General features: G+C 64.2%; 46 protein-coding genes, 1 tRNA gene and 2 pseudogenes (2 of these 49 running past the window's edge). 28 read left to right on the plus strand and 21 right to left on the minus strand.

Annotated features, from left to right (window positions below):
• From K3F49_RS36810 to K3F49_RS36820, 3 genes are all read right to left on the minus strand, one after another.
• A protein-coding gene (locus K3F49_RS36810) for a 4'-phosphopantetheinyl transferase family protein (protein WP_234685755.1) crosses the window boundary here: on the minus strand, positions 1-249 show its start. The gene continues 483 nt to the left of window position 1, outside the view; only the first 249 of its 732 coding nucleotides appear in the window; its start codon is at positions 247-249; its stop codon lies beyond the left edge, outside the window.
• 228 nt (positions 250-477) lie between these two features.
• Complete coding sequence (locus K3F49_RS36815; protein ID WP_234685756.1) at positions 478-642, minus strand: hypothetical protein; 165 nt, start codon at positions 640-642, stop codon at positions 478-480.
• A 145-nt stretch (positions 643-787) separates the two neighbouring features.
• The gene (locus K3F49_RS36820; RefSeq protein WP_234685757.1) at positions 788-7,225 is read right to left on the minus strand and encodes a non-ribosomal peptide synthetase; all 6,438 of its coding nucleotides are present in this window, start codon (positions 7,223-7,225) and stop codon (positions 788-790) included.
• 134 nt (positions 7,226-7,359) lie between these two features.
• On the opposite strand from K3F49_RS36820, the gene K3F49_RS36825 reads away from it, so the two are divergent.
• Together K3F49_RS36825 and K3F49_RS36830 are read left to right on the plus strand one after the other, a co-directional pair.
• The gene (locus K3F49_RS36825) at positions 7,360-10,824 is read left to right on the plus strand and encodes an ATP-binding protein (RefSeq protein WP_234685758.1); all 3,465 of its coding nucleotides are present in this window, start codon (positions 7,360-7,362) and stop codon (positions 10,822-10,824) included.
• Entirely contained in the window at positions 10,821-11,612 is a 792-nt protein-coding gene (locus K3F49_RS36830) for a protein-L-isoaspartate O-methyltransferase family protein (protein ID WP_234685759.1), read from the plus strand. Before K3F49_RS36825 ends, K3F49_RS36830 begins: the two co-directional genes overlap by 4 nt.
• Before the next feature lie 18 nt (positions 11,613-11,630).
• Here the strand turns inward: K3F49_RS36830 and K3F49_RS36835 are convergent, their stop codons facing one another.
• Both K3F49_RS36835 and K3F49_RS36840 read right to left on the minus strand, forming a co-directional pair.
• The gene (locus tag K3F49_RS36835) at positions 11,631-12,698 is read right to left on the minus strand and encodes an endo-1,4-beta-xylanase (protein ID WP_234685760.1); all 1,068 of its coding nucleotides are present in this window, start codon (positions 12,696-12,698) and stop codon (positions 11,631-11,633) included.
• Positions 12,699-12,797: 99 nt separating this feature from the next.
• On the minus strand, positions 12,798-13,886 hold the full coding sequence (locus K3F49_RS36840; RefSeq protein WP_234685761.1) for a glycosyltransferase family 1 protein: 1,089 nt from the start codon (positions 13,884-13,886) through the stop codon (positions 12,798-12,800).
• Between the two features lie 260 nt (positions 13,887-14,146).
• Between K3F49_RS36840 and K3F49_RS36845 the strand changes: the two genes are divergently transcribed.
• The 8 genes from K3F49_RS36845 (at position 14,147) to K3F49_RS36880 (ending at position 23,561) form a co-directional block, all read left to right on the plus strand.
• Entirely contained in the window at positions 14,147-15,583 is a 1,437-nt protein-coding gene (locus tag K3F49_RS36845) for a lipopolysaccharide biosynthesis protein (protein ID WP_234685762.1), read from the plus strand.
• Positions 15,584-15,819: 236 nt separating this feature from the next.
• The gene (locus K3F49_RS36850; protein ID WP_234685763.1) at positions 15,820-17,052 is read left to right on the plus strand and encodes a branched-chain amino acid ABC transporter substrate-binding protein; all 1,233 of its coding nucleotides are present in this window, start codon (positions 15,820-15,822) and stop codon (positions 17,050-17,052) included.
• Between the two features lie 106 nt (positions 17,053-17,158).
• Complete coding sequence (locus tag K3F49_RS36855) at positions 17,159-18,106, plus strand: branched-chain amino acid ABC transporter permease (RefSeq protein ID WP_234685764.1); 948 nt, start codon at positions 17,159-17,161, stop codon at positions 18,104-18,106.
• Positions 18,103-19,395: a branched-chain amino acid ABC transporter permease gene (locus K3F49_RS36860; protein WP_234685765.1), complete on the plus strand. Its 1,293-nt coding sequence runs from the start codon at positions 18,103-18,105 to the stop codon at positions 19,393-19,395. Before K3F49_RS36855 ends, K3F49_RS36860 begins: the two co-directional genes overlap by 4 nt.
• Before the next feature lie 17 nt (positions 19,396-19,412).
• The gene (locus K3F49_RS36865; RefSeq protein ID WP_234685766.1) at positions 19,413-20,183 is read left to right on the plus strand and encodes an ABC transporter ATP-binding protein; all 771 of its coding nucleotides are present in this window, start codon (positions 19,413-19,415) and stop codon (positions 20,181-20,183) included.
• Positions 20,183-20,878 (plus strand): ABC transporter ATP-binding protein, encoded by a 696-nt coding sequence (locus K3F49_RS36870; RefSeq protein WP_234685767.1) that lies wholly within the window; start codon positions 20,183-20,185, stop codon positions 20,876-20,878. The genes K3F49_RS36865 and K3F49_RS36870 overlap by 1 nt, the downstream gene beginning before the upstream one ends.
• Positions 20,879-21,068: 190 nt before the next feature.
• Positions 21,069-22,280 (plus strand): ABC transporter substrate-binding protein, encoded by a 1,212-nt coding sequence (locus K3F49_RS36875; protein ID WP_234685768.1) that lies wholly within the window; start codon positions 21,069-21,071, stop codon positions 22,278-22,280.
• Positions 22,281-22,370: 90 nt separating this feature from the next.
• Entirely contained in the window at positions 22,371-23,561 is a 1,191-nt protein-coding gene (locus tag K3F49_RS36880; RefSeq protein WP_234685769.1) for a CaiB/BaiF CoA transferase family protein, read from the plus strand.
• 53 nt (positions 23,562-23,614) lie between these two features.
• Here K3F49_RS36880 and K3F49_RS36885 read toward each other — a convergent pair.
• Together K3F49_RS36885 and K3F49_RS36890 are read right to left on the minus strand one after the other, a co-directional pair.
• Positions 23,615-24,088: pseudogene (locus K3F49_RS36885) on the minus strand (substrate-binding domain-containing protein); the annotation flags it as partial.
• 99 nt (positions 24,089-24,187) lie between these two features.
• Positions 24,188-24,367 (minus strand): hypothetical protein, encoded by a 180-nt coding sequence (locus tag K3F49_RS36890; protein ID WP_234685770.1) that lies wholly within the window; start codon positions 24,365-24,367, stop codon positions 24,188-24,190.
• A gap of 321 nt (positions 24,368-24,688) precedes the next feature.
• On the opposite strand from K3F49_RS36890, the gene K3F49_RS36895 reads away from it, so the two are divergent.
• On the plus strand, positions 24,689-26,242 hold the full coding sequence (locus tag K3F49_RS36895) for a L,D-transpeptidase (protein WP_234685771.1): 1,554 nt from the start codon (positions 24,689-24,691) through the stop codon (positions 26,240-26,242).
• A gap of 33 nt (positions 26,243-26,275) precedes the next feature.
• On the opposite strand, the gene K3F49_RS36900 is transcribed toward K3F49_RS36895, so the two are convergent.
• On the minus strand, positions 26,276-27,088 hold the full coding sequence (locus K3F49_RS36900) for a class I SAM-dependent methyltransferase (RefSeq protein ID WP_234685772.1): 813 nt from the start codon (positions 27,086-27,088) through the stop codon (positions 26,276-26,278).
• Between the two features lie 153 nt (positions 27,089-27,241).
• Here K3F49_RS36900 and K3F49_RS36905 point away from each other — a divergent pair, with 153 nt between their 5' ends.
• The 8 genes from K3F49_RS36905 to K3F49_RS36940 all read left to right on the plus strand — a co-directional run bounded on the left by K3F49_RS36905 (position 27,242) and on the right by K3F49_RS36940 (position 35,270).
• The gene (locus K3F49_RS36905; RefSeq protein WP_234685773.1) at positions 27,242-27,874 is read left to right on the plus strand and encodes a VOC family protein; all 633 of its coding nucleotides are present in this window, start codon (positions 27,242-27,244) and stop codon (positions 27,872-27,874) included.
• A 221-nt stretch (positions 27,875-28,095) separates the two neighbouring features.
• The gene (locus K3F49_RS36910; protein ID WP_234685774.1) at positions 28,096-28,935 is read left to right on the plus strand and encodes a shikimate dehydrogenase; all 840 of its coding nucleotides are present in this window, start codon (positions 28,096-28,098) and stop codon (positions 28,933-28,935) included.
• A 22-nt stretch (positions 28,936-28,957) separates the two neighbouring features.
• On the plus strand, positions 28,958-29,791 hold the full coding sequence (locus K3F49_RS36915; protein WP_234685775.1) for an amidohydrolase family protein: 834 nt from the start codon (positions 28,958-28,960) through the stop codon (positions 29,789-29,791).
• A 24-nt stretch (positions 29,792-29,815) separates the two neighbouring features.
• Positions 29,816-30,970, plus strand: a complete 1,155-nt coding sequence (locus K3F49_RS36920; RefSeq protein WP_234685776.1) for an ABC transporter substrate-binding protein — start codon at positions 29,816-29,818, stop codon at positions 30,968-30,970.
• A gap of 154 nt (positions 30,971-31,124) precedes the next feature.
• Complete coding sequence (locus tag K3F49_RS36925) at positions 31,125-31,709, plus strand: HutD/Ves family protein (protein WP_234685777.1); 585 nt, start codon at positions 31,125-31,127, stop codon at positions 31,707-31,709.
• Positions 31,710-31,821: 112 nt separating this feature from the next.
• A complete protein-coding gene (locus K3F49_RS36930) occupies positions 31,822-33,018 on the plus strand; it encodes an adenylate/guanylate cyclase domain-containing protein (RefSeq protein WP_234685778.1) in 1,197 nt (398 codons plus the stop codon).
• A gap of 198 nt (positions 33,019-33,216) precedes the next feature.
• Positions 33,217-34,332 carry a DUF2336 domain-containing protein gene (locus K3F49_RS36935; protein ID WP_234685779.1) on the plus strand — a complete coding sequence of 372 codons (1,116 nt, stop codon included), beginning with the start codon at positions 33,217-33,219 and terminating at the stop codon, positions 34,330-34,332.
• Positions 34,333-34,472: 140 nt separating this feature from the next.
• Complete coding sequence (locus tag K3F49_RS36940; RefSeq protein WP_234685780.1) at positions 34,473-35,270, plus strand: adenylate/guanylate cyclase domain-containing protein; 798 nt, start codon at positions 34,473-34,475, stop codon at positions 35,268-35,270.
• A gap of 48 nt (positions 35,271-35,318) precedes the next feature.
• On the opposite strand, the gene K3F49_RS36945 is transcribed toward K3F49_RS36940, so the two are convergent.
• Positions 35,319-36,179 carry a LysR substrate-binding domain-containing protein gene (locus K3F49_RS36945; RefSeq protein WP_234685781.1) on the minus strand — a complete coding sequence of 287 codons (861 nt, stop codon included), beginning with the start codon at positions 36,177-36,179 and terminating at the stop codon, positions 35,319-35,321.
• Positions 36,180-36,289: 110 nt separating this feature from the next.
• On the opposite strand from K3F49_RS36945, the gene mdcA reads away from it, so the two are divergent.
• The 3 genes from mdcA to K3F49_RS36960 are packed head-to-tail and all read left to right on the plus strand — an operon-like array spanning position 36,290 to position 40,056.
• Positions 36,290-37,936 (plus strand): malonate decarboxylase subunit alpha, encoded by a 1,647-nt coding sequence (gene mdcA / locus K3F49_RS36950; RefSeq protein WP_234685782.1) that lies wholly within the window; start codon positions 36,290-36,292, stop codon positions 37,934-37,936.
• A 10-nt stretch (positions 37,937-37,946) separates the two neighbouring features.
• Positions 37,947-39,230 carry a malonyl-CoA decarboxylase gene (locus tag K3F49_RS36955; RefSeq protein ID WP_234685783.1) on the plus strand — a complete coding sequence of 428 codons (1,284 nt, stop codon included), beginning with the start codon at positions 37,947-37,949 and terminating at the stop codon, positions 39,228-39,230.
• A gap of 52 nt (positions 39,231-39,282) precedes the next feature.
• Positions 39,283-40,056 carry an alpha/beta fold hydrolase gene (locus K3F49_RS36960; protein ID WP_234685784.1) on the plus strand — a complete coding sequence of 258 codons (774 nt, stop codon included), beginning with the start codon at positions 39,283-39,285 and terminating at the stop codon, positions 40,054-40,056.
• 9 nt (positions 40,057-40,065) lie between these two features.
• Here the strand turns inward: K3F49_RS36960 and K3F49_RS36965 are convergent, their stop codons facing one another.
• The 3 genes from K3F49_RS36965 to K3F49_RS36970 all read right to left on the minus strand — a co-directional run bounded on the left by K3F49_RS36965 (position 40,066) and on the right by K3F49_RS36970 (position 44,153).
• Positions 40,066-43,056: a tetratricopeptide repeat protein gene (locus K3F49_RS36965; protein ID WP_234685785.1), complete on the minus strand. Its 2,991-nt coding sequence runs from the start codon at positions 43,054-43,056 to the stop codon at positions 40,066-40,068.
• A gap of 180 nt (positions 43,057-43,236) precedes the next feature.
• On the minus strand, positions 43,237-43,365 hold the full coding sequence (locus tag K3F49_RS39310; protein WP_007600646.1) for a hypothetical protein: 129 nt from the start codon (positions 43,363-43,365) through the stop codon (positions 43,237-43,239).
• Between the two features lie 272 nt (positions 43,366-43,637).
• Positions 43,638-44,153 (minus strand): SRPBCC family protein, encoded by a 516-nt coding sequence (locus tag K3F49_RS36970; RefSeq protein ID WP_234685786.1) that lies wholly within the window; start codon positions 44,151-44,153, stop codon positions 43,638-43,640.
• Positions 44,154-44,372: 219 nt separating this feature from the next.
• On the opposite strand from K3F49_RS36970, the gene K3F49_RS36975 reads away from it, so the two are divergent.
• Both K3F49_RS36975 and K3F49_RS36980 read left to right on the plus strand, forming a co-directional pair.
• Positions 44,373-45,071, plus strand: a complete 699-nt coding sequence (locus K3F49_RS36975) for a winged helix-turn-helix transcriptional regulator (RefSeq protein WP_234685812.1) — start codon at positions 44,373-44,375, stop codon at positions 45,069-45,071.
• Between the two features lie 83 nt (positions 45,072-45,154).
• Positions 45,155-45,577, plus strand: coding sequence for a GFA family protein (locus K3F49_RS36980; protein WP_234685787.1), 423 nt, complete (start codon positions 45,155-45,157; stop codon positions 45,575-45,577).
• 524 nt (positions 45,578-46,101) lie between these two features.
• Here K3F49_RS36980 and K3F49_RS36985 read toward each other — a convergent pair.
• Positions 46,102-47,508: a DHA2 family efflux MFS transporter permease subunit gene (locus K3F49_RS36985; RefSeq protein ID WP_234685788.1), complete on the minus strand. Its 1,407-nt coding sequence runs from the start codon at positions 47,506-47,508 to the stop codon at positions 46,102-46,104.
• 264 nt (positions 47,509-47,772) lie between these two features.
• Here K3F49_RS36985 and K3F49_RS36990 point away from each other — a divergent pair, with 264 nt between their 5' ends.
• Both K3F49_RS36990 and K3F49_RS36995 read left to right on the plus strand, forming a co-directional pair.
• On the plus strand, positions 47,773-48,081 hold the full coding sequence (locus K3F49_RS36990) for a hypothetical protein (protein ID WP_234685813.1): 309 nt from the start codon (positions 47,773-47,775) through the stop codon (positions 48,079-48,081).
• 20 nt (positions 48,082-48,101) lie between these two features.
• The gene (locus K3F49_RS36995) at positions 48,102-48,992 is read left to right on the plus strand and encodes an RNA polymerase sigma factor (RefSeq protein ID WP_234685789.1); all 891 of its coding nucleotides are present in this window, start codon (positions 48,102-48,104) and stop codon (positions 48,990-48,992) included.
• 939 nt (positions 48,993-49,931) lie between these two features.
• Here the strand turns inward: K3F49_RS36995 and K3F49_RS37000 are convergent.
• From K3F49_RS37000 to K3F49_RS37010, 3 genes are read right to left on the minus strand one after another with little or no spacing between them, the layout of a single operon-like run.
• On the minus strand, positions 49,932-50,489 hold the full coding sequence (locus tag K3F49_RS37000) for a TetR/AcrR family transcriptional regulator (RefSeq protein WP_234685790.1): 558 nt from the start codon (positions 50,487-50,489) through the stop codon (positions 49,932-49,934).
• Positions 50,490-50,491: 2 nt separating this feature from the next.
• Positions 50,492-51,217 carry an SDR family NAD(P)-dependent oxidoreductase gene (locus tag K3F49_RS37005; RefSeq protein WP_234685791.1) on the minus strand — a complete coding sequence of 242 codons (726 nt, stop codon included), beginning with the start codon at positions 51,215-51,217 and terminating at the stop codon, positions 50,492-50,494.
• A 17-nt stretch (positions 51,218-51,234) separates the two neighbouring features.
• Complete coding sequence (locus K3F49_RS37010; protein WP_234685792.1) at positions 51,235-51,828, minus strand: glutathione S-transferase N-terminal domain-containing protein; 594 nt, start codon at positions 51,826-51,828, stop codon at positions 51,235-51,237.
• Between the two features lie 131 nt (positions 51,829-51,959).
• On the opposite strand from K3F49_RS37010, the pseudogene K3F49_RS37015 reads away from it, so the two are divergent.
• A pseudogene (locus K3F49_RS37015) lies at positions 51,960-52,106 on the plus strand (EamA/RhaT family transporter); the annotation flags it as partial.
• A 269-nt stretch (positions 52,107-52,375) separates the two neighbouring features.
• Here K3F49_RS37015 and K3F49_RS37020 read toward each other — a convergent pair.
• The 4 genes from K3F49_RS37020 to K3F49_RS37035 form a co-directional block, all read right to left on the minus strand.
• Complete coding sequence (locus tag K3F49_RS37020; RefSeq protein ID WP_234685793.1) at positions 52,376-54,040, minus strand: amidohydrolase; 1,665 nt, start codon at positions 54,038-54,040, stop codon at positions 52,376-52,378.
• A 180-nt stretch (positions 54,041-54,220) separates the two neighbouring features.
• A complete protein-coding gene (locus K3F49_RS37025; RefSeq protein ID WP_234685794.1) occupies positions 54,221-54,790 on the minus strand; it encodes a hypothetical protein in 570 nt (189 codons plus the stop codon).
• Between the two features lie 204 nt (positions 54,791-54,994).
• A tRNA-Ile gene (locus tag K3F49_RS37030) sits at positions 54,995-55,070 on the minus strand.
• Between the two features lie 334 nt (positions 55,071-55,404).
• The gene (locus tag K3F49_RS37035) at positions 55,405-56,379 is read right to left on the minus strand and encodes a Bug family tripartite tricarboxylate transporter substrate binding protein (RefSeq protein ID WP_234685795.1); all 975 of its coding nucleotides are present in this window, start codon (positions 56,377-56,379) and stop codon (positions 55,405-55,407) included.
• Between the two features lie 106 nt (positions 56,380-56,485).
• On the opposite strand from K3F49_RS37035, the gene K3F49_RS37040 reads away from it, so the two are divergent.
• The gene (locus K3F49_RS37040; RefSeq protein ID WP_234685796.1) at positions 56,486-57,463 is read left to right on the plus strand and encodes a TAXI family TRAP transporter solute-binding subunit; all 978 of its coding nucleotides are present in this window, start codon (positions 56,486-56,488) and stop codon (positions 57,461-57,463) included.
• Positions 57,464-57,489: 26 nt separating this feature from the next.
• Here K3F49_RS37040 and K3F49_RS37045 read toward each other — a convergent pair whose 3' ends face one another.
• Positions 57,490-57,671 carry the end of an ABC transporter substrate-binding protein gene (locus K3F49_RS37045; protein ID WP_234685797.1) on the minus strand. 1,045 nt of this gene lie beyond the right edge of the window, so only the last 182 of its 1,227 coding nucleotides appear in the window; its start codon lies off the right edge, out of view; the stop codon is at positions 57,490-57,492.

A 57,671-nucleotide genomic window follows, 5' to 3' on the forward strand; every position in this document is an offset into this window, starting at 1 on the left:
AAAGGGTCGCCCGTAGCGACCGGCCGAAAACGTCCAGTCGGTCGGTTCGACCTCGGGGGCCGCATGCGAGAGTGCCAGGCGCAACATCGCGTGCGCGAAGATATATTGCCGCTGATGCCGCTCGAACATGAAGCGATCGGCGCGTATCCGTTCGTCGACCGAGAGCAGCCGCAGGCACGTCTCGACCGCGCCCGGCGTGTCGATGCTCTCGATCAATCCGACAAACAGTTCAATTTCGTCGTCTGCCATCAATTGGGCCCATAACGTCAGGCGGAGGCCAAATCCGGCCCTGACCGAAGAATCAACGGAGCAGGAATCAACTAAGTGCGCCGCTTCTAGCGGCCCACCCAGGCAAATTCTTGTCGATTGCTGGCCGGTTTACAGGCGCAAGCTTGTGCGAGACCCCAACTCGACAGGCGAGCGGCCAAAATTTGGAAATAAAATTGAAGATTCGTGCGGCGTCCCGACCGACAAGTCTTACTTTTTCTTCTTGGCCTTTTTGCCGCCCAGCATCGAAAGGCTGGCGTCGACGTCCTTCAGGGCCGACTGGAGCTTCTTCTTCTCGCCGGTGAGAAGCTTTTGCAGGGACTTGCGGTCCTTGTCGCTCAGCGAGGTACCCTTGGTAAATTTGATGAAACCCATAATAAGCACTCCCCCGGTTGAAAATAATCGTCCAAATCAAAAATGCAGGACAATCTTGCGCGGCGTGCACCAAAGAATCAAGATGCAACTTGATCATTCACAGCTCTGGCGAGTGAACCCACGTTCGGCGCGGGCTAACAGCCGGTCATGCCGCCCGGCGGGCGAGCAATCGTTCGAGCGGCGTATTGGGCTGGGTAATGGCGGCCCCCAGAAGCGCAACGAGATCCTCCATCCACGTGCCGACCATGGCGCCGTCGAACAGCTCGCTCTTGTAATTGCACGAACCTGTGATCCCGGTCGGTCGCTCCTTCAGCATCAACGATAGCCAGGTCTGGTCGACCGGCAGCACCGGCTGGCCCTCGCGCGCGACGTTGCCGATCGATCGCACCGCAACATTGGGCAGGTCGAGCGGCTGGCGCAGCGGATTTTGCAGAGTGAAATAGACTTGGAGCAGCGGAGCCGGATCGATGCCCTCCTGCTCCAGATGGTCGGCCAGAATGTTGAACGGCAGCTCCTGCCGGCCATGCGCTTCGAGCACGCTTTGGCGTACGCGGCCCAAGGCCTGCGTGAACGACAGATCCGGCGTGATTCGGCTGCGGACGATCACCGTGTTCTCGAACGGACCCACGATCCCCTCGGTATCCGGCTGGGCGCGGTTGGCCATGGCAGTGGCGACCGAGATGTCCGTGCGTCCGGTCCGCGCCAGCAGCAGGGCCTTGAGGCCGGTGAGCAGACACATGAACAGCGTGGCGTTGTGCTGGCGCGCATAGGCCGTGAGCCGAACGACCAGGTCGCGCTCCAGGCTGAGCGGATGATGGCCGGTCGACGCGCCCGGCCGTGCTTCGCCGTCAAACAGGGGCGCTGAACCGCGCAAAGTCTCGGTCCAGTCGGCGGCCTGGCGGCGTGCCGCCTCGGTGCCGCACCACCAGCGCTGCCAGCGTGCGACGTCGGAGAACGCGAGCGGCATCTTTGGCAGGGGTGCCGAGGCATGGCCTGCCAGCGCGGCGTAGCGGTTGGACAGTTCGTCGAACAGCACGCCGATCGACCAGCCATCGGCGGCGGCATGGTGCAGCGTCAGCAGCAGGATGTGATCCTCGGCATGCAGCCGCAGCAGCCGCGCCCGTAGCAACGGCGCTCGGGCGGCGTCGACCGGCGTGTAGGTCTCCTGGGCGATCAGGAGCTCGATCTTCCTCAATTCGAGTGCTTTGCGGCGCTTGTTGTTGTGGGGCCGCCCGTCGCCGATGGCCTCGACGGTCAGGACCGGACCGAGCGCGGCGGGCGCGATGATGCGGCTGACCGGCTCCTCGCCGTTCCACGCGAACGCCGTGCGTAACGATTCGTGGCGGCGGGCGATGTCGTCGATGGCCTGCGCCAGCATGCGCGGATCGATCGGGCCTTCGAGGTGGAAAGCGAAGGGCAGGTTGAACAGCGGCAGATCGGGCAGGTTCTGCTCGATCCGCATCATCTGGTCCTGCGCAATCGACAGCGTGGGCGGTCCGCGATCGGCCAGGCGTGGCACGCCGGCCGCGGGCTTTTGCGGTTTCGTGGCCACGGCCTCGTCGACCCGCCGGGCGAGCTCTTCGATCGTCGGCGCCTCGAAGATGGTCTTGATCGGCAGCGAGACCCCGAGCGCACGGGCCACGCGCGCCATCGCCTGGCCCGCCAGCAGCGAATGGCCGCCGAGGTCGAAGAAATTGTCGGTGACGCCCAGGCTCTCGACCTTGAGCAGATCGATCCAGATGTCGGACAGCACCTTCTCGGTGAAGCGGCGGGCCGGCACGGCGGCTTCCGTCCCGGCGGTCTCCTGTTGCGCAGGCGCCAGCACGGCGGAGCGATCGAGCTTGCCATGGGCATTGAGCGGAATCTGATCCAGGAACAGGAAGGCCGACGGGATCGCATGAACAGGCAGCCGGCTCTTGAGGAAGTCGCGCAACTCGCTGGCGCTGATCTGGCTGCCGGATTTGGCAACGACATGGGCGATCAGTCTGACATCGCCGTTGGCGTCGCGACGCGGCTCGACGATGCCGGCGCGGACGCTCGCGTGGTCGCCAAGCGCAGCCTCGATCTCCTTGAGCTCGATGCGATAGCCGCGGACCTTGACCTGAAGGTCGGCGCGGCCGAGACATTCGATCGTCCCGTCGGCGCGGCGGCGGGCGAGGTCGCCGGTGCGGTACAGCCGCGCGCCTTGCCGGCGTGCGAACGGATCGGGGATGAAGCGCTGGCGGCTCTGGGCGGGATCGTTGGTATAGCCGCGGCCGACGCCGGCGCCGCCGATGCAGAGCTCGCCGACCACGCCGATCGGCTGCGGCTCCAGATTTGCATCGAGCACATACAGCTCGGTATTGGGCAACGGCGCGCCGACCGGGACATTGGTCGTCGCCGTGTCCGGCGCCCTGCTCAGCCGGTGCAGGGACACGTCATCAGAACATTCCGAGGCGCCGTAGGCGTTGATCAGCGGCACCTTCGGGCAGCGAGCGAACCAGGCGCGGCAGAGCTCGACCGGGAGCGGCTCGCCCGTCGAGATCAGCAGCCGCAGCTTCGCAAAGGCGCGCAGCATCGGGGCCTCGTCGAGGCGTTCGAGGATCACGCGGAGCAGCGAGGGGACGATCTCGAGCACCGTGATGCCCTCGCGTTCGATCTCCCGCGCCAGCAGCATCGGGTCCTGCACGACCGAATTGCTGCAGACATGGACGCGTGCGCCAACCATGGGAGCGGCGAGGAACTGCCAGACCGAGATCACAAAGCTCTGCGGTGCGGTCTGCGCGATCACGTCCTTGCTCGTGAGGCCGAGTTCGGCGATCAGTGACGCCAGATGGTTCGACAGCCCGCGCTGCTCGATCATGACGCCCTTCGGCGCGCCGGAAGAGCCGGACGTATAGATAAGATAGGCGAGGCTCGCGCTTGCGCGCGGCGCCGCGCGGGCGGGCTTGGTCGATGCCAGCGCGATTGCGTCCTCGAGCCCGGCGACCTGGATGGGCGCGACCAGCGGCTCGAGCACCGCCTCAACCATGGCGGACTGCGCACGTCCCGTCAGCAGCACGGTCGCGCAGCTTGATCCGAGGATGGTTGCGAGTCTCGCCGGTGGCTGCTCGGGATCGAGGTTCAGGAAGGCCGCGCCCGCGCGCTGCACCGCGATCATCGCCGCGAGCAGGTCGGGCCCGCGATAGGCAAGCAGTGCGACGACCGTCTCCGCGCCGACGCCCTCGCGGGCAAGCCAGCGCGCGATCGCCTGGCTGCGGCGCGCCAGCTCGCGATAGCTCAGGGACAGACGTCCGTCGGATATCGCCACGGCATTCGGCGTCTTCTTCGCCTGCCGCTCGAAGCGTTCGCAGAGATTGCCGCGCGTCGCGAAATTGGCCGGCCGGCCTTTCGTCGGCAGCCGCCGGCGCTCGGCGTCGGTGAGCAGCGGCAGACGCGAGATGCGCTGCTCGGGATTGGCGATGACCGCCTTGAGGAGGGTCTTGAATTGATCCGCCATACCTTCGATCGTGACCGCATCGAACAGATCGGTGGCGTATTCGAAGAAGCCGGTGAAGCGGCCCTCGGCATCGACCAGCTCGAGCGTGATGTCGAAGCGCGCGACTTTTGGGTCGATCTCCAGCCGGCGCGTCGACAGGCCGGGGAAGTGCGCCGCCTCGATCGATGCGTTCTGGAGAATGAACATGATCCGAAACAGCGGATTGCCGTCGCTCCTTCGCGCAATCTGCAATGCGCGCAGGACTTCCTCGATCGGAAGGTCCTGGTTGCGATAGGCATCGAGCGTGACCTGGCGCGCCCGGCGCAGCATCTCGCCGAAGGTTGGATCGCCGCCGAAATCGTTGCGCAGGATCAGCGTATTGGCAAACAGTCCGATCAGCCTCTCGCTTTCGATCTGGTTGCGATTGGCGATCAGCGACCCCGTCGCGACATCCTCATGCCCGGTATGGCGGAACAGCAGGCACTGGAATACCGCGAGCAGCGCCATGAACGGCGTCACGCCCTGGTCCTGGCTCAGCGCGCGAATGTCCGCCGAAAGCGCCTTGGAGAACTCGAAATAGTGACGGGCGCCTTGACCGCTCCAGATCTCTGGCCGCGGACGGTCGGTCCGCAGCGGTAGCGTGGTGACGCCGTCAAGCTGCGTTCGCCAATACTCGAGCTGCTCCTTGGCTGCCGGGGTCTGCGCCCAGCTTTGCTGCCAGCGCGCAAAGTCGCGATATTGGAAGCCGGGCGGGGGCAGCGCCGTCACACTTCCCCTGCGTGCGGCGGAATATCCGGCTGCGAGCGCCTCCCAGAGCAGCCGCTGTGACCAGCCGTCGGTGACGAGGTGATGCACGTTGACGACCAGCGCATGGCTGGATTTGTCGAACGAGAACAGCGTGACCTTCAGCGGCGGCTCGCGGGCGAGATCGAACGGATATTGCGCAAGCTCGAGCGCTTCGCGCCGGACGACGGCAGCCTGCCGGTGCGAAGGACAGGGTCTCAGCTTGATCCGTTCGAACCGCGGCGGCGCCTCGAGCGCGCGCTGCACCGGCTCGCCCTCGCGTTCGACGAAGACCGAGCGCAGCGCTTCATGGCGCGCGCAGATCGCAGCGAGGCTCGCCTGGAGCGCAGCGATATCGACTTGCCCCTTGAGCAGCGCGACCTCGACCACGTTATAATTGTAGCGCGTCGGATCGAGCCGAGAGAGCACATACATCCGCTGCTGCTGGAACGACAGCGGCGCGTCCCCTTCAAAGGCCTCGGGGCGCCATGCCGGCAGCGTCGCATCGCGGTGGGCTGTGGTCTCGAGCCGGGCCGCAAGAGCGCCGACCGTGGCGCAATCAAAGATGTCCTCGAACGAGAAGTCGACGTTGAAGCGCTCGCGCAGGCGCGAGCGCATCTGCGTGACCGCGAGCGAGTCCGCGCCGAGCGCAAAGACATCCTGATCGATGCCCACTCTCGGAAGCTCCAAGAGATTGGCCCAGATCTCCGCGAGCTGGGTCTCGATCGCGTTGCGCGGCAGCTGCGTCTCGTCGTCATCATGGGCTGCCGAAATCAGGTCGGCCAGCGCGTTGCGCTTGACCTTGCCACTGGCACCCTTCGGCAGCGCCGTCACGTTGCGGATCAGGCTCGGCACCTTGTAGGCGGCGAGGCGTTTGCGCGCGAACTGGCGCAGCTGGTCGGAGGTCGCCTCGGAATTTGCCCGGAGCACAACGACAGCGGCGACGTTCTCGCCGAGCTTGGCGTGAGGAATGGCAAAGACACCGGCTTCCAGCACCGCCGGATGGGCCAGCAGCACCTCTTCCACCTCCAGCGGCGACACCTTCTGGCCGCCGCGGTTGATGACGTCCTTGATGCGGCCGACGATGAAGAGATAACCGTCGGCATCGAGATAGCCGAGATCGCCGGTTCGGAACCAGCCGTCGCGAAACGCGGCCTGCGTCGCTGCCTCGTCATTGTAATAGCCGCGGCTCATGTTCGGTCCGCGCAGCATGATTTCGCCACGTTCGCCGTTCGCAAGCGCGCGGCCGGTCTCGTCCATGATGGCGATCTCAGGACCTGCGGCGCGGCCGACCGATCCGATCTTGCGCAGCTCGAACGGATTGGCGGCAATCTGCGAGGCCGCTTCAGTCATGCCGTAGGTTTCCAGCACGGGCACGCCGAACATCGTCTCCAGCCCGTTGAGGATCGCGGGCGCAAGCGAGGACGAGGCCGAGCGGATCACGCGCAGCGATGACGCGCGGGCGCGCTCCGGATTGGCTTCCGCGGCCGTCAGCAGCGCGCGATGAATGGTCGGCACCGCCGTGTACCAGGTCGGCCGCAGATCCCGCACCCAGCCGAAGAAGGACGGCGCGTCGAAACCGCCGGTCACGATTACGCTGGAGCCCGCAGCCAGCGCGGTCAGGAGGCCGGAGATCAGGCCATGCGCGTGAAACAGCGGCAGGGCATTCAGCAGGCGATCCTGCGATGTGAGCGACAGCACGCGGCCGGCATTTTGCGCGGAGAGGCAGACATTGCGATGCGTCAGCGGCACCATTTTCGGCCGCGCCGCCGTGCCTGACGTCAGCAGGATGAAGGCATCGTCCTCCGCACCCGCGGCGCCACTCGTGTTCGCTGGGCCGATCGTCGGGCCGATGAATTCACAGCCGCCGAGATCCGTCTCCGGTCCGGGCACGAAGTCGATCACCGCGATATCGAGCGCCCTGGCGACGTCACGACTTGGTGAGTTCATATCGGCCCGAGTGACCAGCGCCGTCAGCTTCATCTCGCTGAAATACCGCTGCAGTTCATCCGCCGTCAGGTCCGGGTTGACGGGGACGCAGGCACAGCTCGATGCGACCGCGATGAGGGCCAGCGCGCTGTCGGCACCGCGCGGCAGTGCAACAGCCATGCGGTCGACAGGTGCAATGCCGAGCTCGCGCAGCGTTTGGACGAGATGCGCGATCCCAGCGCCGAGCGCGCCATAAGTCAGCGGCGGTCGGCCGGGGGCGAGCAGAGCGGGCGCGGCCGGCATCGTTCGCGCGTGGAAGGCGAGTAGGCCGCCGATATGGGCAAACGCATTGGTTTCGGCGCCCGCGTCTACCGATCCCTCTCCCGCCCCGGATGCAATCTCCGACAACGCCATTCCCTTTTGATCTGATTGGGCTATTCTTCCCAAGAGTTAGGGAACGCGTCCAGTCTGAGGTGAAGTTTTGGCCCCAAAATCTGTGGTTGAGGGACCTTAAGCCCTTCGGCGGGGGAGTGTTGGGCGGGATCACCATGCTGGAGAAAGAGCCGGGGACGGAAGTCGGGTTGAAGCGTTGGCTAGAAGGCATTGGTCTCGGCCACTACACCGATCTGTTCGCGCAACACCGCCTCGATCTCGACGTCATGGGAGACCTGACCGAGGCTGATCTCGCCGAGCTCGGATTGCCGCTCGGCGATCGCAAGCGGCTGCAGCGGGCGACCGCATCGCTGTTCCAGGCCGAGACGGCGGAGGCACCGGTCGAGCCGGCGCATCCGCCGACCCGCACCGAGGCCGGCGCCGAGCGGCGCCAGCTCACCACCATGTTCTGCGACATGGTCGATTCCACCGCGCTCTCCGCCCAATTCGATCCGGAAGACGTGCGCGACATGATCGCGAGCTTCCGTGAGACCTGCGTGCGGGTGGTCAAGCATTACGAAGGCTTTGCCGCCCGCTTCGTCGGCGACGGCATTCTGGTTTATTTCGGCTACCCGACCGCGCATGAGGACGACGCCGAGCGTTCGGTGCGCGCCGGGCTCGAGATCGTGCGGGTGCTTTCGACGGCGCGCGCGATCGAGCCGCGCGGCGCGCTCAGCCACGCGCCTGCCGTCCGCATCGGGATCGCGACCGGCCTCGTGGTGGTCGGCGACCTCGTCGGCCAGGGCACCGAAGAGCGCGATTCCGCGGTCGGCGAGACCGTCAATCTGGCCGCGCGGCTGCAGGCGCTGGCGCCGCCAAACGGCGTAGTGATCTCCACCTCGACGCAGTCATTGTTGAAGGGGAAGTTCGACTACCGCAATCTCGGCGCCCACGCGCTGAAGGGCATCTCGGAGAAGACCCAGGCCTGGCACGTCGTGCGCGCCACGCGGGTGGAGACCCGCTTTGCGGCCGCCATGGGCACGCGGCTGACCCCGCTCGTCAACCGTGAGGAGGAGATCGCGCTGTTGATGGGGCGCTGGCAGCAGATCAAGGAGGGCGACGGCCAGGTCGTCGTCAAGTTCGGCGAGCCCGGCATCGGCAAGTCGCGCATCATCCAGGAGATTTTCGAGCGGATCGCAGGTGACCGGCACGGACAGGTCTCGTTCCAGTGCTCGCCCTATTACATCTCCACCGCTTTCTATCCGTTCGTCGAGCAGCTCAAGTTTTCCCTCGGCCTCGATCGCGAGGATGTGTCCGCGCTGTCGCTGGCGAGCCTGGAGAATGCGATTGCCGCCGCCCACGGCGAAATCGAGCAGGTCGCGCCGCTGTTTGCCGCGCTGCTGTCGCTTCCGACCGGCGAGCGCTATCCGCCGCTCGACCTGTCGCCGCAGCAGCAGAAAGACGCGACCGTTGCGGCGCTGGTCAATCACTTTCTGGGCCTCGCGCGGGAGATGCCGCTGGTGATGGCTTTTGAGGATCTGCACTGGATCGATCCGACCTCGCGTGAGGTGGTCGACCTCCTGGTCGACCGGGTGCAGAACCGGCCGATCCTGGCCATCATCACCGCGCGCTCCGAATTCCAGCCGAGCTGGAACGCGCATTCGCACGTCACCACCCTCGTGCTCAACCGGCTCAGCCGGCCGTTGCGCGCGACGCTGGTCGAGCGCGTCGCCGGCCGCGAGCTGCCCAAGGAGGTCATCGAGGAGATCATCGTCAAGACCGACGGTGTGCCGTTGTTCCTGGAGGAGCTGACCAAGACGGTTCTCGAATCCGACCTCCTGACCGAGCGGCATGGCCGCTACGTGCTGTCTGGCCCGTGGCGGCAACTGGCGATCCCGGCGACGCTGACGGACTCGCTGATGGCACGTCTCGACCGGATGGGGCCGTTCAAGCGGATCGCGCAGATCGGCGCTACGATCGGTCGCGAATTCTCCTATGAGACCCTGCATGCGGTCGCCAACACGCCGGCGGAGCAAATCGAGGCGGCGCTGACCCATCTGGAGGAGGCGGGCCTGATCATTCGGCGCGGCCATCCGCCGGACGCGCTCTATTCCTTCAAGCACGTGATGATCCAGAACGCGGCGCATGCCAGCCTGTTGCACAGCGAGCGGCGCAAGCTTCATGCGAGCATCGCGCAGGTGCTCGCCGAGATGTATCCGGAGAAGACCGAGCGCGAGCCGGAGCTGCTGGCCCACCATCTCACCGAGTCCGGCCAGAGCGAAGGCGCGGCGAGCTTCTGGCTCAAGGCCGGCAAGCAGGCGGCCAAGAGCGGCGCCAATCTCGAGGCGATCGGCCATTTGCGCCGGGGCTTGAGCGTCGTGCAGGCCAATGCCCGCATGCAGGGCGCCGACGAGATGGAGCTCGAGCTGCGGATCGCGCTAGGCAACGCGCTGATAGCCGCCAAGGGCTACGCGGTGCAGGAGGTCGAGGAGAACTACATCCGCGCCCTCGAACTCGGCCAGCAGCTCGACGACGACGAAAAGGCCTTTGCCGCCACGCGTGGGCTCTGGGTGTGTCATTTCATTCGCGCCGATCTCACCCGCGCGCACGATCTCAGCGTCGAATTGCTGAAATTCGCCAAGCGCGAGCGGCTCAACGAGCAGGCGCAGCCGGCGCAGCAGACTGGCTATCTGATCGAGGCGCACCGCTCGATCGCGATGACCATGCTCTATCGCGGGCGCTTCGCCGCCGCGCAGCATCATCTGCACCGTTGCATCAACCTCTACAGCCCCGATTTGCACTCCGACCTGATGGAGCGGCACGGCACCGATCCCGGCGTCGTCTCGCTGTCCTATCTCGGCTACCTCCTCTGGTTCCTCGGCCAGCCCGACGCGGCGCGCCAACACAGCGAGCAGGCGATCCTGCATGCGGAGAAGATCCGCCATCCTTTCTCGCTCGCCTTCGCGTTGGTGTTCGGTGCCTATCTCTGCCAGCATCTCCGCGATATCGAGGGCACGCGAGATCATGCCAACCGCGCCATGATCATCGCTACCGAGCACAATTTCCTGCACTGGAAGCAGCAGGCCACGATCCTGCGCGGCTGGGCGCTGGCGCAGCTCGGCGAGGCCGACGAGGGCATCAGCCAGATGCGGTTCGGCCTCGACGAGTACGAGGCGATGGATTCCTGGCTCGCCGGCTGCTGGTTCCGCTGCCTGCTGGCGGAGGCCTATGCCAAGGTCGGCATGCGCGACGCTGCCTTGCGCGCGCTGGACGGTGCGCTTGCGACCGCAAGACGGACCGGCGATCACTCCTACCTCGCCGAGGTCTATCGCCTGCAGGGCGAGATCACCTTGTCGGACGGCAATCCGGCCTCGGTGCAGGAGGCTGAGGATCTGTTCGAGCTGTCGCTGGAGACGGCGCGCAAGCAGGGCGCGCTGTCCTGGGAGCTCAGAACGGCCGTCAGCCTCGCACGGCTGTCGCACGAAGCCGGCAAGCGCGAACACGCCAATCTGTTGCTCGTGCCGATCGTCGGCAAGTTCAACGAGGGATTTTTGACGCCGGATCTGAAGCTGGCCATGCAGCTCGTGCATGAGATCGGCGGGGACACCCCGTCGGGCGGCAGGCCGATCCAAGTGAAATGAGCGATCTGCCTGCCGCCCGCGCGCGTTACGTCGAGCTGATTGCGAAGCGGGAACGCCTCTCCTCGCCGCGCCTGCTTGCAGCGCTCGCGGCGGTGCCGCGTGAAAATTTTCTGGCGAAGGGGCCCTGGCGCATCAAGAGCGAAGCGGCGCGCAGCTATCGCCTGACGCCCGACGCCAACCCCGTTCATCTTTACGACAATGTGCTGGTTGCGATCGACGCACGCCGCAGGCTCGACACCGGACTGCCGAGCCTGTGGGCGCATTTCATTGATTTGCTCGACGTCGGAGAGAAGAACCGCGTGGTCCAGATCGGTTGCGGGCTCGGCTATTTCTCGGCGGTTCTGTCGGAGATCGTAGGCCCGAAGGGCAGAGTGCAGGCGATCGAATGCGACGAGCGGCTCGCGGTGCGTGCTGCGGCCCATCTTCGTGCCTATCGGAATGTCGAAATCATCAACGGCGACGGCTGCAGAGAGATCAGCGAGCCGGCCGACGTCATCATCGTGCATGCCGGCTTCTCGCATCCGCATCCGCTCTGGCTTCAATCGCTTCGCCCGCGCGGCCGCCTGCTGGTGCCGCTGACGCAGCGGGACCGCGAAGGTGCTGCCCTCAAGATCACGCGCAAGGGCAAGGGATTCGAGGCCGAGGCCGTGCAGCAGATCCGGATTTTCCCCGGCCAGGGCCGCGGGATGACGGTGCTCGACGATCGCGTCGCCGATTGGTGGCAGCGCGCTTCGTCGCTCGCGCCGTTGCGCTTTCGCGGCATCGCGCAGGGGCTGCCGTCGGATTAGGGCTCGCCGCTCCAGCCCTCATACGTCCTTCGTGAACTTGCTGATGACGTCCATGAACGGCTTCGGCTTGAACGCACCGTCGAGCGGCAGTGGGCGGTTCGACTGCTTGTCCGGGCGGGTAACCATGCCGTTGATCCAGCTGTAACGATCGGAAATGCCCCAGGTCAGGATCGAGCGCACCGGCCCGCTGGTCGCGATCGCCGTCAGCAGGTCGTTGACACGCTTGGCGACGATGGCATCGCGCTCTGAAGGACTTCCCGTCAGCTTCTGATCGTCGACGTCGAGCTCGGTGACGTAGACTTCGAGGCCCCATGCGCGGAGTTCGGTGACGAATTCCGCGAGCCCATGGGTGTCGATTTCGAGCTCGGCATGCAGATGCGATTGCAGTCCGACCGCGTGCAGCGGCACGCCCTGGTCGAGCAGACTCATGATGAGGTTACGGTAGGCGGCGCGCTTGGCGATGAACGAGTCCTTCGCCGACTCGATATCGTATTCGTTGATCGCGAGCTTGACGTAGGGATCGGCCGCGGCCGCGGTGCGGAAGGCGAGCGGAATCCAGCGATCGCCGAGATGCTGCCTCCAGAACGTGTCGCGCCGGTCGGTGACGCCCTTGGGATTGTCAGGGATAGGCTCGTTGACGACGTCCCACGAGGTGAGCTTGTCCTTGTAATAGGACACGACGGTGTTGATGTGATCGACGTAGGCGCGCTCGACGCCTTTCGAATCCTTGATCTGCTTGGTCCAGTCCGGAATGTCGTGATACCAGGCGAGCGTGTGGCCGCGCATGGTCAGGTCGTTCCTTTGCGCGAAATCATAGATGGCGTCGGCACGCTCGAAGGCGAAAGTGTGCGGGTCTGGCCGCAGCATCGGCCATTTCAGTTCGAGCACCGGCACCACCTGCGTACAATATGTGCTGATGGCTTCGCCGACCCGCGGATCAGCCTGCAGGTCCCAGAGCGTGGCGGCGGCGCCATAGCCCGGACGGCGCTGCGCAAGTTTCGACACCGGAAGTGCTGACGCCGATGCGCTCGCCGCGAGCGTTACGGCGCTGCCGAGGAGAAATTCGCGTCTGTCGAGCTTCGTCACGTGGCGGCCGTCCCTTTGGAACCAAGGCGCCAATGTACCAAGCGGCGCCTCGCGACGCCGCGGTTTCCTGTTGTTGGGTTAACTTTCGCGAATGTCTTGTCAGCGCGCCTGACGCAGCATCGCCGCTTCAGCGATCTCGTAATAGTGAAGCGCGCCTTTTTCGAGCGTCAGGTTGTCCATCACATAATCGCGAGGTGCGAAGTCGCCCGCGATAACCTGCGACCAGAAGTCGCTCCAGCCGCAGACGAAGCCGTTCGCGTCGATGAACGTGCTGCCGCAACGTGCGTCGAAATAGGGCACCGAGGATACGCCGCCTTCGTATCTGACCTTGTCCGGAAAATACTGCGGATCCTGCCACGGCCCGCCGCGATTCCACGCGAACACGGGCACGCCGCTCGACAGGGCCTGCTGGCAGGCGATGCCCTGGCTCTCGTGCTCGCACAGGAACACCATGCTGCGGCAGCGCGCCAGAGCAGCCTTGTAGTCATCTTCCTTGTAATGGCCGTAGCGGATCACTTCGACCGATCGGCCGCTCGCTTCGAGGTGCTTGCGGATCGGCTCGATCAGCTCGCTCGCGTAGCGATCGTGCTGCCAGCGCACCTTGTCATAGAGCAGAACATCGACGCTCTTCTGCTCGGCGGCGGTCTCCATCCACAAATCGGTTTCGATGCCGACCGGCCAGACCTCGATGTGCGGCCAGTACGGCCGGCACATCTCCGCATACCAGTTGCAGGGCACCAGGATGGTCTTCTCGTGCAGATCCTGGAGACGCTCGGGCACTTCAATCGGATGGTTGTACATGACGACGCCGAGCAAAAGCGGGTTCTTCCATGCGAACCAGTCGAGCACGAACGGGCGCCCGATGATGCAGGCGAGTTCTTCCTTGTGCTTGCGGATGTGGCCGTAATCGTTGACGCGGTAAGGGATGCCGACCCGGTCGAGGCCGGCGCAGAGATTGAGGAACACGCGCCGCTGACCGCTGATCCAGGATTTTCCGAGCAGCATCCGCCGCACCAGCGGCCGGACGTGGCGGTCGCCCGGAAACCAGCGGTCGTCACGCTCCTCGAAGAACAAATTGAGCGTCATCCGCTCGCCCCCGTCCGCAGGGGGAGCCGGGACCAGGGGCGCGTCCGTCCCGCCATGGGGCAGGGAGGCCGGGTTTGCCCTTATACGTTCGACAACGTCCATCTTAGTCACGTCCACGCATTAACCAAACGTCCGGGCGACGTCTTGGATTCATGGTTTCTTTTCGGTGATCGCGGCGGCCCGTTCAAGCAGAGGGCAAATTTAACGCTAACGCGCGAAACCCGCTCGCCCGCCCCATTCGCGGTCCGATTTGCAGATTTATGTGACACTCTTCGGCGATGCTGCGACGCAGTCGAACCACCACGCCAAGGTCCAACTGATTAACGGCCACTCGGTTTCAAGGCCGCCAATCCCGTGCACGCATGCTGAATCGCCATTTCTCCATCTATCTCGTCGCCCATATCCTCCCCGCGGCGGTGGGCTTCTTCGCGGTCACCGCCTACACGCGGCTGCTGACGCCGGCGGAGTATGGCGTCTATGTCGTCGGCATGAGCATCGCCGGCATTCTGGGCGCGATCTTCTTCGTCTGGATCAAGTTGTCGGTGTCGCGCTATCAGGCGATGTCGGGAGAGGTGGATTTCCGCGGTACGGCGATGGTCGCCTTTGCGCTCACGGTCGTCGCCATGTGCGCCGCGACCCCGTTGGTGTTCCTGTTCCGCAGCGACGTCAGTGTCGAGCTGGTGCTGGCCGGCATGTTCGTCGCGATCATGGCGAATGCGGTCGATGTCGGCCAGGAGTTCGAGCGCGCCAAGCTGCGGCCCTATCGCTTCGCGGCGATCTCGATTGTGCGCAGCGTGTCGAGCGTCGGCTATGGCCTGCTGGGGATCTGGCTCGGCTGGGGTGGCATCGCACTGCTCGCGGCGTTTGGCCTCGGCTCGCTTACCGGCATCGTTCTCAATCTCGTCGGCGATCGTACCAAGATCGCGGGCTTTTCGCGCAGCCAGTTCATGCAGCTCGCGCGCTACGGTCTGCCGTTGACGTTGGCCGGGCTCTCGGTTGCGATCTACTCGGCCAGCGATCGGCTCATCGTCGCCTGGCTGCTCGGCAAGGATTCCGCCGGCATTTTCGGCGTCGCCGCCGATCTGCCGCGCCAGTTCATGGTCATGATCGCCGGCAGCGTTGCCGCGGCCACCGTGCCGCTGGTGTTCCGCTCGCTGTCGGAGAAGAACAACGACACGACGCGGGAGCGTCTGACCGAGAGCCTCGAACTGCTGCTCGTCGTCGTCGCGCCCGTCGCGGTCTGGCTTGCGCTCGCGGCGGACCAGGTCGCGGGTACGCTCGTCGGTGTCGATTTTCGCGCCGGCGTTTCCGCGCTGCTGCCGACGCTGGTGCTCGCCCGCTTCTTCGGCATCGCCAATCAATTCTACGTCCAGCTCAGCTTCCAGCTCGCCGAGCGGCCCTTCATGCTGGCGGCACAGTCGTTCCTTACCCTGGTCGCGAGCGTGGTGCTGATGGTCGCGCTGGTCGCGGGCTACGGCATCTATGGCGCGGCGCTGGCGACGCTCGCAACCGAGGTGCTCGGCTTCGTCGTCGCCGTCATGCTGATGCACCGTGCCCATCCCATGCCGTTCGATGTCCACCGGCTCGCCGGTGTCGCTACGTCGGCCGCGGCGATGGCGGCAGCGATTCTCGTTGCGCGCTCGCAAGTCGACGGCACCGGTCTCGTGGCCCTGATCGTTGTCAGTCTCGCCGGCGGTCTCGCTTATGTTGCCGCAGCCTGGCTGCTGAATGTCGCGAATGTGCGGACGCTGTCGCTGCGCCTCCTGCGGACGTTCAACCGCAAGGCGATCGGCGTCTGACCGCCTCACGAGGCCAGCCTCGTTCTGCTGCGCACAAGTTCCCCCTTGCGTTCTATTCCTTGCCGCGGAATGCTGCGGACGAGACAGCCGCATCACATTTCATAGCGGCGGCTCGAGCCATGTCCTGTTGCGCTTGAAATTCAAAGTTCGTTCTGCTCATTAGGGCTCTGAAATTGCGCTGCAACATGCGCAAAAAGCCAATCGACTAAAGTCGATAGCCAGCGAGGAAACACATAATGCGCAAGCTCACTTTGGCCATTGCCGTGATTGCCCCGATGCTCGGTCATGCCGCGTCGGCCGAGGATGCACTGAAGATCGGCTACATCGATCCGCTCTCCGGCGGCGGCGCCAGCGTCGGCGAGGGTGGTTTGAAGACATTCCAGTATCTGGCCGACGAGCTCAACGCCAAGGGCGGCATCCTCGGCCACAAGATCGAGATCGTCCCGCTCGACAACAAGACCAATCCGCAGGAGAGCCTGGTGCAGGCCCAGAAGGCGATCGACGCCGGGGTTCACTACATCACCCAGGGCAATGGCTCGTCCGTCGGCGCGGCGCTGTCGGACTTTGTCACCAAGAACAATTCGCGCAATCCCGGCAAGGAAGTGCTGTACTTCAACTACGCCGCCGTCGATCCGAGCCTGACCAACGAGAAGTGCAGCTATTGGCATTTTCGCTGGGATGCGAGCTCCGACATCAAGATGGAAGCGCTCACGAACTACATGAAGGACACCGCCTCCATCAAGAAGGTGTACCTGATCAACCAGGACTATTCGTTCGGTCAGTCCGTCCGCACCGATGCGCGCAAGATGCTGGGCGCGAAGCGCCCTGACATCCAGATCGTCGGCGACGAGCTGCATCCGCTGCTCAAGGTCACGGACTTCTCGCCCTACATCGCCAAGATCAAGGCGTCCGGCGCCGACAGCGTCGTCACCGGCAATTGGGGCCAGGATTTCGCGCTGCTGCTCAAGGCCGCGGCGGATGCCGGACTGAAGGTCAACTGGTACACTTATTATGCCGGCGGTGCCGGCGGTCCCACTGCCGTCAAGCAGACCGGTCTGGATCATCAGGTCTTCCAGATCACCGAAGGCTTTGCGAATTCCGGCAACAAGGCTGCGATGGACTACGAGAAGGCGTTCCGCGCCAAGGTCAATCTGTCGCTGTGGTATCCGCGTGCGGTCAACGAGATGCGCATGTTCAAGGCGGCGGCCGAGAAGGCCAATTCGATCGACCCCGTGAAGGTGGCGGCGGCGCTCGAGGACCTGAAGTTCGAGGTTCTCGACGGCGGCCAGGGCGTCATGCGCAAGGACGATCATCAGTTCTTGCAGCCGATCTACATCTCCTCTTTCGGCAAGCTGACCGAGAGCGAGCCGTTCGACGAGGAGAGCACCGGTTGGGGCTGGCATCTGGTCTCGAAGATCGACACGCCGCAGGCCATGGTCTCCACGACCTGCAAGATGGTACGGCCGTAATCACGAAGCCTGTCGCTGCCCGCGGCCGTCATGGGTCGCGGGACGCGATTCTTGACTGGGCGATGTTCGCCGGGGCCATCAGGCCCCGGATAACCATGAGTGCGCTGTGCTTGAACTCATTGTCATTTCGACCCTGAACGGTGTGCTGTTTGGCATGCTGCTCTTCCTGCTGTCGAGCGGCCTGACCGTCATCTTCAGCATGATGGGCGTGCTCAACTTCGCCCATGCCAGCTTCTACATGCTCGGCGCCTTCTTCGGTTTCCAGCTCACCAAGTGGATCGGCTTCTGGCCGGCGCTGGTGCTGGCGCCGCTTCTGGTCGGCGCGATCGGCATGGCGGTGGAGCGCTACGGCCTGCGCAACACCCACAAGCACGGCCATGTCGCCGAGCTGCTGCTGACGTTTGGCTTGGCGTTTGCGATCGAAGAGATCGTCTCGATGATCTGGGGCAAGAGCCCGCTCGACTACCGCGTGCCGGCACTGCTCGACTTCCCGGCCTTCACGATCTTCTCGACCAACTATCCTGCCTACAAGATCTTCATGCTGGCCGTGTCGGTCATCATTTTCGTGGCGCTCCTGATCGTGCTGAAACGCACCCGCGTCGGCCTCGTCGTTCAGGCGGCGCTGACGCATCCGCACATGGTCGGGCATCTCGGCCATAATGTCGGGCGCGTCTTCATGGCCGTGTTCGGGGTCGGCAGCGCGCTCGCCGCCCTTGCCGGCGTCATTGCAGGTCCCGCTTTGGTGACCCAGTCCGACATGGCCGCCTCGCTTGGACCTATCCTGTTCGTGGTCATCGTGTTCGGCGGCCTCGGCTCCTTGCCTGGCGCCTTCATCGCCTCGCTCGTCATCGGACTGGTGCAGACGTTCGCGGTGGCGCTCGATGGCTCGCTGGCGAGCGCCTTCGGACCGCTCGATCCGTCGGCGGGACCGTCGGTTCTCACCGACGTCTGGAATGTCACGATCGCGCAGGTCGCGCCGATCGTTCCATACCTTCTGCTGGTGATCATTCTGATCGTACGCCCCATGGGCCTGATGGGGACGCGCGAATCATGACTACGGCGACGACTTCGACCTCCAAGGTGGCGGCAGATTCGGTCGGCGGGAGCCTGCGCTTCTACGGCATCTGGCTGATCGGCATCTTCGTGCTGATCGTGCTGCCGATGATCTTCTCCTCGGGCGGCTCGCTCACGTCGTTCAGCCTGATCGGCATCGCGATCGTGTTCGCGCTGTCCTACAACATCCTGCTCGGCCAGACCGGGCTGCTGTCGTTCGGCCACGCCGTGCATTACGGCCTCGGCGGCTTCGCCGCCTGCCACATGATGAATGCCGTGGTGTCGCATGGCTGGCCGATTCCGCTGCCGTTCATTCCGCTGTTCGGCGGGCTAGGCGGCCTCGTGTTTGCGATGATCATCGGCTGGGTCATGACCAAGCGCGCCGGCACGGTGTTTGCGATGATCTCGCTCGGCATCGGCGAATTGGTGGCGTCCTCGTCGCTGATCCTGCGCTCGGTGTTCGGCGGCGAGTCCGGCATCACCACGGACCGCACTGCGCTGCCGAAACTGCTCGGCTGGTCGTTCGGGCCGCAGCTTCAAGTCTATTATCTCATCGCCTTCTGGCTGGTGCTGTCGGCGATCGCGATGTACGCGCTGACGCGCACGCCGCTCGGGCGGATCTGCAATGCGGTCCGCGACAATCCGGAACGCGTCCAGTTCATCGGCTACGATCCGCACGTCGTTCGTTACATCGCGTTCTGCTTTGCCGGCTTCTTCGCCGGCATCGCCGGGGGGCTGGCCGCGATCAATTTCGAGATCGCGAACTCCGCCTATCTCGGCGCGATCCAGTCCGGTCTCGTGCTGTTCTCGACCTTCATCGGCGGCACCGCTTATTTCTTCGGCCCGATCCTCGGCGCGATCCTGGTCACTTATCTCCAGCTCGGGCTGACCAACCTCACCACCGCCTGGCAGCTCTATTTCGGCATCATCTTCATCGGCATCGTGATGTATGCGCCGGGCGGCATTGCCGGCCTCTTGATGATGCATCGGCCGCTGATCCGCGCCGGGACGCTGTGGACGGTGATCCCGTCCTATCTTCTCGCGATCGTGCCGACGGTCGCGCTGGCTTGCGGCGTTATCCTGACCATCGAGACTGTCGCGCGATTCTCGGGCGGTGATCCGATCAATCTGTTCGGGATTGCCTTCAATCCGACATCGCCGGTGACATGGATCGCAGCCGCGGTTCTCGTCGTCGGCGGCGGGTTCGTCGCGCGGCTGACCTGGCAGCGCATCGCGGAGGCATGGGACCGGGCGGCCACGGTTGCGCGTGACCGGGGGTATCTGGCATGAGCGGAGCGGTATCTGGCATGAGTGGGGCGGTATCTGAAAAGAGCGCAGCCATCGAAGTCCGCGCCGTCGAGAAGCGCTTTGGCAATGTCGGCATCATCCGCGACCTCAATCTCAGCGTCGCCAAGGGTGAACGTCACGCCGTCATCGGCCCGAACGGCGCCGGGAAATCCACCACGTTCAACCTGATCAGCGGCCACATCGCGCCGACCTCGGGCGAGGTGAAGCTGAATGGCGATCGGATTTCCGGCTTGCGGCCGTTCGAGATCAACCGCCGCGGCCTGTCGCGCTCGTTCCAGGTCACCAACGTGTTCGCGCGCATGACGGTCTGGGAGAACGTGCGCTGCGCCGTGCTGTGGGCGACGGGACATCGCTACGCGTTCTGGAAGAACGTCGACAGCCTGCCCGAGGTGCGCGCGCGCACGGCGCAGATCCTCGACGACATTCATCTGACGCATCGGCGCGACGTGCCGGCGGGTCTCTTGACCTATGCCGAGCAGCGCGAGCTCGAGATCGGCATCACCATCGCGAGCGGCGCCACGGTCGTCATGCTGGACGAGCCGACCGCGGGCATGAGCAACGCCGAGACCGAGCGCGCCGTGGCGCTGATCCGGCGGTTGACCGAGGGCAAGACGCTCGTGATCGTCGAGCACGACATGAGCGTCGTGTTCGGCCTCGCCGATCGCATCTCGGTCCTGGTTTACGGCCACATCATCGCCTCGGGCACGCCGGAAGAGATCCGGCGCGATCCGAAGGTCAAGGAAGCCTATCTCGGCGAGGAAGCACACTGATGCTCGAGGTCAGGGATCTCCACGCCTATTACGGCAAGAGCCACATCCTCCAGGGCGTCGATCTCGACGTCGGCGCCGGCGAGGTCGTGAGCCTGCTCGGGCGTAACGGCGTCGGCCGCTCCACCACGGTCAAGGCGATCATGGGCGAGGTCGCCCCGCAAGGCACGATTCGCTTCAAGGGCAAGGACATCGCCGGCCTGCCCAGCTACAAGATCGCACACCTCGGCCTCGGCTATGTGCCCGAGCATCGCGACATCTTTCCGAGCCTGACGGTGCGCCAGAACCTCCTGCTTGGCATCAAGGACACGCGCCGTCCCGGCAAATGGCGGCTCCAGGACATGCTCGACATGTTCCCCAATCTCGCCGCGCGCGCCGATACGGCCGCGGGCGTGTTGTCCGGCGGTGAGAAGCAGATGCTCACGACATGCCGCACGCTGATGGGCGATCCCGATCTGATCATGATCGACGAGCCGACCGAAGGCCTCGCGCCGTTGATCGTCCAGCAGGTCGGCGATCTCATCGCGCGGATCGCGCAAGCCGGCGTCGCCATCCTCCTTGTCGAGCAGAAACTGTCGATCGCGATGCGCATCTCGAAGCGCGTCTACATCATGGGCCATGGCCGCGTGGTGTTCGAAGGCACGCCGGACGAGCTCAAGGCCAATGCCGCCGTACGGCAGGAATGGCTCGAGGTCTGACGGCTGCGGCCTGCGCATACGCATCTGAATTCTAAGCTACATCTCACGTCTGATAATCAAGGTATCGTCCCCGCCGCCGACATCGCGAGCGATGCGGCCGATGATAACCGAGAACAGAAGTGGAGGACGTTGACCGCGGCCTTGCGGGCCCGCGCGTCGATGCACTCTGCCAGGGAAGGAGATGCCGCGCATGCCCGGCCACACATTCAAGTTCATCCGCGGAGCCGTCGCTCTGCTTGGCGCCCTGGGCACCGCTTCCGTCGCAATGGCTGGAAATTACGATACCGGTGCGACCGACACGGGCATCAAGCTCGGCCAGACCATGCCCTATTCGGGACCGGCCTCGGCTTATTCCGCGATCGGCCGCGCCGAGATCGCCTATTTCAAGATGCTCAACGAGAAGGGCGGCATCAACGGCCGCAAGGTCGATCTTCTCAGCATGGACGACGCCTATTCTCCGGCGAAGACGGTCGAGCAGACGCGCCGGCTCGTCGAGAGCGACGAAGTCCTGGCGATGTTCTCGATGCTCGGCACCGGCCCGAACATCGCCGCGCAAAAATATCTCAACGTCAAGAAGGTCCCGCAGCTGTTCCCGTCGAGCGGCGCCAGCCGCTGGAACGATCCGCAGCATTTTCCCTGGACCACCGGTTCGCAGCCGACTTACAGGACCGAAGGGCGAATCTACGCCAAGTGGATTCTGGCGAACAAGCCCGACGCCAAGATCGCGGTGATCACGCCGAACGAGGATCCCGGGCGCGATTATCTCGCCGGCTTCAAGGAAGGGCTCGGCGAGCACGTCAACCAGATCGTGTCGGAAGCCGTATACGAGACGACGGACGCGACGGTCGATTCCCAGATCGTCAAGTTCAAGGCCGCCGGCGCCGACGTTCTCTTCAACGAGTGCACGCCGAAATTCGCGGCGCAAGCGATCAAGAAGGTCGCCGAGCTCGGCTGGAAGCCGCAGATCATCGTTCCCGCCGTCTCCAATTCCGTGGGCTCCGTGCTGGCGCCTGCCGGGCTCGAGAATTCCGTCGGCATCGTCACCGGCGCCTTCCTGAAGGATCCCGGCGATCCGCGCTGGGAGAACGATTCCGGCATGAAAGCCTGGCGCGAATGGATGAAGACCTATAATTCCGGCGCGGACCCCGCCGACATCTTCAACGTCACCGGCTACACCATGGCGCAGATGATGGAGATGGTGCTGCAGCGTGCCGGCAACGACCTTACGCGTACGAACCTGATGAAGCAGGCGCAGTCCTTCAAGGACGTCGAGCTGCCGATGCTGCTGCCCGGCATCAGGCTCAACACCTCGGCCGAGCAGGTCACGCCGATCCGCCAGCTGCAGATGGCGCGGTTCAACGGAAAATCCTGGGAGCTGTTCGGCGACGTTCTCGGCGAGTAGTCTCGATGCATCGTGACGGGCGGGCAGGGCGCTGATCTTGCCCGCCTGTGCCAGCCCGTGAATGCTTCCTCCAACCACAGTGAAGTGACGATGGCACCAACCGGCCCCCTCAGCGGTATCCGTGTTCTCGATCTGACGAGCGTGTTGTTCGGACCCTATGCCGCGCAGATGCTCGGCGACTGGGGCGCCGACGTCATCAAGGTCGAGCCGCCATCGGGCGACACCTGGCGCTACACCGGCGTGTTCCGGAACCGCGGCATGAGCGGCCAGTTCATGGCGGTCAACCGCAACAAGCGCAGCCTCGCGCTCGATTTGAAGCATCCGGACGGCAAGGCGGCGCTGACCAAGCTGATCCCGACGGTCGACGCGCTCGTCACCAATGTGCGCCCCGCCGCGATGGCGCGGCTCGGCTTCGGCTACGGAGACTGCGCCAAGCTCAACCCGCGGCTGATCTACGCGGCGGCCACCGGCTTCGGCCAGGACGGTCCGTGGGCGGCGCGGCCCGCCTTTGACGAGATCATCCAGGCGGCGTCGGGCCTCGCGTCATCGATCGGGTCTGACGAGAAGCCGGAATTCGTCCCGAGCCTGATCGGCGACAAGATCTGCGCCATGGCGATGGTCGGTGCGGTGTCGGCAGCCTTGTTCAGGCGCGAGCGCACCGGTCAGGGCCAGATGGTCGAAGTGCCGATGCTGGAGACGATCGCGGGCTTCAACAGCATCGAGATGCTGGGCGGACACGCCTTCGATCCGCCGATCGGCCCGACCGGCTACAAGCGCATGAAGAACCGGCGTCCAGTGAAGACCAGGGACGGCTGGCTGACGATGCTGCCTTATTCGGGCGACAATTGGTGCACCTTCTTCGAGGCCGTCGGCCGCCCTGAATTGAGCGACGAGCTCGGCGTGCGCGATCCCGTGCTGCGCTCACAAAACATCGACAAGATCTACGACCGCATGAGTGAGATCGGGCCGACCCGCACCACGGCGGAGTGGGAGGAATTGCTGCTGCGACTGGACGTGCCGCACACCGCGTTTGCCCGACTCACCGAGATCGGCGACCAGCCGCACCTCGCTGCTGTCGGACTGTTCGCGGATATCGATCACCCCACGGAAGGCCGCATCCGGCAGGCACGTCCCGCGACAAAATTCTCCGAAAGCCCGGCCGGCATCCACCGCATGGCGCCGCGCCTTGGCGAGCATTCACGTGAGGTGTTGCGCGAAGCGGGTCTAAGCGACGAGGAGATCGAGACGCTCGTTGCGAACAAGGCAGTTGGCGCGCCTTGACGCGGACGCGCCGACCGCCTTTGGGCGTTACCGCTTGCTGCCGGCCGACGCCGTCACAGTCGCCGGTCCAAAGCTCTGCTGCCAGTACAGTTCGACCTGCTCGACCAGGGCCCGCGGCAGCGGAACATAATTGAGCGTTTCAGCCTGCGTCTTGCCGCTCTCAATGACCAGCGTACGAAGTTGATGGCGGCAGCCGACCGTTCCGGCGACTTCGGCTGCTTCGGCATCACCACGAACGTCGTGGCCGTGATCGGATAGGCATCCTCGCCCGGCGCGTTGGTGAGGACGAGATGGAAATCCCTGTCCGCCGTCCAATCCGCGCTCGAAGCCGCCGCCTGGAACGACGCGGCGTCGGGGACGACGAAATTGCCGGCGCTGTTCTGCACCACGCCGAACGAGATCTTGTCGAGCCGTTGCAGCGCGTAGGCATATTCGAGGTAACCGATCGCGCCGGGCACGAGGCCGACAAGCGAGGCTACGCCGTCATTGCCGCGTCCGCCGACGCCGACCGGCCATTCGACCGCAGTGCCTTCGCCGACGGCGGCCTTCCATTGCGGGCTGACCTTGGAGAGATAGTTCGACCAAACGTCGTGCCGAAACTAGCAGCGCGCCCGGCACAAAACGACTCAAGAACCGAGATTGCGGGCGACGCTGATCAGCACCGCCGCGAGCACGGCCAGCGAGACCGAGACGGTCAGGCCTTTCGCCAGGCCCCGCGTAAAGTTTTCGGGATAAAGGATGAAGCCGGTGGTGACGAGCGCCAGTCCGGCCACGACCGCGGCAAGCTGTGAAAGAGCCGAGGACACCCGTTCATCCTCCGATACGCTGCTTGTCGAGATTACGGCTGATATTGCCGCGGCTTGGCGCAATTCTCTGTGATTCCGGTCACATCCCATCCTCGCCGCTACCGGTGGACATTCTGCCGCAGCGCGTGCCGGCCAGCCCCAGGCCAGCTCCGGCCGCGGACCACCCTTCCGCCGGCACCGACCGTCGTATATGAGAGTTTCGTCGCCGGAACGGACCGAATATCGCCGGAAACGGAACAGATGGTGGCTGCGATTTCTTAATCCAAAGATCGCAATCTGATCGATGATCGACGCAGTGCGGACAGGCAACCGGGGAATGGCATGAAAGACCGACTGACGACGGCGCAATCCAATGGAGTGATGCGGCGTTGGGGGGCTCCCGGAATCGTGATGTTCGCGGCGGCGGTCGCGCTGGCCGTCCCGAGCGTAGCCCTTGCCGCCAAGCAGCCGCGCCAGACCGCAGAGGCGGTGGCACAGCGCGAAGCCGGCGAACCGATCATGGCGATCGTGTCGATCAAGAGCCAGCAGGTCACGTTCTACGATTCCGAGGGCTGGATCCTGCGCGCGCCGGTCTCGACCGGCACGACCGGACGCGAGACGCCGGCCGGCGTCTTCGCCGTCGTCGAGAAGGACAAGGACCACCATTCGACCATGTATGACGATGCCTGGATGCCGAACATGCAGCGCATCACCTGGAACGGCATCGCACTGCATGGCGGGCCGCTGCCTGGCTACGCGGCCTCGCACGGCTGCGTGCGCATGCCCTTCAACTTTGCCGAGGGCCTGTTCGACAAGACCAATATCGGCATGCGGGTGATCATCTCGCCGAACGATGCCGCCCCGGTCGATTTCTCGCATCCCTCGCTGTTCGTGCCGAGCAGGGAAGCCATTGCGGCGGTTCCCGCGCGTGCCGATAAGCTCTCCGCCGAAGCGGAGGAGGCCAAGAACGCGGCTGATGACGCCAAGAAGGCTGCCGCGGCAGCAGCGAAGGAGGCCCAATCGCTCCCGGCATCGCTGCGCAAGCTCGAGCAGCAAAAGGCCCGCGCCGACGCCGAGAATGCCTATGCTGACAAGCTGGTGGCGAATGCCAAGACCGACCAGGCCAGGGCGAAGGCCGACGAGTTGAAGCAGAAGGCCGCGACCAAGGCCGCGGATGCCGCGACCCAGTTGGACGCCGCCAAGGCTGCCGCGCAGCCGAAGCGCGACGCCGTTGCCGCCACCAAGGAGGCCTCCAAGGTCGCCGCGGCCAAGAAGGTTGAGGCCTTGAAGGCTGCGACCGACGCCAGGCTCGCGCTCGAGCCGGTCTCCGTCTACATCAGCCGGTCGACGCAGAAGCTCTATGTTCGGCGCAACACCCACAAGCCGGCGCCGGATGGCGGTGGCGAGGTGTTCGACACCAGCATCGAGGTTCCCGTCACCATCCGTAATCCCGACCAACCGCTCGGCACGCACATTTTCACGGCGATGGCGAAAACCGACACGGGCTTGCGCTGGAGCGTCGTCTCCATCGACGACGGCGACAGTGCCAAGGACGCGCTTGACCGCATCACCATCCCGCAGGAGGTGTGGGATCGCATCGCGCCGACCGCATTGCCGCGCTCATCGATCATCATCTCGGACGAGCCCCTGAGCGCCGAGACCAACTATCGCACCGAGTTCGTCGCGGTCCTGAGCAACCATCCGCAAGGCGGCTTCATCACCCGCAAGCCGACCGCGCCGCCGGTGGAAATGGCCAGTGACGATGGCTGGGGCGGCAATAACTTCTTCTTTTTTGGGCAGCGCGATCCCGTCCCGCAACCGGTCAATCCTCGCCGGCGCGGTGGACAGTACCAGTACTATCAATCGACCCAGCCGATGCAGCGGAGCTTTTGGTAAGGCGCGGGCCGCCGGCCGTAGCGGCTCACGCCACTACGGCCGGGCCGTGATCACCAGGGCTTGAATCTTCGCCTCGACTGGCCCGGAGCCGTGGCGTTTTCGGATCGCCTCGGCGACGGCATCTGTCGCGGCATCGAGCTTGCTCGCATCTCTGGCTTCGATCTCGCCGCGCAGCGGCGTTCCCTGGCAGTAGGCGATCGCGACATATTCCGCCGTGGGCCCGCGGCTCATCGCTGTCAGCGTCTCGATCGATACGTCCTTGAAGCCCGCGCGTTCGAGATCGGCCTTGATGACGGCCTTGTCGTGATAGCCGTGCGGCGTCCGCGCCATGAACAGCGGCGGATTGTCGGGAAACATCTTGCCCAGCGTGATGGTTGCGTCGTCCGCGAACACATTGTCCTCGATACGGTCCCAGACACTGAACAGGTACGTGCCATCAGGCTTCAGCACCCGCTTCGCTTCCGCATAACCCTTGCTGCGATCCGGAAAGAACATGGCGCCGAACTGGCAGCAGACGACGTCGAAAGCAGCGTCGTCGAAGGGCAGCGTCAGCGCATCGGCCTGACGCCAGGTCATGCGCGGGTCTTCCCCGTGACGCTGCTTCGCCACCGCGAGCATGGGGTCGTTGAGGTCGGTCGCGACATAGCGGACACCGGCGGGCAGCAGCGCCGCCACCGCCCGCGTGACGGCGCCGGTGCCGGCAGCGATCTCAAGCAGGTCCGAGGGCGACAGCGCGGCGATGCGCCTGGCAAGGTCGTCGGCATAGACCGAGAAGATCAGCGGAACCAGATATTCGTCGTAGAGCTTTGGGACCGAGCCTGCGAATACCTTGTCAGTGCTGGACATGCTTGCCTCGCTGAGGGTTGGTCTGTCCCAGGCAGGATAGCACGGATCGACCGGCACGGAATTTCCTCGTCCGATCGGCGGATGAAAGCCCTTCCATGTCGCTCTATGCCGGTGGCACAATCGGGCTCAGCTCAATGATCATCCGGCCGGACCATGCTTTTTCTGGATCACATTACAGTCGCCGCGAAAAACCTTGCCGAGGGCGTCGCCTATGTGGAGCAGGCGCTCGGCGTGCCGATGTCCGGCGGCGGTGCACATCCGCTGATGGCGACGCACAACACGTTTTTGCGCCTGGGAGAGGCCCTGTTCCTCGAGGTCATTGCGCCGGATCCCGCGGCCACGACGGGCCGGCCGCGCTGGTTCGCATTGGACGACCCGCGAACGCGCGATGAGCTTGCGCGTTCGCCGAAGCTGATGGTCTGGGTCGCGCGCACGTCGGATATCGCGGCGTCGCTGGCGGCGATGCCGGATGCGGCGCGCCCCGCGATTACGGTGACGCGCGGCGAGCTCGCATGGCTGATCTCCGTCCCGCCCGACGGATCCATGCCGTTCGACGGCGCATTCCCGACGCTGATCCAATGGCCGCAAGGCGTGCACCCTGCGTCACGTCTGCCCGATCTCGGCTGCTCGCTGGTCGAACTGGAAGTCATGCATCCCGAGGCGAGCGCGATCCAGTCGTCGCTGAAAGAGTATCTCGACGATCCCAGGATCAGATTCCGGACCGCTACGACGCCTTCACTGAAGGTGTTGATCCGGACGCCGTCTGGCGACCGGATGCTGACGTAAGGTCGTTACGATCTCGCGCCACCGACCTCGGATCGGCCGCCGCCCGGGAGATGGCCTACGACGTGCTGTTATTCCTGCCGGACGAGGATGACGTCGGTGGGGGGCATGGCAACCCCCAAATTACATTGCATCCACTAGCCATTCCCTCTAATTGTCTTGGACAAATGACCAAATAACATGGTCGCTCGCCGAAGGGCGCAATTCGGGACGGGAAGCGCAGCATGTCGCGGGATGGTTTTGGGCTGGCGGGGGTCATTGGCATGCCGGTCGCGCATTCGCGCTCGCCGGTCATCCACAATTACTGGCTGAAGGCGCACGGCATCCGCGGCTCCTATGTCCCGCTCGCGGTGAAACCGGAGCGGCTCGAGGATGCGCTGGACGGGCTGATCGCGCTCGGGTTCCGCGGTTGCAACGTCACCATGCCGCACAAGCAGACCGCGATGCCGATGCTCGACCGCGTCAACGAGACCGCCAGGCGCATCGGCGCCGTCAACACCATCGTCGTCGAGGCGGACGGCACGCTGTCCGGCTTCAACAATGACGGCAATGGTTTTGTGCAGAGCCTGCGCGACGCCAAGGCCGACTGGCGCGGCGATGCCGGCCCGACCCTGCTGCTCGGCGCCGGCGGCGCCTCGCGCGCGGTGGTCGTGGCGCTGCTGGAGAACGGTGCGCGCGAGATCCGCATCGCCAATCGCACGGCGGAGAAGGCGCAGGCGATCGCGACCGAATTCGGCTCCGTTGTCAGCACCGTTCCGTGGGACGATCGCGCCGCGGCGCTCAGTGATGTCGCACTGCTCGTCAACTGCACCGATCGCGGCATGGTCGGCAAGAGCGCGCTCGAGATCGACCTGTCGCGGCTGAAGCCCTCAACGCTCACCGCCGATCTCATCTACACGCCGCTCGAGACGCCATTTCTGGCTGATGCCCGCGCGCGTGGCTGCGTCACAGTGAACGGGCTCGGCCTGTTGCTCAACCAGGCCCGGATCGCCTTCAAGGCCTGGTTCGGCGTGATGCCGGATGTGACGCCCGAGCTGATCAAGGCCATCGAGGCCACGTTCTGAACCGCGCAGGGAGCTTTGCGCCATGACCTTGCCGGCGGGCCCCAAGATCGACTGCCATATCCACGCGCTCGATCCCGTTCGTTTTCCGTACGGCGCAGATACGCCGTATCGACCGAGCGGGCAGGAGATCGCGCCGGCCGCGCAGCTCATCCGCGTGTTCGACGCCTTCGATGTCCGCCACGCGCTCGTGGTCGCGACCAACACCGGCTACGGCAGCGACAGCCGCATCCTGCTCGACACGCTGAAGCAGAGCAGCGGCCGCTTCAGGGGCGTCGCCGTCGTCGAGAACGACGTCGACATCAAGGAGCTCGAACGATTGAAGGCCGCCGGCGTGATCGGTGTTGCCTTCAATGTGCCATTCCACGGCGCCGATTATTATCGCAACACCGCGCCGCTGCTGGAGAAGATCGCAAGCCTCGGCCTGTTTCTGCAGATCCAGGTCGAGCACGACCAACTGCTCGCTCTGCTGCCGCTGATCGAAAAATCAAACGTGCGCCTGGTGTTCGACCATTGCGGCCGGCCGTCGGTCGCGCAAGGCGTGAAGGGCAAGGCCTTCCAGGCGCTGCTCGCGATCGGCCGCGAACGCGACGCGCATATCAAGCTCTCCGGCTATTACAAGTTTTCGCAACAGTCGCATCCCTATGAGGACACCTGGCCCTTCATCGCCGCGCTCGTCGAGGCCTTCACGCTCGATCGTTGCGTCTGGGGCTCCGACTATCCGTTCCTGCGCGCGCCTGAGCGGCTCGACTACGGGCCGCTGCTCAGCGTGCTGACAAAGCTGTTTCCGGATCCGGGTGACCGGCATGGCCTGCTGTGGCGAACGCCGGCGAAACTGCTCGGCCTCGACGCGTCATAAAAAGAAGGCAAAGGGGAGGACATCATGAGACATCTTGCAGGAACGCTCGTCATTGCGTTGGCGGCATCGCTCACGACCGGCGCGGCCCGCGCGCAGAGCACGGTCTACATCCCTGATGTCATCGAGCTCTCCGGCCCCGGTGCGGTCTCCGGCACCAATTGGCGCGACGGCGTCGCGCTCGCGGTCGACGAGATCAACGCCGCCGGCGGCATTCTGGGTCGCAAGATCCAGACCGAGCATCTGGACACCCAGAGCAACCCCGGCATCTCTCGCGCGCAGGTGCAGAAGGTCTTGGACAAGGATCCCTATGTCGTGCTCGGGCCGATCTATTCCGGCTCGGTCAAGGTCAACATGGCGCTGACCCAACAGGCCGAGATCCCGCAGATCGTCGGGGCCGAGGCCGCCGACATCACGACGCAGGGCAACCCCTGGGTGTTCCGTACCGCCTTCGGCCAGCAATTCTCCATGCCGAAGATCGCCAACTATCTGCACGACAAGCTCAAGGTGAAGAGCGTCGCGGTGGTCTGGGTCAACAATGATTTCGGCAAGGGTGGCCACGACAATTTCGTGAAGGAGACGAAGACGCGCAACATCGAGCTCGCGGCCGATATCTCCACCGAGCAGGGCCAGGTCGATTTCGGCTCCGACGTCATCAAGCTCAAGAGCGCCAAGGCCGACGCCGTCTTCGTCTACACTAACGAGGAGGAGAGCGCGCGCTTCCTGATCGAAGCCAAGCGGCAGGGCCTCTCGACGCCGCTGTTCGGCGAGACCACGCTGCTCAGCCAGAAAGTGGTCGAGCTCGCCGGCCCCGCCGCCAACGGCGTGCGCGGCCATGTCGGTCTCAGTGCGGACGCGCCGGTGCCGGCGATCGAGGAGTTTGCCAAGAAGTTCTCCGCGCGCTTCAAATATCTGCCCGACCACAACGGCATCAAGGGCTACACCGCGGTCTATCTCGTCAAATACGTCACCGAGAAAATCGGCAAGTTCGACAGCAAGGCGTTTGGCGCGGCGATGAAGGGCCTGACGCTGGCGCCCGACAAGGCGCCAGGCATGCTGATGGAGGCAAGCTGGGATGAGAACGGCGACATCGACCGCGCCAGTTTCTTGGCCGAGATCCTTGACGGCAAGCAGAAGATCGTCGAGACGCTGCCGAAGCTGAACGGCGGCAAGGCGGAGTGAGGGGGGCTCTATCCCCCATCGTCGTCCTGCCGGAAAGCCAGGACGACGGCATTGCCTGCCGTTTGCCAGATCGTTATTCACACCGGTGGCAAAGCCGATCCGTCACGCGCATGATGACGATCTCGGTCACACGCTCCACCGGACGCTCGTACACATGAAAACCACGCTGCTGAAATCCGAAGACTACACCCGCTCGCCCTGGAGGAACGGCGGCGGCATCTTTACCGATATCGCGGATGCGCATCGCACCGATGCGGCGGTGAAGGACTGGGACAGCCTGCTGTGGCGCTTCGCCTCCACGCCGATCGTGGAGCCCGGGCCGTTCTCCCACATGGCCGGCATCGACCGCTTGCAGATGGTGATCGGCGGGCGTGGGCTGGTGCTGAAAGCCCCGGGGCAGGAGTTCGACGAGCGCGAGCCGTTCACGACCGTGCGCTTCATCGGCGAAATGGAGATCGTGACCGAGCTCGAGGCCGGCCCGGTCGAGGTCGTCAATCTGATGGCGCGGCGCGGTGCGGCGGAGATCGAGCTTGTGGCGCTTAAGGTGCCCGGTGAGCGGTCATTGCCCGCGGGAACGCATTTGCTCTACGCGGCGCGCGGCGACTGCCGCATCCGTCTCGGCGGTGAGGATTTTGCGATTTCGCACGAAAGTACGTTGAAGGTCGAATTGACCGCCGTCACCACGCTCGCGCTCGTTTCCGGGCTCGCCGTGCTGGGGTCGATCAAAATCGTCGCCTGAACGGCGATCCCGCCAGGAGCGATGCGCACAATCCGTGCAACTGGCTAGGTTGACGCGGCCACGCCGAAACACGATATGTCCGGGACCAAAGACCGTCGTCCAGAGGCAGATGATGAGCGCGCCGCGAAACGAAGAATTGATCCATTCCGGCAGCGACGCCGTCGTCGACTGGCTGACCAACGGCACGCGCGACCAGCGCTTCATCGACAACATCTTTGCCGAGATGTGCATTCGGCTCCAACAGGCCGGCATCCCGCTCAAGCGGTCGACGCTTCACGTCATGATCCAGCACCCGCAATGGCTGGGGGCTCGTTTCATGTGGTCCGACGGCATGCGCGAGGCCGAGATCGCGCGGGTCGATTTCGATGTCAGGGAGCGGTCCGAATATATCGGCAGCCCCGCCAACGAAATGTTCGACGGTGCAACCGAAGTGCGCGAGAATCTCGAACGGGATCCCGCGCTCGGCCGCAAGCACGCGCTCTATGACGAGATGCGGGGCAAGGGCCTGACCGATTATGTGGCCTGGCCACTTTATCACACCCTCGGCAAGCGCCATCTCGTCACGTTCTCGACCGACCGTCCCGGTGGCTTCGACGACGCCCATGTCGTCGCGCTGAAGAAAGTGTTGCCGGTGCTGGCGCTGGTCAGCGAGATCCGCATCAAGAATCGCCTGGCGCGAACGCTACTGGAAACCTATGTCGGCGCCCATGCCGGCGAGCTGATCCTCGCCGGCGCCACCCGACGCGGCACCGGCACGACGGTGCGCGCCGCGATCATGATCTGCGACTTGCGCGATTTCACGAAGATCTCCGACAATTGGCCGCGCGACGACGTCATCGATCTCCTCAACGATTATTTCGACGCGATGTCCGAGCCGATCGCGCGGCATGGCGGCGAGATCCTGAAATTCATCGGCGACGGCCTGCTCGCCATCTTTCCGCTTCATGAACCCAATGCCTGCGCCAATCTGCTGCGCGCGGTGACCGAGGCCCGTCAGGCCATGGTGGCGCTGAACGAACGGAACAACGGCACGGGCCGCGCGCCGCTGAACTACGGCATCGGCGTCCATGTCGGCGACGTCATGTACGGCAATATCGGCTCGGCCAGCCGGCTCGACTTCACCGTGATCGGGCCCGCGGTCAATATGGCGTCGCGGCTGGAGGCGCTCACCAAGCAGGTCGGCAAGCCGGTGCTGCTGTCGCGCGATTTTGCCGAGCTGGTGCCGCCGGAGTTCGAGCTCGAGCGGGTCGGCAAGCATGCCGTGCGCGGTTTCAGCGAGCCGATCGAGCTGTTCGCGTTCGAGGGCTGAGGCCGATGCCCGGCAACACGAGCCGGACAAAGTCCCCGCATTGCTTCGAATTTGATCTATCCGATTAGGCGTACTTTAAGCTCAGCTCCACGAGACAGGGACTGGTTTACTCCGCGTTGAAGCGCGGAGTGATCTGATCGCGTCGTTTCGTCACGATTATTCTTGCCATTTGATCATTTCAGAGCTGCGAGCACGTTCATGGCTGTCACTGCGTCTTTTCTGGCGGAGTTGGACGAGGCGGTTGCGAAAGGAAATCCCGAGAGTTGTCTTCGGGCGCTATGGCATGCCGCCGATGTTCTGATTGCCGGTACCTACTCCGAGGAGCAGATCCGGACCTTCGGCGAGGTCATCGGCCGGCTTGCGCAGGAAATCGAGGTCGGTGCGCGGGCGAAGCTGGCGGGTAAGCTCTCTTGCAGCCCAAACGCGCCTTATACTCTGACGCGGCAGATGGCCAGCGACGACTGCATCGATGTGGCCTGGCCTGTCCTCAGTCAGTCGGAGCGGCTTGACACAGAGACGCTGATCGCCTGCGCCAAAAGCAAGAGCCAGCAGCATTTGCTCGCAATTTCCAGGCGACCGGCGGTGCCTGCAGCAGTGACCGATGTGCTGGTGGTGCGGGGGTCTCCTGAGGTCGTCACCTCGGTGGCATCGAATGCAGGCGCGAGTTTTTCCAATTCCGGATTTCTCCATTTGGTGCGGCGGTCGGAAGGCGATTCCATTCTCGCCGAATCGGTGGGGCTTCGGAAGGACATTCCCCGGCACCTGTTCCACCAGTTGATCGCCAAAGCCTCGGAGGAGGTGCGGCAGAAGCTTCAGAAGGAACGTCCGGATATTGAAACCCAGATCCATAACGTCGTCGTCGACATCACCGGGGCCATTCATGCCCGGTTTGGCCCGACATCGAAGGATTATTTTACGGCGAAACGCACGGTGGCGAAGCTGCACGAGAGAGGCGAGCTGACGGAAGACAAGGTCTTCGAGCTTGCTCATTCTCTCAAGTTCAACGAGACCGCTGTGGCGCTATCATTGCTCTGTCAGCTGCCGATCGACGTTGCGGAACGGGCACTGATCGAGAAAGATCGCGAACCGGCGTTGATCCTGGCCAAGTCTCTCGATTTTTCCTGGCACACAACGATGGCCTTGCTGTTCCTGGGAGCGGCCAACTACCGCATAACTGCCGGTGAGCTGGAGCGATTGAATCTCAATTTCTTCCGGCTGAACGTCATGGCGTGCCGCGAGGTCGTCACAATCTATCGAACGCGAAAAGAAGAAGCGTTCGGCGGCTCATCTCGACCGTCTCGTCGCATGACGTAGAGCGTTTTTCCTGCGAACCTGATTCCGGTTTGCGTTTGGAAGACAGGGGCGCGTCGCGGGAGCCCCGTTGCCAATGCGGCAATGTACAAGTACGTTCGATCCCGGCCATCTCAACCGGCCTTTCCGTCGACCGCAAACTCATGCCCAAATTTCTTCGCATCGGCCTGCACCAGTCGAATGTGTCAGGATACACGTCAAAGGCGTGGTGTGTGCGGCGGGTCGGCTCTACCGTGTTCCTGAAATGGGGCGCCGTGGAGGTCCAGGGCGCCGGCAACGGCCGCAAGGTTTACTGGACGCACCTGCCGCAGGAGAAAACCATCCGCTGCGGCACGGCCCAGCGCGCCCAGGACTACACCAAATCCGCGATCGCGCGGCGACGCAGCCATGACTACGAGCCGCTTCCAGGCGCCATCGCGACCCGGCGGAAATCCGCCAATGGCGGTGCCGAGCTCAAGCAGGCGCTCGCGACGATCCTGATCGTCGACATCGTCGGCTCCACGGCCAAAGCCGCAAAGCTCGGCGATGCGCGCTGGACCAAGGTGATGGGCCTTTATTACGCGGCGGTCCGCAAGGAGCTGAAGTCCTCGCACGGCAAGGAGGTCGTGACGACCGGTGACGGCGTGCTCGCGACCTTCAAGGCGCCAGCCGCCGGCATCACTTGCGCGACCGCGATTCAAAAGGCCGTGCGCACGCTCGGCCTCGATATCAGGGTGGGCCTGCACGCCGGCGAATACACGATCAGCGGCGGCGAGATGGTTGGTCTCGCCTTCCACATCTGCACCCGCGTCGCCGCCAAGGCGCGGGCCGGCGAAGTCCTGGTCTCGCGTGCGGTGAAGGATTTGCTCGCGACGCAGTCTCAGATCCGTCTCAGGGATCACGGCAGCCACCAGCTCAAGGGCGTGCCGGCGCGGTGGCGGCTGTATCGGGTGGAAGGTTGAGGCGCACCTGTTCTCATGGCCGTCAGCGCGACGCGGGATTGTGCTTTCTCAAATCGTCGGGCGTGCCGGCGATTGTCCGAGCGCCACGAGAGCTGCGGCGAGTGCCGCTGCAGCCTTTTCGGGGCGCGCCCTTTCATAGATCGCGAATTCAAGGTCTGGCAGACGAGGCAGCCCTTCTTCCAATCCGAGAACGCGAAGGCCTGCGACGACTGCACTCATTGGAAGTGGCGTGATCGCAAGGCCCGCAAGCGAAGCCGCGCGCACGCCCGTCAGGCTGGGACTTGTATAGACGATGTCCCAGATCAGATCGCTTCGGTCGAGCGCAGCAAGCGCCGCCTCGCGCGAGACTGACTTCTCGCGATAAAGCGCGAGCGGCAATGTTGTGCCGGGAACGAGATCGAAGCTCTCGGCTGCCACCCAGACCAGCGGCTCGCGCCACACCAGCCGACCGCGCGAGGTGCCGAGCGGGCGCTTGGCGAACACGACGTCGAGCCGGCCTGCGTCGAGTTGCGCGATCAATTCCGCGCTGACCCCGATCTGCACCTCGAGCTTCACGCCGGGATGCAGCGCCGCGAAACGACCGAGTGCCGACGGCAGCGAGCCGCCGGCGATTTCCTCGACCACGCCGAGGCGCACCATGCCGGACAAGCGTGGCGTCGTCAGGCGATGGCGCGCAGCCTCCTCGAGCTGCAGCAGGCGGCGGGCATCGCCGAGCAGCATCTCGCCGTCGTCGGTCAGCGCGACGCTGCGGGTCGTGCGCCGGAACAGCGGGCGCTTGGTTTCCTGCTCCAGCCGCTTGATCTGCTGACTGACGGTCGACTGCGTCAAATGCAGCTGCTCGGCGGCGCGATGGAAACCACCGCAATCGGCGACTGCGACGAAGGCGCGCAACAGTTCGAAGTCGAGCATTCAATTGATCCAGTTTAACGATCAATCATATTACAAAATATCGTTTCTGTAATCAATTAGCCGCCCCTACCTTCCGTTGCGAAAGCAGCAGTCAGCGACGGAGGTCGAACATGTCAGTGAGGTCACAGGGAACGGATCGTACGGCGCGGTTGGCGCGGGCCGCAAAGCTCGCGGACGGAAAGGTCTGCCCGCCGGATCGGGCGACGGCGTTGATCGAGGCGGTCGTGGTGCCGGGCGACCGCGTCACCATCGAGGGCGACAACCAGAAGCAGGCCGATTTCCTTGCTGCAGCGCTCGCGAATGCGGACCCTACGCGCCTGCACGATCTGCACATGGTGCAGTCGGTGCTGGCGCTGCCCGACCATCTCGCCGTGTTCGAGCGCGGCATCGCGAACCGGCTCGATTTCGCCTTCGCCGGACCGCAGAGCCGCAAGCTTGCCGAACTGGTGACGAACGGCACCGTCAAGGTCGGCGCGATCCATACCTATCTCGAGCTTTACGCCCGGATGCTGGTCGACCTCACGCCGCGCGTGGCACTGATCGTCGCCGACAAGGCCGATCGCGATGGCAACCTCTACACCGGTCCCAATACCGAGGACACGCCGACGATTGCCGAAGCCGCGGCCTTCCGGGGCGGCATCGTCGTGGTGCAGGTCAACGAGATCGTCGATCGGCTGCCGCGGGTCGACATCCCCGGTGACTGGGTCGATTTCGTGGTTCCCGCTCCCAAACCCTACGCCATCGAGCCGCTGTTCACGCGCGATCCCGCCAAGGTGCGGGACGAGAACGTGCTGATGGCGATGATGGCGATTGCCGCCGTCTACGAGCCGTACCAGGTGCAGCGATTGAACCACGGCATCGGCTACGCCACCGCCGCGATCGAGCTGATCCTGCCGACCTACGCGGCTGCGCGCGGCCTGAAGGGCAAGGTCGCCAGCCACTTCGTGCTCAACCCGCATCCGACTCTGATCCCCGCCGTGGAGGCCGGCTTCGTCGACAATGTCTATTGCTTCGGCTCGGAGCTCGGCATGGAGCGCTATGTCGCACAGCGCGCGCATGTGTTTCCGGTCGGTGCCGACGGCAATCTGCGATCGAACCGTGCGCTGGCGCAGGTCGCCGGGCAATATGCCTGCGACATGTTCGTCGGCGCGACGCTGCAGATCGATCCGCAGGGCAACAGCTCGACGGCCACCAAGGGACGGATCACCGGCTTCGGCGGCGCGCCGAACATGGGCGCCGATGCGCGTGGTCGCCGCCACGATAGCCCGACCTGGCTCCGCGCCGGCGAGGAGGCCGGCGATCCCTTACGCGGACGCAAGCTCGTCGTGCAGATGGTGCAGACGCAGCAGCCGAACGGCGCGCCGAGCTTTGTCGAGCGGCTGGACGCGTTCGACCTCGCTGCTTCTGCCGGCTTCGCGCGACCGCCCATCATGGTCTATGGCGACGACGTCACGCACGTCATCACGGAGAGAGGCGTCGCCAATTTGCTGCGCTGCCGGCTTCCCGCGGAGCGCGAGGCAGCGTTGCGTGCGGTTGCTGGTGACACCGAATTCGGCCGACGGCGGTCGCCGGAGGCGAGTGAGGACCTGCGCCGCCGCGGCATCGTGATGCTTCCGTCCGATCTCGGCATCGACGTCCGGAGCGCGACGCGCGACCTGCTCGCCGCACGGACGATCGACGATCTGGTGACGGCCTCGGGCGGGCTCTACGTGCCGCCGGCCAAATTCCGCAAGCCGGCCGCGACCCATGCTGCATGAGGAGATGACCATGACCCCGACCACCGAAACCCCGGGCACCGCCCACGACGCGACGTCGGCCCGGCTCGACCACGCCAGGCAACTCGCTGCGGCGCTGTTGTCGGAGCGCGGCGAAGCCGCCGGCGCTCTCGTCGCGCGCGAACTGCATGACGTGATGCGCGCGCTCGATGCCGACGACCGGCTCGGCTTCCAGCGTCATCTGGCAACCGGATTTCAGCCCGACGCAGCGGTGCTGCGTGCCGCGGCGGAACGCTACCTCGTGGAGGCGACGGCCAAATCCGCGGCTGCGCTGGCGCAGGCCGCCGATCCGCCGCGCCAGGAACTGCTGCGGCGGATGAACATGGCGCCCGGCGGGACCGCCGCGTTGATCGCGATGCGCAGCGAGATCGGCGCGCGGCTTCGCGACGAACCGGTCTTGAAGCTGCTCGATGCCGACCTCAAGCACCTGTTTTCGTCGTGGTTCAACCGCGGCTTCCTCGAATTGCGCCGGATCGACTGGCAATCGCCGGCCGCCGTGCTGGAGAAGCTGATCGCCTATGAGGCGGTGCACGAGATCAAGGGCTGGGACGATCTGCGGCGCCGGCTTGCGCCGGACCGCCGCTGCTTCGCTTTTTTTCATCCGGCACTCCCCGGCGAACCCTTGATCTTCGTCGAGGTTGCGCTGGTGCAGGGGCTGGCGGCGTCCATGCCGCCGCTGCTGGCGCAGAATGTGGACGAAGAGGTCGCGCGTGCGCAGGCGGCAGGCGCGGACACGGCGATCTTCTATTCGATTTCCAACTGCCAGGAGGGCCTGCGCGGCGTGTCGTTCGGCAATTTCCTGATCAAGCAGGTTGTCGAGGAACTGAGGGCCGAATTTCCGCAGCTCAAGCGCTTCTCGACGCTGTCGCCGATCCCGGGCTTCCGGCGTTGGCTCACGGCCGAGCTTGCTGGAGCCGGCGCGTCCGCCGGAGCAATGGCGGCTGCGCTGGCGCAAGACGGCTGGTGGAACGATTCCCGGCAGAGCGAAGCACTGCACCCGGTCCTGATGCGGTGGTGTGCAACCTATCTGACGCGACCGGCATCAGGGGGAAACCGCATCGATCCGGTGGCACGGTTTCACCTTGGCAACGGCGCGCGGCTCGAGCGCATCAACTGGCTCGGCAACACAACTATTCGTGGGATCGGGGAATCCTTCAGCATCATGGTCAACTATCTTTATGACCACGACAGTATCGAGGCCAACCACGAAGTCTTTGCCCGCGACGGCGCCATCGTCCGGTCGCCCGACGTCGATGCCCTGCTGCAAACCCATTGAGCCCTCGCGCGACCGCATTCAGATCCACGACACCTCAACCAGGAGATAAGCCATGACCATGAGCAGACGCACCTTTGCCACCATCCTCGCCGCCGGTGCGACGGCTTCGCTGATGTCGACACGCGCGTCTGCGGCCATCGCCGCGCCCCCCAAAGCGCGCAACGTCGTGCTGGTGCACGGCCTGTTTGCCGACGGCTCCTGCTGGTCGGAGGTGATCCCGCGCCTGCAGGCGGCCGGGCTCAACGTCACAGCGGTGCAGAATCCGCTGACGACGCTACCCGAAGCCGTCGCATCCGCCGAGCGGGTGCTGGCGCGGCAGGACGGTCCGACGGTCCTGGTCGGCCATTCCTTCTCCGGCATGATCGTGACCGAGGCCGGCGTGCATCCGAACGTATCCGCGCTGGTCTATGTCGCGGCACGCGCGCCCGACGCGGGCGAGGATTACACGGCGCTTGCAAAGACCTATCCGACGCCGCCGGCGAGCGCGGGAATCGTCTTCGACGGCGATGAGGGCCGCCTCTCCGAGGAAGCCTTCCTGCGCGACTTCGCCGGCGACCTGCCGGCAGCGAAAGCCAAGGTGCTCTACGCGGTGCAGGAGCCGTTCCACAAGGCGCTGCTGGCGGGCAAGACCGCCAATGCCGCCTGGCGATCGAAGCCGAGCTATTACGCCGTCTCGACCGAAGACCGCACCATCAATCCCGACCTCGAGCGCTTCATGGCCAAGCGCATGGGCGCCAAGACGATAGAGGTCAAGGCGAGCCATCTCGCGCTGATCTCGCATCCCGAAGAGATCGCGGGCCTCATTCTCGAGGCGGCGGGACAATAAGCGTGACGATCACTCGGCAGGCAGAAGCGAAGACGGCTTCTGCCCCTGCCGTCGTGCGGAAACCTGGCCCTCGAGTTCGAGGCGAACACTGTCCACGACACTGGCCCAGTCGCCTCGCTCCGGCTGCCTGAACAGCTTCATCGACGAATACCACGGGCTGTCGTCGCGATTGAGTAGCCAGCGCCAATCCGGGTTGAAGGGCAGCATCGTCCAGACCGGTGCGCCGAGCCCACCGGCGAGATGAACGACGCTGGTATCGACCGAGATCACCAGGTCGAGACAGGACACCAGGGCCGCGGTGTCGCTGAAATCCGTCAGATGGTCCGAGAGATCGAGGACGTCCTTGCGCTCGTCGAGGAAGGCGCGGTCCTGGTCCCGGACACCCTTTTGCAGGGAGACGAACTGGACGTCGCAATCCAGCAGCGGCGCAAGCGCGCGCAGCGCGATCGACCGGTTATGGTCGTTCTTGTGACCCGGATCCCCCGACCAGACCAGACCGACGCGGAAGCGATTGCGGGGACCGAGCCGGTCTTCAAGACGGTCTTGCCACGCCGTCACGCGCTCTGCCGCCGGCGCGGGAAGGAAGCCTTCCGGGAACGGGATCGTATTGAGCCGCGTCTTGAACGCCAGCGGGAGGCTGCCAAGCGGGCAGTGCAGGTCGAACGCGAGCGACGCCGCAGCTTCCCGGCTGGTGCATTCCGCGACGCCGGGGATCCCGGCCAAAAGCTGCTGGATCGGCGGCCGCACCCCCAGAATGACGCGAGCCCCGAGCGCGGCCACCATCGGCACGTAACGTGCAAACTGAAGGGAGTCGCCCAATCCCTCGTCGCAATACAGCAAAATGGTCTTGCCTTCGATCGGTTGCTCGCCGCGCCAAAGCGGTTGGGCAAAGCCGGGATCGGCGAGACGGAGAGACGACGCTTTCCAGCGGGCCTCGCGTCCCGCCCAGCCACGCTCGAAATCTCCGGTCAGCAGCTGAAGCAGCGCGAAACTGAAAATCGTCGACGCACGGTTCGGATCGATCGCGAGCGATCTGCGAAACGCCGCGGACGCCTGATCCAGCAACTGCAGATCAAGCAACATCCAGGCCTTGTTGGCAAGCGCTGCGGCAAAATCCGGACGAAGTGCCACCGCGCGATCGATGCTCGCAAAGGCCTGATCGGTCCGGCCAAGCTTCCAATGCAGCAGGCCGAGATTGTTGTGCGTTTCCGCCGCGCGCGCGTCCAGCGCAATGGACCTCGCGAAATCTTCCTCCGCCTCCGCGAGCCGGTTCATCTCCTGGAGGCAAATGCCGCGGATCCGATACAGGCTTGCGGAATCCGGATTCAATCTCTCGGCCGCGTCCAGGCAGTCCAGGGCTTCCGCGTGGCGGCCGAGGTCGAGCAGCAGCCGGCCGCAATTCTCCGCGGCCTCGACATATTGCGGACTGAGTTGCAGCGCCTGCTGGAAGTGCAGCAGAGCCTCGTCCGTGCGCTCGAGTTGCCAGAGCTGATGGCCGAGATAATTCGAGACGAGCGCATCCTCTCGCATGAGGGGCAAGGCCTCGCTTCGGTGCGGCGGTGTGTCAGGCCGCCATGCGGACACCAGCGCCTCCAGCTCGCGGCGAACGTTGTCCACGACGCTGGCCCAGTCGTCTCGCCTGTGTTGCCGGAACAGCCGCATGGACGAATACCATGGGCTGTCGTCGCGGTTGAGCAACCAGCGCCAATCCGGGTTGAAGGGCAACATCGTCCAGACCGGCGTGCCAAGCGCGCCTGCGAGGTGCACGACGCTGGTGTCGACCGAGATCACCAGATCGAGAGCGGCAACCAGCGCCGCCGTCTCGCTGAAATCGGTGAGCTGCTCCGTCAGGTCGAGAATGTCCTCGCGTTCGCGAAGGAAAGCACGGTCCTGATCCCTGATGCCCTTTTGCAAGGAAACGAACTGGACGTCGCAATCCAGCAGCGGCGCAAGCGCGCGCAGTGATATCGACCGGTTGTGATCGTTGTTGTGGCCGGGATCCCCCGACCAGACCAGGCCGACGCGAAAGCGCGTGCGGGGACCAAGCCTGTTCTCCCACGCTGTCACGCGCTCCGCCGCAGGCGCAGGAAGAAAACCTTGCGCGAACGGGATTGTGTCGAGCCGCGTCCGGAACGCCAGCGGCAGGCTGCCAAGCGGACAGTGCAGGTCGAACGCCATCGACGTCACAGACGATCGGTCGACACAATGTGCAACGCCCGGTACACCGGCCAGAAGCTGCCGAACCGCAGGCTTGACCTCCAGGATGACCTGGGCGCCGAGCGCGGCCACGAAGGGCACATAGCGCGCAAACTGAATCGAGTCGCCCAGGGCCTCGTCGGCATGAAGCAGGATGGTCTTGCCTTCGAGCGGCTGGTCTCGCAGCCAAAGGGCTTGGGAGAATCCGCGATCGGCGAGGCCGAGAGACGATGCCTTCCAGCGCGCTTCGCGCCCCGGCAGGCCCCGCTCGAAATCTCCGGTCAGCATCTGCAGCAGCGCGAGATTCCAGATCGTGTCGGCATTGCCGGGCTCGAGCGCCAGCGATTGGTGAAAGGCCGCGAAGGCGTCGTCCAGCAATTGCACGCTCCACAGCGCGCGTGCCTTTTCGTTGAGCGCTGCGGAGAAAGTCGGACGCAGCGCAAGCGCGCGATCGAAGCTCGCGAAGGCCTGCTCCATGCGGCCAGATCGCGAATGCAGCGTGCCGAGGTTCTTGTGTGTCTCTGCCTCGGTGGGGTTCAGCGCAATCGATCGCTCGAAATCGGCCCGCGCCTCCTCCAACCGGCCCAGCCGCTGCAGGCAAAGCCCGCGCGTCTGATACAGCGGCGCGACATTCGGATTGAGCTTCGCGAATGCGTTGAAACAGTCCAGCGCTTCGGCGTACCGACCGAGATTGAACAGCGCCTGGCCCTGTTTCGCAGCCTCCAGACTCTTGGCGGCCGCCAGATTTTGCGGCGCGATCTTCTGCGATTGCTTGGCCGCGGCCCGGCGTTCTTGACGGTTCATGAAGGGACCAGAAAAGCTGTGCTTGAGGGGGCTACCGAGCGCGGCCGGAGGGTCCCGTTGAGACATTTTCTGGTGCGAGGCTGGTGCGAAGCTGGCGTGGCCCGAACGTTCGAATACACTGAAGCGAATCGGAGACGCCGTAACTGCGGCCGGATCCAGCCTCGCTGATCGAAACTAAGATCACCGCACCCCCGTGCCTTTGCACCGCTGGCACTTCACCACCTTGTCGCCCTTCTTGAGCAAACCTTTGCCCTCGCAATTTTTGCACTTCTGCTTCTTCTTGATGTTCGGGCCTTTTTCACTGGTCATGATGGTCTCCTGCCGCGAGGATCCAGGCGGGCGCGGATGACATTGCCAGTTTCAATCGATGGCGTCTCCGGAAAATTGAATCTTATTCACGTGCTCTGCCGCGCTCAAGTGCCGGGCACGGAGTGAGCCGTCATTCGATGTCGTCTGCGGGCCTTTTCTTGGAGGCAATCGCTGTTGTGGCTTTGAACATGATAGGGCGGGCTGCCAGGCAGCAATCCCCACAAATACGTGGCCCGCAGACTCTTCTGATTCACGGCACTGTGGCCGTGGACTTACTTGGCAAGCCTCGTCTTGATCTCGGAGAGACCGGCATCGTAGACACCGTTCAGCGCTTCCGTTGCAGCCGTCTCTTTTCCTTGGTCCGGCGTATAGGAGCCGCTCCAGGTTACGGTTGACGTCCCGTCCGCGTTGGCCGTGACCTTGATGGTCGAGGCATAATTGGTGACGGGAAGCGGGCTGGCGAGAAAGGCGTAGGAGTAGCTGCGCTCGGCGTCGTTCCGCGCGGTTTGCCTTTCCACAAAGGCGGCCTTGCCGTCCTTCGTGACGAGGATGCGAGTCGGCGGCGCCTTGCCATCCTCGATGCATTCGCCGACCGGCGGTAGCCAGTTCTTGATGGCGCAGAACGGACCGATCAAGGCCCACACTGCAGATGCGGAGGCTTTTACATCGGCGCTGCGCGAAATTGTTGCCGCGAGGGCAGGCGGGACGCCGCTGCTCAGAAGCAGGGCGATGCCGAGCATCGTCAGGAACGTCGAACGCAGGCTCGGAGAGGTCAAATGTTTGCTCATTGGAAATCCTGTTCATCTGGAGTTGGGGCTCTCGCCGTCGACGAAAGCGACGACAGGAGAGAGCCAGGTCCGGTGGGGCCGGGAGCCGGCATGGGGACGGACTACCAGCCGATATCGTGGGCAACCAGTTCAGGAACTGAATCACGACCGGTACAGAAACTGAACTGGAAGCGGGAGCACTCCAGCGCTAGACTCTCTTTCGTCGAGCAGGAGGGAAGCATGGCCGTCGGAAGCTACAAGCAGTTCTGTCCGGTCGCGATGGCGGCGGAGGTCCTGTGCACGCGCTGGACCGTGGTCTTGCTGCGCGAACTCGTCGCCGGCTCCACTCGCTTCAATGAACTGCGTCGGGGGGTGCCGCGAATGTCGCCGGCTCTGCTTTCGCAGCGGCTCAGGGATCTCGAGGCTGCCGGAATCCTCGCCCGCGAGGCGTCGGCGTCGGATCCCGGAATCTTCGAATATCACCTGACCGCGTCGGGGCGCGAACTCGGGCCGATCGTCGAGGCCTTCGGCCTCTGGGGACAGCGCCGCATTGAGGCGGACCTGTCGCTGCAGCATCTCGACGTTCAGCTTCTGATGTGGGACATGCGGCGCAACCTGAATACGTCGCCGATGCCGAAGGGGCGCAACGTGATTCAGTTCGTCTATCCCGAGCTTGCCGCCACGCAGCGATCCTGGTGGCTGATCGTCGATCCCGAGGATGGCGTCGATCTCTGCTCGGTCGATCCTGGTTTTGACGTCGACCTGTTTGTCTCGGTCGACCTGCGCACCATGACGGCGATCTGGATGGGGCTCGACACCGTACGGGCTGCCGTCGGCAGCCAGCGGATGTTGTTGACCGGCGATCGCAAGATCGCATCGGCGATGCAGACCTGGCTCGGCCTCAGCCCGTTCGCGAAGGAGCGCAAGCTCGCGAGTTGAGGGCAAGTACAGTTCCAGAACTGGAAGTGACCCGAACCTCCCTGATAGTCGAAGTGCATTGTCCAACTTCGAAAGGGAAACATATGAAGCACGTCGGAAGCTGCTTTTGCGGAGCCGTCAGGCTCGTCGTCACCGGTGCGCCGGAGGCGATGGGATATTGTCATTGCCGCTCCTGTCGCTCCTGGTCGGGCGGTCCGGTCAACGCCTTCAGCCTTTGGAAGGCCGAGGCGGTCGAGATCACATCCGGAGCCGAGAACGTGGCGACGTACCAGAAGACGCCGCTCAGCGAGCGCCGCTACTGCAAGCAATGCGGCGGTCATCTCCTCACCAATCATCCGCCGCTCGGACTGGTGGACGTGTTCGCCGCGACGATACCGACGCTGGATTTCCAGCCCGGGGTTCACGTCAACTACGCCGAGACGGTCCTGCCGATGCGCGACGGCCTCCCGAAGCTCCGGGATTTTCCGGCCGAACTCGGCGGGTCCGGTGACACCGTTGCGGAGTAACGGTCCTCATCGGCAGTTTGACCACGCCCGCCCAAAGGAAAGGCCGTCCGACTGTGGCTCGCGAGCCCGACAGTTGATGCACCAGGAATTTTCATCGCAACCACGAGATTGAACATGCGTCGGCTTTCGATGATTGCCCTCGCAACAATTCAATGCACGCATTTATAGAACAGGAGATCAGAATGAAAATCGTCCCGACGACCCCCGCGCATGTCAGCCGCCGTCGCCTGATGGCATTCGCCTGCAGTGCGATTGTTCTGTTCGCGTGGTCGACCTCACCGGCGTCTGCCCGGGCATCCATGTGCGATCGAAAATGGGTGAGCTGCAACAATTCAAGATGCACCGGCACGAAATGCATGCAGAAATGCGACCAGCAATATTCGAAGTGCAGAAGCGGTCCGTTCGCGGACTGAGCGGTGAGCGTGTAACTGCCTCATAGGTGGAAATCAGCCGACCGCAGCGCCAGCCGCGGCCGGCGCATCGCGCGATCCTGATGCGAGCGCCGCGACCCTCGTCCGAGAGCGTCACGCATCTTGCGGCGCGGCCGCGCCGGCGGTCCGTCGCCGCGCCGGTAGGAAAAACCCCGCAATCGCGCCGGCCAGCGACAGAGTAGCGGCGAGGCTCATCGCCGCAGCGAAACCGCTCTCGAAATGCGCAACCGAATCGACCCCGCCGTTGGCCGAGAAGTTCGCGACCAGCGCAGCGACGCCGAACATGCCGCCGAGGAAGCGGCCCATGTTGAAGATGCCGGACGCCTTGCCCATTTCGGCCACCGCGACCGAGCTCAGGACGGCGTTCTGCGCTGCTGGCGTCGCCATCGAGACGCCGACGCCGGCCAGCACCAGCGGCGCGACCAGGGCCGAGTAGGGAACCGTGGGACTCACGATCTCCGCGATCCAGCCAAGGCCAATGGCTTGCATCAGCAATCCCGTCACCACCAGCGGCCGCTCGCCGAACCTGTTGACGACCGCGCCGGCGACCGGGGCGGTGACGAACAGCGTCGCCGTCCAGGGCAGCAGGCGAAGTCCGGCGCCGAAGGCGTCGAAGCCCAGCGCGGTCTGCAGGAACTGCGGCAGCAGGAACAAGACGCCATACATCGCGGCGTAGAAGAGGACACTCGCGGACATGCCGGCGGCGACGGCGCGCGATGCAAACAGCCGCATCGGCACCATCGGCGCGGCCGCGCGCAATTCCCAGAGCACGAAGCCGGCTGTGAACGCCAGGCCTGCCATCAGCGTGCCCATGACCTCGGCGCTCGCCCACCCCACGGCGTTGCCGCGCAACAGGCTCCAGACCAGCGCCAGCGCCGCGAGGGCAACGAGCGATATCCCGGGGATGTCCAGGGCGGCCGCCGGTCCGAAGCTTTCGCGCAAGCGTGCCAGCACCAGGGCGATCGCGATCAGGCCGATCGGCAGGTTGATCCAGAACACCCAGCGCCAGCCGAAATGTTCGGTGATGGAGCCGCCGATGGCGGGGCCGATGATCAGCGCGCAGCCGATGATGCTGCTGAAAATGCCGAGCGCACGGGCGCGCTGCTCCCGGCCGAACGTGCTGCCCAGGATCGCCGTCCCCAGCGGCATCACCAGCGCGGCGCCGGCGCCCTGCAGCGCGCGGGCGGCGATCAGCGCGGTCGCATTGCCTGCGAGCGCACAGGCCGCCGATGCAACGACGAACAGGGCGATCCCGGCCGCGAACATGCGGCGGCGACCGAAGCGGTCGCCGAGCGCGGCGCCGGCCAGGAGCAGCACGGCAAAGGTCAGGTTGAAGGCGTTGACGGTCCATTGCAGCGTCTCGACCGGGCTGCCGAATTCGGCGCGGATGGCCGCGAATGCCGTCGTGATGATCATGGCGTCCAGCGCCATCATGAAGGATGCCAGCGCGGTGACGCCAAGCACCCACTTCTGTTCGGCGCGAAAGGTAGGGGTCTGCATCGCCCTGTCTCCGTGTGTCGAGCCGCCCTGTCGCGGCGCGTTCTGCGGGTGAGACGAGGCCGGAGGCGCAAAGGATGCGGCGAAAATAATTTATTCCGGGCCGCATCCTTCGCCGGCCGGCAAACGTCCTTGGAGGGTGACGCGGCCATTGACGCGACCTTGATCCGGAAAAGCGGGGCGACCTCTTTCCGGGAGGGTCATGCTGAAATGGAAAGATGGCGCGCGATGAGCGAGCCAGGTCGCGACATGAACAAGGAGCGCGCGATGAAGCGGACGTTGATCAGATACAAGACCAGGCCGGAGCTGGCCGACAGGAACGCCGAGCTGGTTTCGGCCGTATTTGCGGAATTGAAGGCGGCCAGCCCCGACGGCGTACGCTATCTGACCCTGCGGCTGGAGGACGACACGTTCATCCATTTTGTCGAGGCCGCGACCGAGGACGGATCGAGCCCGATTCCGAAACTCAAGGCGTTTCAGGCGTTCCAGGACGGCATCCGCGACCGCTGCGCCGAGCCGCCGCTGGTTCGTGATGTGAAGATCGTCGGCAACTACCGTATGCTGGACGAATCCTGAACAGGCGAGGCGGAGAAGCAATGGCGCCAGACCCGCTGGCCAATATCGATATCGAGCCCCTGCTGGCGCGGATGCGACCGAAACTGCATCGCTACTGCGCGCGCATGGTTGGCTCGGTCATCGACGGCGAGGACGTGCTTCAGGATGCGCTGATCAAGGCGATGGAAGCGGTGCAGGCGGCCGCGCCCGTCGTCAATCCGGAGGCCTGGCTGTTCCGTATCGCGCACAACACCGCGCTGGATTTCCTGCGTCGCCGCAACCGGCAAGCGGGGCTGCATTCGGCTGAGGAGGTGGACATGATCGCCGACCAGCTCGATGATGTGGAAAGCCGCCAGATCGCTGCGACCAGCCTGCGCACCTTCATGCGGCTGTCGACGGCTCAGAGATCCAGCGTGATCCTGATGGACGTGCTCGGCTGCTCGCTTGCCGAGGTCTGCGACATCATGGATTTCAGCCTGCCGGCGGTGAAGGCCGCGCTGCATCGTGGGCGCACGCAGCTGCGTGAGTTTGCGGGGGAGCCTGACGATATGCCGCAGCCGGGCCTGTCGCAAGCCGATCGCACGCGGCTCAATGCCTATGTCGGTCATTTCAATGCCCGCGACTTCGACGCGATCCGCGCCATGATCGCCGACGACGTCAGGCTCGAGCTCGTCAACCGCACCAGGCTGAAAGGCAAGGTCGAGGTCTCGAATTACTTCGGCAACTACTCGAAGGTCAGCGACTGGCACCTGGTGACGGGGCAGGTCGAGGGACGCCCCGCGATCCTGGTGTTCGATCCGAACGAGCCGGCCGGGCGGGCGAAATATTTCATGCTGCTGAACTGGTCCGCCGGCAAGCTCGCCACCATCAGGGATTTTCGTCACGCAGCCTACGTTATCGATGGTGCGGAGTGCGTGGTGGATGGAGGGTGAGTGGATCAGCACTCGCAGGCGCGAAGGCTTTAGTTGCCCAACGCAATGAGGTCGCTGGAATCGCCAGCGGCCTACCTTCGCGCGAAACAGAGCGCGGTAACGCATCGTGACAACCCCGCTGTCACTGTAATTATCGTGTCTCACTTAAGGGGTGCAGTCCAGTACACTTAATTCGAGCCTTCGAGCCCACGAAAGCGGCCGGCGTCACTGAGTGCACTGTCCCCGTAATCCCGTCGCCTGATGGCATTCGCCTGCAGTGCGATTGTTCTGTTCGCGTGGTCGACCTCACCGGCGTCTGCCCGGGCATCCATGTGCGATCGAAAATGGGTGAGCTGCAACAATTCAAGATGCACCGGCACGAAATGCATGCAGAAATGCGACCAGCAATATTCGAAGTGCAGAAGCGGTCCGTTCGCGGACTGAACGGTGAGCGTGTAACTGCCTCATAGGTGGAGATGCATGGTTCGTCCGCCGTCGCCCTGCGGGCTTCGGCGCGACAGCCTTCGCGCACTTCGGTTGGAGTTCTTGGCACGGGCTTGCCTAGCCGAAGCGAGCGGAACAGTCCTTCGCTCTTCGCCCCTGTGTGGCTGCGCCACGCGTAGCCCGAAGGGCGAAGCGTGGTGGGCCCGGCACTCGAACCTGCAACCAGACCGTTATGAGCGACGGGATTACGGTCGGATTCGTTGATTTTCTTGTGGCTTCGTTTGCTTTCGATCGCGTCTGTTGGTTTTGATGAGATCGTTTCTGGTGCGAAATTGGTGCGGCCCGCGGCCATTGTCGAGACGATAGGACGAGCGACGGGTAGGCCGAAGGAGTTTCCGCCGTCGAACGAGAAGGCGGAGTCATCCGTTCGCTGACGCCTCTCGTCCACGACCGGAGCGGAGCTTGAGCAATCGATGCATTAGCTGTTCTCGCTACGCATCAGGGATTTTCTATGCGTCACGGCGCCAGCAAATGCCGCAGCGTTCGACGCGCCACGTTGAGGGGCTTGGGTCCGCGCTCGACCTTCGCTGAGAGCACAGCGCCTTCCCAAAGCGCCAGAACCGTGCGCGCAAGCTCGGGGGCAGGCACGTCGGTTCGCACGCTGCCGTCGCGCTGCCCGTCCGCCAGGCACTGGGAAAGCGCTTCCGTCCACTGGCGCCACAGCTGCGACAAATCCTGGCGGAAGGCGTCGAGTTGCGCCAGCTCCGCCGTGAAATTGCCGATCAGGCAGCCATCATCGCTATAGCCGAGCGCAGCAAGGTAGCGGTCAAGCCGCTCGAGGCCGGGAAGGCTGGCGTCCCGCAGCAGGGCACGCGCCTTGGCGCGGTCCTCCCAGTAACGCGCCAGCGCCGCTAGGCCGAGAGCATCCTTGCTTTCGAAATGGCTGTAGAAGGAGCCCTTCGGCACACCGGCCGACGAGACGATCTCCTGAACACCGGTCGCATGATAGCCGCGATGATGAAATGCCGTGAGGCCCGCCTCGAGAAGTGCTTCCTTGTGATTGGGTTTGGGCATGGTCAGTTCAGGGTCCAGTTCTCAGCGAAAGGCCTGATGACGTGATCGAACGACCAGGTGGAGGGATGTTGATGCGCGATATGGTAAACCTCGTCTGCAATCGCGTCGGGATGGGCGAAATGGTCATCCGGCTTATCCGGCCAATCCGGGAGCGGCAAAGTGTTCCTCCTCCATGGGGCGTCGATAGCGGCATCGATGGTGATATATCCAACATGCACGCGCTTCGGACCCAAATCCTTTGCCAGCGACTGCGCGAGGATGCGCTGGGCGGCCTTGGTCGGCGCGAAGGCCGGCCGCAGCGGGATGCCCCGGAACGACGACGTGTTTCCAGTGACCATAATGGCTCCCTCGCCGCGGTCGATCATCGCCGGCGCAAGCTTCTGCACCAGATAGAACAGGGAGGTGGTGTTCACCTGAAAATTTCGTTCCAGATCCTCGACCGATGCATCGAGGATCTTGGCGAATGTTGCCGCGACGGCGTTATGGATGAGCACATGAGGAGCCCCTAGCTCGGACTGCACGCGCTCGACAGTTTTACCGAGCCGGTCAAGATCGGCGACGTCGCAAGGATAGCCGCGCGCACGGGGTATCTGCGCTTCGAGTTCCTCAAGCCGCCCGGCGTTGCGGGCGATCATCGCCACACGATATCCGCCTTGTGCGAAGCGCCGTGAGAGCGCCGCGCCGGTCGCGCCGCCGACGCCTGCGATGAGAGCGATCCGATCAGTCATGTCTTCCTCCATGCGCCTCATGCTGCGACCCTTGTCAGCGCGAAGGGCGGTGCGTCTCGATACTCGGCCGCGAGTTCGGCCAGGGCGGGGATTGCGGGAAGCTCCAAATCCGGATTCGTCCGCGCGAGGTACTCCACCGCTACGATAGCGGTGATCGTTGCCGCGTCCAGCGGCGTCGCCCTGAGCGGTCCGCCATTGCGCGCGGCCTCGTTGAGCGCGCCCAAGCCTCCAAGGATCTGCGCCCTCCAGCGCTTGGCTTCGGTCTCAGGGACCTCGCGTCCGCGGAACGAGAGGCTGGTGGCCTGTTCATAAACGCCGTAACCAATCGCCGCGAGCTTGAGCGTCGTCCGCCGGGCTCTCGATCCGGCGGGGATAAGCGGTGCCGAGGGCGTCAGTTCATTGAGGTAGTCAAGGATGGCCGTGCTGTCGATCAGGACCTCGCCATCGTCGAGCACCAGTGAGGGTACCTTTGCCACCGGATTATAACGGCTCGCGAGCTCGAACTCTCGGTAGCCGTTCACGGCCTCATGCTCGAAAGACAGGCCGCGAGAGATCAAGGCCGCCGCGACCCGCCTCGCGTACGGCGACAGATAGGTGCCAATCAGCTTCATACCAACTCTCCTCGTAAGGGCATTCAGGATTAAGGCGACCGGTCATATTGAATGAATACGACCGGTCGTCTATAAAGTCAATCTCGAAATGATTCCGAGCCGGAAACTGATTTGAGCTGGTGCGCGGCTTGCTCGCACTCGGTGCCGCCCTGACGTTCGGCGAACCCGTCGGCTGGCGGCGTTGGCTCGCGATCGCGGCCGGGTTTATCGGCGTTCTCATCGTCGTTCGGCCGGGGCTCGAGGGATTCAACCAGCTATCGTTGTTCGCGCTGGTCTCACATCACCGGATTCACCGATACAACAGAAGACTTGACGGGCAAATGGATCGAACTGCTCAAAGAGATCGCGCCTCCAGTGTCGCGCTGCACCGGTTCGCAGCGATCAGGACATTGACGATAGCTTGGCGACATTTGCTCGTGAGCCGGCGGCGGCGTTGTCGTGATGCGTGACGCCTTCACCGCGGTTCACCACGGAAGCATCGTCGACGCATTGGTGCAGTGGACATAAGCCGAGATTGCGTGAGAGCAACACGATAGGCTCCCAGTTCTTATTTGAAGCTTGCGAAGCCATCCGCCGCGTAGACAACCCTGCCGCCCACGACCGTCAGCACCGACGCCGTGGCCCCAATCTGCTCGACCGGCACAGACATGAAATCCCGGTCGAGAACTGCGAAGTCGGCGAGCTTGCCGGTCTCTAGCGTGCCGCGCCGCGTCTCGTCGAAGCAGAACCAGGCGCTTCCCACGGTATAGAGCCGCAAGGCCTCTTCGCGGCTGGGTGTTTCGTCCGGGCCGCGCGTCGAGAGGCCGCCGACGGTCTTGCCGTCGAGCATCCATTGCAGCGCAACGAACGGATTGTAGGATGCGACCCGATGCGCATCCGTGCCGGCTCCGACATGGACGCCCATGCGCAACGCGGTGCCGATGGGCGGTAGGTGGCGCGCGGCTTCGCCGGCCTGCGCCACGATACGGTCGCCGCCGAGATACATGGCGTCCTGCATGGTCCAGCCGATGCCGAGGGCCTTCATCCGCAGAAGCGTCTCAGACGTGGTGTTGTCGAGATGGGCGATGGACCAGCGCAGCGGCGCGATCGGCGTCTCCTTGTTGACCTCTTCATAGAGGTCGAGCAGCTCATGGACCGATTTGTCTTCCTGCCAGTGGATGGTGACCGTCAGCCCCTGTTTGGCTGCCCAGCGAACGATCTCGAGAAATTTGGCCTTGGCGGCGGCGTCGGGCGCGTTGTTGTTGTACATGGCGCCGGTGATGCGCTCGCCGATGCCGTTGAACCGCAGCATGTCGTCGCCGAATCCCATCGGCAGGAACGGCGTCAGCGTCTTGTACTCCTTGAATTCCGCGCCGACATTCTGGGCGAACAGGCTGAAGGCGACCCGCACCGACAATGATTTCTCGCGCCAGAGCTTTTGCAGGGCGGCGTAATGGCCGGGATAAATGCTGAAGCCGCCGGGATCCACAATCCCGGTAATTCCAAGACGATTGAGCTCCGTGAAGAACTGCCTTGTGCCGGCGACATTCTCATCGAAATTCGGCCTCGGCAGCCGATCGAACAGCGCGGAGATGCTGACGATGGAGCCGTTGAACCACCCAGTGGTGTCGCCCGATGCGGCGCGCTCAGTCGTGATGCCGGCCGGCAATTGATCCGCGGAGATGCCGAGGGCCTGCTGCGCTTTCGGCGTCATCAGCAAAGACGAATAGAACAGCTGGATGTAAGCCGGATTATCAGGGACGGCCGACAGCACCTCGGCGAGCGTCGGCCGCCGCTTCTCCGCAAACTGCAACTCGCTCCAGCAACCGGCCACGATGATCCAGGATTCCGGGCGCGCCTTTGCCGCCTGGCGCAAGCGGTCCATCGCCTCACCAATCGTCTTTGCGCCGATCCAGTTGACCTCGGTCGCATAGGTGAGGCCGGCGCGCACGGCGTGAATATGGGAATCGATCAATCCCGGAATGATCGTGCGTCCGCCTGCATCAACGCGGCGCGTCGCTGGCCCGATCAGGCTGTCCATGGCATCGTTGCCGCCGACGGCAACGATTCTGCCCTCGCGGACTGCGATCGCCTGCGCGATCGTCGATGCGCCATCCAGCGTCACGATTTTTGCGTTCGTGACAACGAGGTCGGCCTTTTGGAGGTCGGCCTTTTGTGCGTAAGCCAAAGTCGCCCAGCACGAGATCACCAAAATCGCGAGAAGCTTGCGCATGTTCGGTTCCGGAATGAGAGAGGCAGGAGCGAGAGAGGCAGTAGCAGCGCTACACATCCGCCGCTGGATGCGCTCGCGGACGTCACGTGTCGCAGAGGGGAGTGTCGTGATCTTGATCATGTCTCAAATAAAATCAGACAGTCCATCGGAAAATTGGCTAATGGCCCAGGGGGCTTGCTGCTATCGCAGCGGACAATTGTAAGTCGCGACGATATAGATTCCACGACGCATCCGTTTCGAAGCAACGATTTCGCAACTTGATCCGAGGTGGCGAAGCCACTCCGAAGCTCCACCGTCCTCAGCGAGGTTATCGCTCGGGTTCGAGACGAGGTAGGCGTCGTTTTCCATGCCGGCCATCCCCCAGCTTTCCCAATCCAGCACGATCGAGTCCTTGTCTGCGAACCCTCTAAGGGCGTCGTCGTGCGTGAGAGACCAAGCCTGAAACCGAAGTTGATCCTTGACTCGCGGCAGTGCCCAGAATGTTCCGCCGATCAGAGTGAGCGTCACGACGAGCGAAATGACTATCGAACGAGCCCGGGGTGATTTCCGCTCGACCCCCGCCCAGATGCAGAGTCCGATGCAAACCAATGCAATCGTGGGCACGTAGACTGAGATAAGAAACAAAAACGTGCCAAAGCTCTTGTCCCACGCCAAGGGAGATGCGGTCGTGACGGTGACGATAGCGGCAACAAAGGGCAGCCAGCGTAGCGTGTGTTCTTCTTTCCCGGGGAATTGAGAAAACGAGGTCATGGCTCTCGGATTTATCAAGAAGATTCCTCGAGTTTACAAGCACAGCCTTCTTGTTTTGCTAAGAGCTCGTGGTGCTGGCTCGCCGAGCGGAAGCCCGCCAACAGTCCGTCTTCGCTTTCGCTTCGCTCCAGCTACGCCGGACACCACGCTTCGCCCTTCGGTCTGCTGCGTGGCTGCGCCACGCGTAGCCCGCAGGGCGAAGCGTGGTGGGCCCGGCAGGACTCGAACCTGCAACCAGACCGTTATGAGCGGCCGGCTCTAACCATTGAGCTACAGGCCCCGCCGCGAGACGACCGCGATGGTAGCGGCCGGCAACGGTGCGCGGTTCGTTTACAGGGATGGAAGCGGGGGTGCAATGCCGGGGCCCGCCGCTCGGAATGTCAGATGCCGCAGGATCCGATGATTCCGAATAACCGAATTTAACGATGATCGGCTTATGCCACTGTTTTGCCCGACGTGTCAAACGTCTTTTGCGGTGGTGCGCGCTGTCGGATCGGTAACCCGCTGAAACTGCCTGACTTTTCTACTGTGCATGGGGTTGTTTTAGAATTTTTGAGGGGGGACCCGAAAGTCCCCCTTGTCCAACCCTCCAATGAGGGTTGCGCGCCACCCGCCTAGTCCACCGACACCCCGGCGAACTCCACGACCTTCTTCCACTTCGCGGTCTCGTCAGCGACGAGCTTGCCGAACTCGGCCGGCGTCATCGGCCTGGGGATGCCGCCGTTCTCGGTCAGCCGCGCCGCCACCTTCGGGTCCTTCAGCGCGTCATCGACCGCCTTGTTGAGGATCTCGACGACCTCGCCCGGCGTGCCCTTCGGCGCGGAGATGCCGTAGAAGCCGACCGATTCGAAGCCCGGCACGGTCTCGGCGATCGCCGGCACGTCGGGCACGGCGGGCCAGCGCTGCGGCGAGGTCACGCCCAGCGCGCGGACATTGCCGCCCTTCGACTGCTCCAGCGCGGACGGCAGATTGTCGAAGATCAGCTGCACCTTGTTGGAGATGATGTCGGGGAAGGCGATCGCCGATCCGCGATAGGGCACATGCACCATGTCGCACTTGGTCATCACCTTGAACAGCTCCGCCGACATGTGCACCGAGGTGCCGTTGCCGGACGAGGCGAACGAGATCTTGCCGGGATTGGCCTTGCAATAGTCGATGAACTCCTGAACCGTCTTGGCGGGAAACGCATTGGAGACGACCAGCATGTTGGTGAGCTGCATGATGCTCGCAACGGGGGTGGTGTCGCGCAAAAAGTCGAACGGCAGCTTCTTGTAGAGCGAGGTCGAGATCGCGTTGTTGGGGGCGACGAACAGCAGCGTGTAGCCGTCGGGGGCTGCGTTGATCGCAGCACCGGCTGCGATGTTGCCGCCGGAGCCCGCGCGGTTCTCGACGATGAATTGCTGGCCGAGGCGATCCGACAGCGCCTGCGCCATGATGCGCGCGACGATGTCGACCGGGCCGCCGGCGGCAAAGCCGATCAGCCAGTGCACGGGGCGGTCGGGGTAGGCGGCGGAGGCGGGAGGGGACGCGGCGAAAAGACCGAACAGAAAAACCAGCCCGAAAACAGCGTTACGCAAAATTCGCAACATGTCGCCTCCCATTGTTCTATTGTCGTTGCGGGCATGCTTTCACAAAAACCGCCCGCTGCCTACATCGCCTCAAGTCGAAGTTGACGCAGGCGCAGCCGGAACGACCATGAAATTCGCTTTTCCCATTCTCGTCAGTGCGGCGCTGCTCGCAAATTCCCTTGCCGGCCCCGCTGCGGCTCAAACCGGAGGCAATGCTATTTCCACCACCACGATCAGCCTGGGCACCGCGACGCCCGGCGGCGGTTTCCCGCTCTATGGTAACGCCTTCGCAGAGGTGATGAATGCGGCGGATCGCACGCTCACCATCGCCCCGCGCAACACCAAGGGCAGCAACGAGAACGTTCCGCTGCTGGAGAAAGGCGAGCTCGATCTCGCATTGGTCGCTGGCGAGCCGGCCTATGAAGCGTTTGCCGGCATCGCGCGCGCTCCGGTGCGGCTGAAGATCTTGACCGCGATCTATTCCAACCCCGGCATGTTCGTGGTGCGGGCGGACAGTCCCTACAGGACGATTCACGATCTCGTCGGTCAGCGGGTTGCGTTCGGCGCCAAAGGCTCGGGCCTTCCGATCCTGGCGCGCTATGTGCTCGATGGCCTCGGCCTGAAGCAGGACGAGGATTTCAAGGCGATCTATCTCGACCGCGCCGGCGACGGCCCCGCGATGGTCGAGGACGGCCGTGTGGCCGCGCTCTGGGGCGCCGGCATCGGCTGGCCGGGTTTCGCGGCGGTCGCATCGAGCGCGTCAGGCGCCCGCTTCATCGCGCCCACCGCTGAAGAGATCACGCGCATCCGCGCCAAGCACGCTTTCCTCAAACCCCTGACCGTGCCGGCCGGCGCCTATCCAAAACAGTCCGAGCCGATCGCCTCGCTCGGTTCCTGGAGCTTTGTGCTGACGCGTGAGGATCTGCCCGACGACATCGCCTATCGTCTCGCCAAGACGCTGCGCGGCGCTGAAGTGACTTTCTGCAAGAAGCTCGCCCAGGCCTGCGAGACCACGGCGGCGAACACGGTCGCCGCCGCGCCGAAGCCGGAGCTGATTCATCCGGGCGTGATGAAGTATTTTCGCGAGATTGGCGTCGTGAAGTGACGGTCGCCTGAGCGGCCGTCACGCTCTCACTTCTTCAGCATCGGGCACGCCGGGTCCGGCGGCCCGAACGCCTTGTCGCCCGAGATCGTGGCGAGGATCTTGTAATAGTCCCACGGATATTTGCTTTCCTCCGGCGTCTTCACCTGCACCAGCCAGAGGTCGTGCACCATCAGATTGTCGTCACGCAAGCGGCCGTTGCGGGCGAAGA

Origin of the sequence: Bradyrhizobium monzae (assembly GCF_021458635.1) — a bacterium.
Classification (GTDB): Bacteria; Pseudomonadota; Alphaproteobacteria; order Rhizobiales; family Xanthobacteraceae; genus Bradyrhizobium.

Bases quoted from the DNA above. Each gene is read 5' to 3' on its own strand.
- K3F49_RS36815 (WP_234685756.1), bottom strand. From the start codon at position 642: ATGGGTTTCATCAAATTTACCAAGGGTACCTCGCTGAGCGACAAGGAC.
- K3F49_RS36820 (WP_234685757.1), bottom strand. From the start codon at position 7,225: ATGGCGTTGTCGGAGATTGCATCCGGGGCGGGAGAGGGATCGGTAGAC.
- K3F49_RS36825 (WP_234685758.1), top strand. From the start codon at position 7,360: ATGCTGGAGAAAGAGCCGGGGACGGAAGTCGGGTTGAAGCGTTGGCTA.
- K3F49_RS36830 (WP_234685759.1), top strand. From the start codon at position 10,821: ATGAGCGATCTGCCTGCCGCCCGCGCGCGTTACGTCGAGCTGATTGCG.
- K3F49_RS36840 (WP_234685761.1), bottom strand. From the start codon at position 13,886: ATGGACGTTGTCGAACGTATAAGGGCAAACCCGGCCTCCCTGCCCCAT.
- K3F49_RS36845 (WP_234685762.1), top strand. From the start codon at position 14,147: ATGCTGAATCGCCATTTCTCCATCTATCTCGTCGCCCATATCCTCCCC.
- K3F49_RS36850 (WP_234685763.1), top strand. From the start codon at position 15,820: ATGCGCAAGCTCACTTTGGCCATTGCCGTGATTGCCCCGATGCTCGGT.
- K3F49_RS36860 (WP_234685765.1), top strand. From the start codon at position 18,103: ATGACTACGGCGACGACTTCGACCTCCAAGGTGGCGGCAGATTCGGTC.
- K3F49_RS36865 (WP_234685766.1), top strand. From the start codon at position 19,413: ATGAGTGGGGCGGTATCTGAAAAGAGCGCAGCCATCGAAGTCCGCGCC.
- K3F49_RS36870 (WP_234685767.1), top strand. From the start codon at position 20,183: ATGCTCGAGGTCAGGGATCTCCACGCCTATTACGGCAAGAGCCACATC.
- K3F49_RS36875 (WP_234685768.1), top strand. From the start codon at position 21,069: ATGCCCGGCCACACATTCAAGTTCATCCGCGGAGCCGTCGCTCTGCTT.
- K3F49_RS36880 (WP_234685769.1), top strand. From the start codon at position 22,371: ATGGCACCAACCGGCCCCCTCAGCGGTATCCGTGTTCTCGATCTGACG.
- K3F49_RS36895 (WP_234685771.1), top strand. From the start codon at position 24,689: ATGAAAGACCGACTGACGACGGCGCAATCCAATGGAGTGATGCGGCGT.
- K3F49_RS36900 (WP_234685772.1), bottom strand. From the start codon at position 27,088: ATGTCCAGCACTGACAAGGTATTCGCAGGCTCGGTCCCAAAGCTCTAC.
- K3F49_RS36905 (WP_234685773.1), top strand. From the start codon at position 27,242: ATGCTTTTTCTGGATCACATTACAGTCGCCGCGAAAAACCTTGCCGAG.
- K3F49_RS36910 (WP_234685774.1), top strand. From the start codon at position 28,096: ATGTCGCGGGATGGTTTTGGGCTGGCGGGGGTCATTGGCATGCCGGTC.
- K3F49_RS36915 (WP_234685775.1), top strand. From the start codon at position 28,958: ATGACCTTGCCGGCGGGCCCCAAGATCGACTGCCATATCCACGCGCTC.
- K3F49_RS36920 (WP_234685776.1), top strand. From the start codon at position 29,816: ATGAGACATCTTGCAGGAACGCTCGTCATTGCGTTGGCGGCATCGCTC.
- K3F49_RS36925 (WP_234685777.1), top strand. From the start codon at position 31,125: ATGAAAACCACGCTGCTGAAATCCGAAGACTACACCCGCTCGCCCTGG.
- K3F49_RS36930 (WP_234685778.1), top strand. From the start codon at position 31,822: ATGAGCGCGCCGCGAAACGAAGAATTGATCCATTCCGGCAGCGACGCC.
- K3F49_RS36935 (WP_234685779.1), top strand. From the start codon at position 33,217: ATGGCTGTCACTGCGTCTTTTCTGGCGGAGTTGGACGAGGCGGTTGCG.
- K3F49_RS36940 (WP_234685780.1), top strand. From the start codon at position 34,473: ATGCCCAAATTTCTTCGCATCGGCCTGCACCAGTCGAATGTGTCAGGA.
- K3F49_RS36945 (WP_234685781.1), bottom strand. From the start codon at position 36,179: ATGCTCGACTTCGAACTGTTGCGCGCCTTCGTCGCAGTCGCCGATTGC.
- mdcA (WP_234685782.1), top strand. From the start codon at position 36,290: ATGTCAGTGAGGTCACAGGGAACGGATCGTACGGCGCGGTTGGCGCGG.
- K3F49_RS36955 (WP_234685783.1), top strand. From the start codon at position 37,947: ATGACCCCGACCACCGAAACCCCGGGCACCGCCCACGACGCGACGTCG.
- K3F49_RS36960 (WP_234685784.1), top strand. From the start codon at position 39,283: ATGACCATGAGCAGACGCACCTTTGCCACCATCCTCGCCGCCGGTGCG.
- K3F49_RS36965 (WP_234685785.1), bottom strand. From the start codon at position 43,056: ATGAACCGTCAAGAACGCCGGGCCGCGGCCAAGCAATCGCAGAAGATC.
- K3F49_RS39310 (WP_007600646.1), bottom strand. From the start codon at position 43,365: ATGACCAGTGAAAAAGGCCCGAACATCAAGAAGAAGCAGAAGTGCAAA.
- K3F49_RS36970 (WP_234685786.1), bottom strand. From the start codon at position 44,153: ATGAGCAAACATTTGACCTCTCCGAGCCTGCGTTCGACGTTCCTGACG.
- K3F49_RS36975 (WP_234685812.1), top strand. From the start codon at position 44,373: ATGGCCGTCGGAAGCTACAAGCAGTTCTGTCCGGTCGCGATGGCGGCG.
- K3F49_RS36980 (WP_234685787.1), top strand. From the start codon at position 45,155: ATGAAGCACGTCGGAAGCTGCTTTTGCGGAGCCGTCAGGCTCGTCGTC.
- K3F49_RS36985 (WP_234685788.1), bottom strand. From the start codon at position 47,508: ATGCAGACCCCTACCTTTCGCGCCGAACAGAAGTGGGTGCTTGGCGTC.
- K3F49_RS36990 (WP_234685813.1), top strand. From the start codon at position 47,773: ATGAAGCGGACGTTGATCAGATACAAGACCAGGCCGGAGCTGGCCGAC.
- K3F49_RS36995 (WP_234685789.1), top strand. From the start codon at position 48,102: ATGGCGCCAGACCCGCTGGCCAATATCGATATCGAGCCCCTGCTGGCG.
- K3F49_RS37000 (WP_234685790.1), bottom strand. From the start codon at position 50,489: ATGCCCAAACCCAATCACAAGGAAGCACTTCTCGAGGCGGGCCTCACG.
- K3F49_RS37005 (WP_234685791.1), bottom strand. From the start codon at position 51,217: ATGACTGATCGGATCGCTCTCATCGCAGGCGTCGGCGGCGCGACCGGC.
- K3F49_RS37010 (WP_234685792.1), bottom strand. From the start codon at position 51,828: ATGAAGCTGATTGGCACCTATCTGTCGCCGTACGCGAGGCGGGTCGCG.
- K3F49_RS37020 (WP_234685793.1), bottom strand. From the start codon at position 54,040: ATGCGCAAGCTTCTCGCGATTTTGGTGATCTCGTGCTGGGCGACTTTG.
- K3F49_RS37025 (WP_234685794.1), bottom strand. From the start codon at position 54,790: ATGACCTCGTTTTCTCAATTCCCCGGGAAAGAAGAACACACGCTACGC.
- K3F49_RS37035 (WP_234685795.1), bottom strand. From the start codon at position 56,379: ATGTTGCGAATTTTGCGTAACGCTGTTTTCGGGCTGGTTTTTCTGTTC.
- K3F49_RS37040 (WP_234685796.1), top strand. From the start codon at position 56,486: ATGAAATTCGCTTTTCCCATTCTCGTCAGTGCGGCGCTGCTCGCAAAT.